The organism is Maribellus luteus (genome assembly GCF_003576475.1).
Classification (GTDB): Bacteria; Bacteroidota; Bacteroidia; order Bacteroidales; family Prolixibacteraceae; genus Draconibacterium; species Draconibacterium luteum.
Genome location: NZ_QWGR01000022.1, coordinates 1 through 54852, shown reverse-complemented (window position 1 = coordinate 54852; position 54852 = coordinate 1). Strand labels below are relative to the sequence as shown.

The 54852-nt window shown below is 44.9% G+C and carries 49 protein-coding genes; 23 read left to right on the top strand and 26 right to left on the bottom strand.

Annotation, left to right across the window (positions count from 1 at the left end; genetic code table 11):
• The first annotated feature begins 336 nt into the window (after window positions 1-336).
• Complete coding sequence (locus D1614_RS22390) at window positions 337-1740, top strand: eCIS core domain-containing protein (protein ID WP_119440235.1); 1404 nt, start codon at window positions 337-339, stop codon at window positions 1738-1740.
• Between the two features lie 184 nt (window positions 1741-1924).
• On the opposite strand, the gene D1614_RS22385 is transcribed toward D1614_RS22390, so the two are convergent.
• The 3 genes from D1614_RS22385 to D1614_RS22375 all read right to left on the bottom strand — a co-directional run bounded on the left by D1614_RS22385 (window position 1925) and on the right by D1614_RS22375 (window position 4194).
• Window positions 1925-2335, bottom strand: a complete 411-nt coding sequence (locus D1614_RS22385) for a hypothetical protein (protein ID WP_147384348.1) — start codon at window positions 2333-2335, stop codon at window positions 1925-1927.
• A 91-nt stretch (window positions 2336-2426) separates the two neighbouring features.
• On the bottom strand, window positions 2427-3269 hold the full coding sequence (locus D1614_RS22380; protein ID WP_119440233.1) for an alpha/beta hydrolase: 843 nt from the start codon (window positions 3267-3269) through the stop codon (window positions 2427-2429).
• A gap of 103 nt (window positions 3270-3372) precedes the next feature.
• On the bottom strand, window positions 3373-4194 hold the full coding sequence (locus D1614_RS22375; RefSeq protein WP_162304609.1) for a LytR/AlgR family response regulator transcription factor: 822 nt from the start codon (window positions 4192-4194) through the stop codon (window positions 3373-3375).
• Window positions 4195-4768: 574 nt separating this feature from the next.
• Between D1614_RS22375 and D1614_RS22370 the strand changes: the two genes are divergently transcribed.
• A complete protein-coding gene (locus tag D1614_RS22370) occupies window positions 4769-5518 on the top strand; it encodes an NYN domain-containing protein (protein WP_119440231.1) in 750 nt (249 codons plus the stop codon).
• Between the two features lie 114 nt (window positions 5519-5632).
• On the opposite strand, the gene D1614_RS22365 is transcribed toward D1614_RS22370, so the two are convergent.
• Complete coding sequence (locus D1614_RS22365) at window positions 5633-8569, bottom strand: DEAD/DEAH box helicase (protein WP_119440230.1); 2937 nt, start codon at window positions 8567-8569, stop codon at window positions 5633-5635.
• A gap of 203 nt (window positions 8570-8772) precedes the next feature.
• Here D1614_RS22365 and D1614_RS22360 point away from each other — a divergent pair, with 203 nt between their 5' ends.
• From D1614_RS22360 to D1614_RS22295, 14 genes are all read left to right on the top strand, one after another.
• A complete protein-coding gene (locus tag D1614_RS22360; RefSeq protein ID WP_119440229.1) occupies window positions 8773-9420 on the top strand; it encodes a carbohydrate-binding family 9-like protein in 648 nt (215 codons plus the stop codon).
• Between the two features lie 169 nt (window positions 9421-9589).
• Window positions 9590-10426: a phytoene/squalene synthase family protein gene (locus D1614_RS22355; protein WP_119440228.1), complete on the top strand. Its 837-nt coding sequence runs from the start codon at window positions 9590-9592 to the stop codon at window positions 10424-10426.
• Window positions 10423-10941: an isopentenyl-diphosphate Delta-isomerase gene (gene idi, locus D1614_RS22350; protein ID WP_119440227.1), complete on the top strand. Its 519-nt coding sequence runs from the start codon at window positions 10423-10425 to the stop codon at window positions 10939-10941. Before D1614_RS22355 ends, idi begins: the two co-directional genes overlap by 4 nt.
• Entirely contained in the window at window positions 10938-11417 is a 480-nt protein-coding gene (locus D1614_RS22345; RefSeq protein ID WP_119440226.1) for a sterol desaturase family protein, read from the top strand. Before idi ends, D1614_RS22345 begins: the two co-directional genes overlap by 4 nt.
• The gene (locus D1614_RS22340; protein ID WP_119440225.1) at window positions 11417-12097 is read left to right on the top strand and encodes a lycopene cyclase domain-containing protein; all 681 of its coding nucleotides are present in this window, start codon (window positions 11417-11419) and stop codon (window positions 12095-12097) included. Before D1614_RS22345 ends, D1614_RS22340 begins: the two co-directional genes overlap by 1 nt.
• Before the next feature lie 3 nt (window positions 12098-12100).
• Window positions 12101-12763 (top strand): carotenoid biosynthesis protein, encoded by a 663-nt coding sequence (locus tag D1614_RS22335; RefSeq protein ID WP_147384347.1) that lies wholly within the window; start codon window positions 12101-12103, stop codon window positions 12761-12763.
• Window positions 12760-13377: a lysophospholipid acyltransferase family protein gene (locus D1614_RS22330; protein WP_119440223.1), complete on the top strand. Its 618-nt coding sequence runs from the start codon at window positions 12760-12762 to the stop codon at window positions 13375-13377. The genes D1614_RS22335 and D1614_RS22330 overlap by 4 nt, the downstream gene beginning before the upstream one ends.
• A gap of 2 nt (window positions 13378-13379) precedes the next feature.
• Window positions 13380-14474 carry a glycosyltransferase family 2 protein gene (locus tag D1614_RS22325; protein WP_162304607.1) on the top strand — a complete coding sequence of 365 codons (1095 nt, stop codon included), beginning with the start codon at window positions 13380-13382 and terminating at the stop codon, window positions 14472-14474.
• Window positions 14444-15184 carry a tetratricopeptide repeat protein gene (locus D1614_RS22320; protein ID WP_119440221.1) on the top strand — a complete coding sequence of 247 codons (741 nt, stop codon included), beginning with the start codon at window positions 14444-14446 and terminating at the stop codon, window positions 15182-15184. The genes D1614_RS22325 and D1614_RS22320 overlap by 31 nt, the downstream gene beginning before the upstream one ends.
• Entirely contained in the window at window positions 15177-16655 is a 1479-nt protein-coding gene (locus tag D1614_RS22315; RefSeq protein ID WP_119440220.1) for a phytoene desaturase family protein, read from the top strand. The genes D1614_RS22320 and D1614_RS22315 overlap by 8 nt, the downstream gene beginning before the upstream one ends.
• A 37-nt stretch (window positions 16656-16692) precedes the next feature.
• Window positions 16693-19443, top strand: coding sequence for a phosphoenolpyruvate carboxylase (locus D1614_RS22310; RefSeq protein WP_119440219.1), 2751 nt, complete (start codon window positions 16693-16695; stop codon window positions 19441-19443).
• Between the two features lie 218 nt (window positions 19444-19661).
• The gene (locus D1614_RS22305) at window positions 19662-22334 is read left to right on the top strand and encodes a glycoside hydrolase family 3 protein (RefSeq protein ID WP_119440218.1); all 2673 of its coding nucleotides are present in this window, start codon (window positions 19662-19664) and stop codon (window positions 22332-22334) included.
• Between the two features lie 34 nt (window positions 22335-22368).
• Window positions 22369-24813 (top strand): hypothetical protein, encoded by a 2445-nt coding sequence (locus D1614_RS22300; RefSeq protein WP_147384346.1) that lies wholly within the window; start codon window positions 22369-22371, stop codon window positions 24811-24813.
• Between the two features lie 46 nt (window positions 24814-24859).
• Complete coding sequence (locus D1614_RS22295; protein WP_162304606.1) at window positions 24860-26086, top strand: MliC family protein; 1227 nt, start codon at window positions 24860-24862, stop codon at window positions 26084-26086.
• 130 nt (window positions 26087-26216) lie between these two features.
• Here D1614_RS22295 and D1614_RS22290 read toward each other — a convergent pair whose 3' ends face one another.
• From D1614_RS22290 to D1614_RS22220, 15 genes are all read right to left on the bottom strand, one after another.
• Window positions 26217-26609, bottom strand: a complete 393-nt coding sequence (locus tag D1614_RS22290) for a DUF302 domain-containing protein (RefSeq protein ID WP_119440215.1) — start codon at window positions 26607-26609, stop codon at window positions 26217-26219.
• Window positions 26610-26773: 164 nt separating this feature from the next.
• The gene (locus tag D1614_RS22285; protein ID WP_119440214.1) at window positions 26774-27325 is read right to left on the bottom strand and encodes a 2-oxoacid:ferredoxin oxidoreductase subunit gamma family protein; all 552 of its coding nucleotides are present in this window, start codon (window positions 27323-27325) and stop codon (window positions 26774-26776) included.
• 12 nt (window positions 27326-27337) lie between these two features.
• Window positions 27338-28159: a thiamine pyrophosphate-dependent enzyme gene (locus D1614_RS22280; RefSeq protein ID WP_241558151.1), complete on the bottom strand. Its 822-nt coding sequence runs from the start codon at window positions 28157-28159 to the stop codon at window positions 27338-27340.
• Window positions 28137-29258, bottom strand: coding sequence for a 3-methyl-2-oxobutanoate dehydrogenase subunit VorB (locus D1614_RS22275; protein ID WP_175579298.1), 1122 nt, complete (start codon window positions 29256-29258; stop codon window positions 28137-28139). The genes D1614_RS22280 and D1614_RS22275 overlap by 23 nt, the downstream gene beginning before the upstream one ends.
• Window positions 29259-29291: 33 nt before the next feature.
• Window positions 29292-29519 (bottom strand): 4Fe-4S dicluster domain-containing protein, encoded by a 228-nt coding sequence (locus tag D1614_RS22270; protein ID WP_119440212.1) that lies wholly within the window; start codon window positions 29517-29519, stop codon window positions 29292-29294.
• A 790-nt stretch (window positions 29520-30309) separates the two neighbouring features.
• On the bottom strand, window positions 30310-30876 hold the full coding sequence (locus D1614_RS22265) for a Crp/Fnr family transcriptional regulator (protein WP_119440211.1): 567 nt from the start codon (window positions 30874-30876) through the stop codon (window positions 30310-30312).
• Between the two features lie 44 nt (window positions 30877-30920).
• Window positions 30921-32240, bottom strand: coding sequence for an aminotransferase class I/II-fold pyridoxal phosphate-dependent enzyme (locus D1614_RS22260; protein WP_119440210.1), 1320 nt, complete (start codon window positions 32238-32240; stop codon window positions 30921-30923).
• Window positions 32241-32398: 158 nt separating this feature from the next.
• Complete coding sequence (locus tag D1614_RS22255; RefSeq protein ID WP_119440209.1) at window positions 32399-32923, bottom strand: flavodoxin; 525 nt, start codon at window positions 32921-32923, stop codon at window positions 32399-32401.
• A gap of 18 nt (window positions 32924-32941) precedes the next feature.
• On the bottom strand, window positions 32942-33772 hold the full coding sequence (locus D1614_RS22250; RefSeq protein WP_119440208.1) for a prephenate dehydratase: 831 nt from the start codon (window positions 33770-33772) through the stop codon (window positions 32942-32944).
• 129 nt (window positions 33773-33901) lie between these two features.
• On the bottom strand, window positions 33902-34297 hold the full coding sequence (locus D1614_RS22245; RefSeq protein ID WP_119440207.1) for an ACT domain-containing protein: 396 nt from the start codon (window positions 34295-34297) through the stop codon (window positions 33902-33904).
• Between the two features lie 5 nt (window positions 34298-34302).
• Window positions 34303-35601, bottom strand: a complete 1299-nt coding sequence (locus tag D1614_RS22240) for a phenylacetate--CoA ligase family protein (RefSeq protein WP_119440206.1) — start codon at window positions 35599-35601, stop codon at window positions 34303-34305.
• A gap of 76 nt (window positions 35602-35677) precedes the next feature.
• Window positions 35678-36109 (bottom strand): ACT domain-containing protein, encoded by a 432-nt coding sequence (locus D1614_RS22235; protein ID WP_119440205.1) that lies wholly within the window; start codon window positions 36107-36109, stop codon window positions 35678-35680.
• An 18-nt stretch (window positions 36110-36127) separates the two neighbouring features.
• Window positions 36128-37360 carry a hypothetical protein gene (locus D1614_RS22230; RefSeq protein WP_147384345.1) on the bottom strand — a complete coding sequence of 411 codons (1233 nt, stop codon included), beginning with the start codon at window positions 37358-37360 and terminating at the stop codon, window positions 36128-36130.
• Between the two features lie 297 nt (window positions 37361-37657).
• Window positions 37658-38239, bottom strand: a complete 582-nt coding sequence (locus D1614_RS22225) for an indolepyruvate oxidoreductase subunit beta (RefSeq protein ID WP_119440203.1) — start codon at window positions 38237-38239, stop codon at window positions 37658-37660.
• 6 nt (window positions 38240-38245) lie between these two features.
• Window positions 38246-39865, bottom strand: coding sequence for a thiamine pyrophosphate-dependent enzyme (locus D1614_RS22220; RefSeq protein ID WP_119440202.1), 1620 nt, complete (start codon window positions 39863-39865; stop codon window positions 38246-38248).
• Between the two features lie 229 nt (window positions 39866-40094).
• Between D1614_RS22220 and nrfH the strand changes: the two genes are divergently transcribed.
• The 4 genes from nrfH to D1614_RS22200 all read left to right on the top strand — a co-directional run bounded on the left by nrfH (window position 40095) and on the right by D1614_RS22200 (window position 45303).
• Complete coding sequence (gene nrfH / locus D1614_RS22215; protein WP_119440201.1) at window positions 40095-40670, top strand: cytochrome c nitrite reductase small subunit; 576 nt, start codon at window positions 40095-40097, stop codon at window positions 40668-40670.
• An 11-nt stretch (window positions 40671-40681) separates the two neighbouring features.
• Window positions 40682-42202, top strand: a complete 1521-nt coding sequence (gene nrfA, locus D1614_RS22210; RefSeq protein ID WP_119440200.1) for an ammonia-forming cytochrome c nitrite reductase — start codon at window positions 40682-40684, stop codon at window positions 42200-42202.
• A 20-nt stretch (window positions 42203-42222) separates the two neighbouring features.
• A complete protein-coding gene (locus tag D1614_RS22205) occupies window positions 42223-43437 on the top strand; it encodes an alginate export family protein (protein ID WP_119440199.1) in 1215 nt (404 codons plus the stop codon).
• Between the two features lie 342 nt (window positions 43438-43779).
• Complete coding sequence (locus D1614_RS22200) at window positions 43780-45303, top strand: PepSY-associated TM helix domain-containing protein (protein WP_147384344.1); 1524 nt, start codon at window positions 43780-43782, stop codon at window positions 45301-45303.
• Window positions 45304-45361: 58 nt separating this feature from the next.
• Here the strand turns inward: D1614_RS22200 and D1614_RS22195 are convergent, their stop codons facing one another.
• From D1614_RS22195 to D1614_RS22165, 7 genes are all read right to left on the bottom strand, one after another.
• A complete protein-coding gene (locus tag D1614_RS22195) occupies window positions 45362-46099 on the bottom strand; it encodes a class I SAM-dependent methyltransferase (RefSeq protein ID WP_147384343.1) in 738 nt (245 codons plus the stop codon).
• A gap of 11 nt (window positions 46100-46110) precedes the next feature.
• Window positions 46111-46416 (bottom strand): thioredoxin, encoded by a 306-nt coding sequence (trxA, locus tag D1614_RS22190; RefSeq protein WP_119440196.1) that lies wholly within the window; start codon window positions 46414-46416, stop codon window positions 46111-46113.
• A complete protein-coding gene (locus tag D1614_RS22185) occupies window positions 46400-46636 on the bottom strand; it encodes a DUF6132 family protein (RefSeq protein ID WP_119440195.1) in 237 nt (78 codons plus the stop codon). Before D1614_RS22185 ends, trxA begins: the two co-directional genes overlap by 17 nt.
• A 143-nt stretch (window positions 46637-46779) precedes the next feature.
• Window positions 46780-47493 (bottom strand): phosphoadenylyl-sulfate reductase, encoded by a 714-nt coding sequence (locus tag D1614_RS22180; protein WP_119440194.1) that lies wholly within the window; start codon window positions 47491-47493, stop codon window positions 46780-46782.
• A 180-nt stretch (window positions 47494-47673) separates the two neighbouring features.
• On the bottom strand, window positions 47674-48864 hold the full coding sequence (locus tag D1614_RS22175) for a class I SAM-dependent rRNA methyltransferase (RefSeq protein ID WP_119440193.1): 1191 nt from the start codon (window positions 48862-48864) through the stop codon (window positions 47674-47676).
• 3 nt (window positions 48865-48867) lie between these two features.
• Window positions 48868-49440 (bottom strand): 3'-5' exonuclease, encoded by a 573-nt coding sequence (locus D1614_RS22170; protein ID WP_119440192.1) that lies wholly within the window; start codon window positions 49438-49440, stop codon window positions 48868-48870.
• Window positions 49433-50059, bottom strand: coding sequence for a DUF5063 domain-containing protein (locus D1614_RS22165; RefSeq protein WP_119440191.1), 627 nt, complete (start codon window positions 50057-50059; stop codon window positions 49433-49435). The genes D1614_RS22170 and D1614_RS22165 overlap by 8 nt, the downstream gene beginning before the upstream one ends.
• Before the next feature lie 1632 nt (window positions 50060-51691).
• Here D1614_RS22165 and D1614_RS22160 point away from each other — a divergent pair.
• The 3 genes from D1614_RS22160 (at window position 51692) to D1614_RS22150 (ending at window position 54752) form a co-directional block, all read left to right on the top strand.
• Window positions 51692-52168, top strand: a complete 477-nt coding sequence (locus D1614_RS22160; protein ID WP_119440190.1) for a hypothetical protein — start codon at window positions 51692-51694, stop codon at window positions 52166-52168.
• A gap of 455 nt (window positions 52169-52623) precedes the next feature.
• Window positions 52624-53745: a tyrosine-type recombinase/integrase gene (locus tag D1614_RS22155; protein ID WP_206610119.1), complete on the top strand. Its 1122-nt coding sequence runs from the start codon at window positions 52624-52626 to the stop codon at window positions 53743-53745.
• Window positions 53746-53855: 110 nt separating this feature from the next.
• A complete protein-coding gene (locus tag D1614_RS22150) occupies window positions 53856-54752 on the top strand; it encodes an ExbD/TolR family protein (RefSeq protein ID WP_119440189.1) in 897 nt (298 codons plus the stop codon).
• Window positions 54753-54852: the final 100 nt, after the last annotated feature.

Below are 54852 nucleotides of genomic sequence, written 5' to 3'. Positions count from 1 at the left end.
GTATTGAATATTGATTATTGAATATTGACTATTGGGAATTCAATTCTTCCTGAAAACTGAGACTGCGACTGATCACTTCCCCTTGCTTCAGCTAAAACTTTTATTAATTTATATCGCAAAAGAATAAAAAACACTGGATCCCGAGTAGTCCGCCCCACCCGTAAACACCGGCCGGGATGCGCCTCACTTACCTCCGACCCAATAAGCGTGCAGAATTTACGGCTGCCATTCCTTTTATTTGTATGATAATTTTTGCTTTTACACTACCTTTGAAAGAATAGGGCCCGTGCGCAACAACAGGCCCCGGCATAATCGAAACCTCAAAAAGAGCCAACCATGAATACTTTCGCCGACACAACACAGGAAAACAAAAGCCAATCGGTAGCCAAGGCCGCTTCTCAAAAACACGACAGCAATGAATCCGTTTCTCAGTTTGCCGATAACCGGCCGGAGACCGTTACGCAAAGGCAGCTGCAAGAGATGGCCAATAATAGTCCACATACCGCGCCTGCACATCAGTTGAAAGCGATGGCCGATGATCACCCGGCTCAGGCACCGATGCCCGTACAAATGAAAGAAAACAACACGGGTTTGCCTGACGATTTGAAGGCAGGAATTGAAAACCTTTCGGGCTACCCGATGGACGATGTGAAAGTGCATTACCATTCGGATAAACCGGCTCAACTACAGGCTCATGCTTACGCACAGGGAACGGATATTCATATTGCTTCGGGGCAGGAAAAGCACTTGCCCCATGAAGCCTGGCATGTGGTGCAGCAAAAGCAAGGCAGGGTGAAAGCGACCATGCAAATGAAAAGCGGAGTAAATGTAAATGACGACGCCGGTTTGGAGCAAGAAGCAGATACGATGGGAGAACGTGCTTCGAAGCTGGGTTCTGCACAAAAAAGTACTGACAAGTCGGCTAAAAAACCGGCCAATATTTCTGACAGCGATGTAGTACAAGCTTTCGGTCTGGCCAATGTTGTTTTGAACATCGATGAAGAAAGCAGGCAACCATTTGTCGACCGGATCAATTTTAAGGAACGTGTTCCCACCACCACGCCCGGGTCTTCGCAAGGCGATCATACGGTAGCCGAAGCATTGATAGAAGCTTCGATAAAATCCCTGGAATATAATTTCATTCCCGACTTTTTAGAGGGGCTCCTGTCTTTAATTAGCCGCAATCTTACCGGAGCAGAACAAGCCCAGCATACCGAAGAAACCGGAGAGGCCCGCTATACAATTGACCCGGGATCGGTCTATCAGGAAATCGATCAGATTCGCATGCAATACACTGAAATCTCTCCTTTTTTAATCTCCCAAAAGTTATCCGACATTACCACCAAGGTTTGGCGCTTGCTGTCGAAAAGAGATTTAACAGCTTTTGACCGGAAAGAAGGCATGACCACAGGAGGGGGAAATGGCGTGGACGAAGCAGCAGCCATGCGTGAAATCAGAGCATTGGAGGTACCGGAAGTAGGTTGGAACCAACAACCATTTATTGACAGGGTAGCCAATATACTGGCCCAACTCATTGATATTAAAGAGACCACAATGCCCGATGAAAATCAACAAAAAATATGCAGACGGGCAGCAGAACACGTTGGGGATGTTTTATACATTCAAAGTTCTGACTGGAAAAACCGGGTAGCAGCATCCGTATACAATTTAAAACACGCTAATGTAGATGGCAAACGTATGGCTCCCGCTCCTGCCCCGCCTCAGTTTAATTTTTTATGAAATGAGCAGCAAACGGCGGCAATCATTAAAAGCATCTTATTCCATACAACGGTAATGCACAATCCCCCAACACCTTGGTCCGGCAAGGCAAACAAACAGCTTGACTTTTCAACAGAGCTTCCTGCAAATTCAAAAGAACACCCTATATGTTCGAATGAATGATATGTAACTTCAAATAAGCATCTTAAATGTTCGAAAGAGCTTTGTGCATCTTCAAATGAGCGATGTGCAAGTTCAAATGAGCATCCTGCATGTTCAAATAACCATTGTAAAAGTTCAAAAAAGCTTTGTGCATCTTCAAATGAACAATGTAAAAGTTCGAATGAGCGATGTGCAAGTTCAAATGAGCATCCTGCATGTTCAAATAACCATTGTAAAAGTTCAAAAAAGCTTTGTGCATCTTCAAATGAACAATGTAAAAGTTCGAATGAGCGATGTGCAAGTTCAAATGAGCATCCTGCATGTTCAAATAAGCATTGTAAAAGTTCAAAAAAGCTTTGTGCATCTTCAAATGAACGATGTAAAAGTTCGAATAAGCGATGTGCAAAGTAAAAAGAACAAGATTGCGCTTCAAACCGACGATGTACTTCTTCAAAATAGCGATGTCGCTTTTCAAATTAGCAATGTGCACCTGCCAACGCAAATCTGTTATCCCGGCTTTACCCTATGTGCAAAGGGCTCCGGGTCTAGGGTCTTCCTTTCGTCCCCGATTCAAACAAGAAAAGCAGCCCGTCTTTTAAACTGTTTTTGGGAACGTGCCCTTCGTTTTCATAAATATGATAAAAACAAGCGGTGTGGCTGCCTAAATGGTTCTTTACCAAGTCGGAGAAATCGGTCATTTGCTGATGAATAGCACCGTCAGGATCGAGGGGATCTTTTAGTCCGTGGGTAATAAATAACTTTTTCCCTTCGAACTGCGCTACCTGCTGAAAAGCTGTCTCACTCAATTCCTTAAAAAACGATTCGCACCCCGGAAATGCCCCGCTGCAGGCAATAAAAGACTGAAACAGCGAAGGTTTGCTCAAAAATGCATAAAGCGTAAACAGGGCACTAAGCGACTGCCCGCACACGATCCGCTCATCAGTGGTTCGGTACTGCTTGTCGATGTACGGAATAAGTTCCGGTTCAATAAACGCCAGGAAATTTGTTGAGCCCAGGGCTTGCGATTCGGGGTAATACCTGGTATGCGTTGGCCACATATCGCGGTCCCTGTAAGTATTTTCAATGCCTACCACAATCATGTCAGGGCTGCTGCCCGTTTCGCGTGATAATTGCCGAATGGCCGACACGGTCTTACGTACTAATTTCTGAGTGCCGTCGAAACGGTACAAAACCGGGTAAGACTCACCTGAGTTTTCGTAATCATCGGGAAGGTGTATCAACAAGGTTCGGTTCTCGCCCAAAATAGTTGATTTTAACCGCACACTGAACCCGTTTTTACTGGTCATGTGCCGCGCGTATACAACACCCAACAAGGTAAGGGAAAATAAAACGGCAGCAATTAGGCTGATTTTTTGTTTTTTAGTCATGTGTTTTGATCTTAAAATGCTCCGACTAAAATACCTTTCCCAACCACGAGTTTTATGGAAATTTCAGCGAGTGGTTCAATAAATCAGTAAACGGTACAAGGCCTTACGCCTGAAATCGATCAAGAACGGTTTTAGCGCATCTCCGGCTCATTGTTACGGTTTGATCGATTCCCTTTACCGTAACTTCAAAGGTATTGTTGTGCCTCTTTTCGATGTTCTCGACATAGTTCAGGTTGACAATCGACGAACGGTGAATCCTTCGAAAATGCTTTTTAGGCAGGATTTCTTCCCATCTTTTAAGCGAATAATTGCTTAAAACCATTCTATCGTGTTTCTCGGCCATTACATTCGAGTAGTAATCGTTTGCCTGGATCAGTTTTATCGCGCTGATTTTAATATTCAGAACTTTATTTTTTACAGGAAGAAAAAGGATGTCCTCGTAATCTGATTCCTCTTTCTCCAACAGATCCGGTACATTTTGCAAGTCGAACGAACTTTTTTCGTTTGCTTTCACCGACAGCGGCTTATTCTCTGAAAGAATCAGGAGCAATATGGCAGCCAGTAAAATAATCGAATAAATCAATGCCTTAACCGGATAAAGACCCGGCTTTACGACAAATGCTCCTTCGCCGGAAACCATCCACCACGAAAAGTGATGCGCAATCATCCAGAAAAAAGTAGCCATATAAACACAAAGAACAGCCAGCAACCAAAAGCTTCGGTTGGATTGTATTTGCGATCTGAGGCTTTTAATTGCTTTGTATCCCAGGAAACTGAACAGCATCCCGCCAATTGTGTACAACAAGCTATGCAGAAGGATAACTGCGCGGAATTCTTCGGTACCAAAAAAGTAAGTCGACAAAATATTGACGGCGAAATAGCACAACCAGAAAGCCATGAATCCAGCCAGCTGAAGCCTGTTCACAAATAATTTGTTTTTCATACAATCACAGCAGCAGTAAAGTCTTATAAATTTAACGGATTATTTCAGTAAAGCATCAACAATCAAACAGAATACCTAAAGACCGCAATGCAAGAATAAGCTGCAAGCTACAAGCCACTAGCCACGAGCTGCGAGTCATTGGCAATTGAACATTGAATATTGATCATTGAAAATTCAGTCCATCAGTCCATCAATCCTTCAGTCCTTGCTCCCCTGTTAACTGCAAGTCATTGGTTATTGGACATTGGTCACTGGAATTCGACCCGTCAGGTACAATGCGAAAACAAGCGATGAGCCGTGAGCCACGAGCTGCGAGCCATTGCCCATTGGATATTGATTATTGATCATTGATCATTGAAATTCAGTCCGTCAGTCCCTCAATCCTTCTGTTTCTTCTGTCCCTCAATCTCATCAATCCTTTTTTCCCTGCAAACTGCGACTGAACTCTGAGCCCTTTAGGCGCTTTCAACAAACAATCGGTAACAGGTTTTCTTGAATCACTTCCCCTTGGCCCGCGACGGAATAGTTTTACCTTTATAAAATCAAAACAAACAACATGGAAAGTGATTTCAGACTGGCCGTTCTGATCGACGGCGACAACATACCATCAGCCTATGTAAAAGAAATGCTGGAAGAGATTGCCAAATACGGCAACCCAACCATCAAACGAATATACGGCGACTGGACCCGGCCCACACTATCGAAATGGAAAAACGTACTGCTCGAGAATGCGATCAACCCCATTCAGCAATACGGCTACACACAAGGGAAAAACGCGACCGATTCGGCGATGATTATCGATGCAATGGACATCCTGTACGCCGGGCAGGTAAACGGGTTCTGCCTGGTATCAAGCGACAGCGATTTTACAAAACTCGCCACCCGCCTGCGCGAAGCCGGTATGAAAGTATTTGGCATTGGCGAAAAGAAAACTCCGGAACCCTTTATCGTGGCCTGCGATAAATTTATTTACCTTGAAATATTGAAATCTAACGAAAAAGAAACGGAAAACACTGCACTTGCCAGTAAACCTCAAAAGAAAGATGATTACGACAAAATAACGCCCAAAGTCGTTCGGCTGATTTCCTCCACCATTTCAGACCTGGCCGACGACGACGGCTGGGCATTTATGGGCGATGTTGGCAGTTTGCTTCAGAAACGCCAGCCCAACTTCGACTCGCGGAATTATGGTTTCGAAAAACTCACCCCGCTGATCAATTCCATTGGAAAATTCGAAATCGATCAGCGCGACAGTTACAAGGGAAAATTCAAACTGATTTACGTGCGAAATAAAAAAGGGAAATAGCCGGAAGTCAGAAGATAGAAGCAGGAAGAAAGTCACTGGTCATTGAATATTGGTTATTCATTATTGCAACAACTGAATCCGTCCCTGAATACTGAGACTGAATACTGCGACTGCTCACTTAAACAACTCCACAATTTCCTCTTTGGTGATTTGCTGAAAGGGATCGTTGGAATTGATAAACTTATCGGCCAGCGAGCTTTTGCGTTCCTTTAGTTTCTGAATTTTTTCCTCGATCGAATTTTCGGTGATAAAGCGGTACACAAATACGTGCTTGTCTTGCCCGATGCGGTGTGCACGGTTAATGGCCTGTATTTCGGCGGCCGGGTTCCACCACGGGTCAATGATAAACACATAATCGGCTTCGGTAAGGTTAAGCCCCACCCCACCGGCTTTCAACGATATCAGGAAGATCCGGTTATCATCGTTTTCCTGGAATTCTTTGATCACCTCTTCGCGTTTGGTGGTCTGCCCGGTAAGCTTCGAATATTTCCAGCGCTGCTTTTTGATTTTCGACTCCAGCAATTCGAGGTGCGTTACAAACGAAGAGAAGATCAGCACCTTGTGTTTCTCTGCAACGAGGTTTTGCAGCATCCGGAAAATCTCGTCGAACTTACCCGAACTTTCACCCGCATCCTTCTCCAGCAGCGACGGGTGATTGGCTAGCTGTCGCAAACGCGTAAGCCCTTGCAGCACCACAAACTGCGACTTGTTCATCCCCTCTTTTTCGATGGCGGAGAGGATCGTATTCCGGATGATCGACTTTTCCTTGTCGTACAGTTTTTGCTGATCGTCGGCCATGCTGCAAATGCGCACTTCCTCCATCAGCGGAGGCAGATCGCGCGCCACTTCCATTTTTTTACGACGCAGCACAAAGGGACGAATCATCAGTTGCAGCTTTTCCATCTGCTCTTCGTTCGCGTGCTTTTCAATGGGTGTAATAAACATCCGCTGGAAAAAGGCCAGGCTACCCAGCAATCCGGGGTTCAGAAAGTTCATCTGGCTCCAGAGGTCCGACAGCGAGTTTTCGATGGGTGTTCCGGTGATTACCAGTTTGTGTCGCGCCTTTATTTTCATCAGCGCCTTGTAAGTTTTCGACCCCGAATTCTTGATCGATTGACTTTCGTCCAGTATCAGGTAGAAAAACTCGGTGGCCGCCAGCATTTCGCTGTCGTTGCGCATGGTTCCATAGGTCGTAAGTATAATGTCGTAAAAGCGGGCGATCTTACCAATGTCTTCCACCTTTTTGCGTTGCAGCCCCACGTATTTGTATACTTTCAGCGAAGGCGTAAACTTGGCAATCTCGTTGCTCCAGTTGTGCACCAGCGAAGTGGGCAAAACAATCAGGCTGGCAGGCTGCACCGCCTCATCAGGCGCGTCGCCGCCAAACATATCCAGCTGACCGTTTTTGTCGGTCTCGCCGGTTTTTATCGGCTGCTGACTGCGTTTCAGTTTTAGCAACAGAGTCAAGGCCTGCAAGGTTTTCCCCAGTCCCATATCATCTGCCAGACAACCGCCCAGTCCGTTTTTGTACAGGCCGTACATCCAGCTAAAACCTTCTTCCTGGTAGGTCCTTAAACTGGCCTTTAGCTTCGACGGCAAAACCGTTTCTTCTTTTTCGGCATCCTTTAGTTTCAGAAATTTCTCTTTCACATCGCTGTCGATGCCTTCAAAACTTTGCTGAAGCAGCGTAAAATGGTGCTTGTGAAACTCGATGCGCTCGCCTTTGTCTTTTCCGTAGGGCAGCAAGCCTTTGTAACGCGCAAACCACTCGTCGGGTAAAATGGCAATTTCGCCATTGGGCAACACAAACTCGTGAATGTCGTTCAGAATGTATTTTTTCAGCCGGATAAACGGAATGCTAAACTCGCCAAAACGAACCACCGCATACACATCAAACCAGTCGCCGCGTGTTTGTGTTTTTAATTCCAGCTGACCACTACCGGCAAAATACTTTTTATCGCCCTGCTTTTGCACCACTTCAATGCCGTGCTTTTTCAATTCGTCGCGGTGTTCTCCCAACCAATTCAGCAAATGATACAAGGCATTTTGTTGCTCCAGCACGTCGGCACCTCTTAATTGGTAATAACCATTGAGTTCGGCCAAACCTTTCTTCTCAAGCAACTTTATAACTCCTTCTTCCCAATCAAAGTCGCGCACTGTTTTCAGGAAAATATACGAAGAACCGTCTTTCTGAAGGCTTACTGAAGTTTGTTTGGCCGATCCCGGCAGAAAATTCTCCTGTCCGTAAGTAAAGCGAAGCACAAACGCCGGGCGGTATTGCAAATCCACTTCGAGCGAAAGAACCGCTTTTTTACTGATGTCGGCCTCGCGAATTTCAAAACCGCTGGCCTTTACATCAAAATCGCGGACAGTGTTCAGGATAAAGCCCGAATAATACTTTTCTTCGATGGTGTTCGGGACCGAAACCACGTCCTTTTCAAAAAAAGGCATCAACCGCTTGGCATTCAATTTCTCGAACGCAATTAGCTGGTCGCGGTACAACATCAGGCAGGGTTCGTTGGTGATGATCCGGTTGGTGCGTTTCGAAAGCAGCAACTCCTTCCCCTCCATAAAAACCTTTAGCCGGTAACGGGTTTGCAGTTCGGTACGCTCGAAATAAAACTCGGGGCGCGCAAAAACCGGCGGCACATGAATTACATCCTCATCATAAAGATTCGAATACTTGGCCTCCTTTTTAAACAAACGAACCGGACTCAGCATCAACACCGAAGCCACATCCATCATGCGCTGTTCGATAAACGGAAGCACCTGCCGCTGAAATACACCGGAATCGAGGCGCGAGAAAAAATCTGAAACACTTTCTGCCCTCGAAAAACGCTTCATCAAACGTTCGTCGCTATACTTCTCTATGGTCTTTACCAACTCCTTCTCGTAGGGGCGCCACTCGTATTCCGAATCCTCAAAATCATGCGGTTTTACCAGCCTCACCACCGTGTAGAATTTCTCCAGCCTCCTAATTAAAAAAGGCTGAAAAACCATCCCCACAAAGCGGTGTTCGGTCAATGCAATAATAAATTCGAGCTCTCCCATCGGTTGTTTTGAAACAATTGCAGTTCTTTTTTATCCTTATTGAACAAAATGACTTTGATCAAAAGAACCCCAAATATAAAACCGTTGCAGTAAAGAGTCACAGGAATTGGCTTTTTTAACAGGTTTAGAAATGTAAATTTTATGTAGCCTCGCCTCGTGAAGGATGTTATATTTGCAAAAACAATACTCAAAAACGATCACTTATGAAAAAACTATTTATCCCAAAAATAAGCGCAGAAAAAACAAGCGATTCAGAACAAGCCTCGCAACTGCTGGAAGCAAAAGCGCAGCTCCAGGAGATTGACACACTAAACTGGGAAGCCTTTTCGTACAAACCTTTGTTGAATTTCCGCATCGCCCACACCGGTAACGAAATCTGGCTAAAATATTATGTGCGCGAAAAGTACATTCTTGCCCGCGAAACCCGCATTAACGGCGATGTTTACAAAGACAGCACCGTTGAATTCTTTATTTCGGTAGACGGCAAGAATTATTACAATTTTGAATTCAGCTGTATCGGAACACCGCATGTGGCACACGGCCCGGGGCGTGGAAACCGGAACTTTGTTTCGCCCGAACTGCTCAAAAAAATTGATATCGCTTCTACCTTAGGTTCAGAACCTTTTGAAGAAAAAACAGGTGACTTTTACTGGGAAATGATGATCCGTATCCCTGTTGAATGTTTTGCATACGATTCGCTCAAAACCTTTGACGGATTGAAAGCCACGGCCAACTTCTACAAGTGCGGCGACGAAACGTCGGAACCTCATTTTGTAACCTGGAACCCGGTAAAAACAGAAAATCCCGATTACCACCGTCCGGAATTTTTCGGAGAAGTGGTTTTTGAATAATCACCTTGTTTAATCTTTTTTAGTTTTTCATGAACAAAAAACATTCCCGGTAGTTTAATGATATAGATTTCAGATCAAATTTTGAAAATGTGATGGAGTAAATCCGTCGTCGTGGCAACATTTGATCTGAAATCTGGGTATTAATCATTAACTTGAAAAAAAACCGGGAATGGACCTGTACGACAAAACCACGCTGAAAATATCGAAACTAATAACCACCTCTTACAGTACTTCTTTTTCGTTTGCAACAAGCCTGATGAGTAGTGAGCACAGAGACGCCATATACGCTATTTACGGGTTTGTGCGTTTTGCCGACGAAATTGTCGATACCTTTCTCGAATACGATCAGGAAGAGCTCCTCGATTTGTTTGAGGCAAACATGGAAAAAGCCCTCAAAAACAAAATCAGCATGAATCCGGTGTTAAATTCTTTTCAGCTTGTGGTAAATAAATACCATATTCCCCGTGAACTCATCGATGCATTCCTGCACAGCATGCGCATGGATCTCGATAAGAAAAATTATAGCAGCAAAGCAGAAACCGACCAGTACATCCACGGTTCGGCCGACGTAGTTGGACTGATGTGCCTGCATGTTTTCTGCGACAATAATCCTCAACTACTGGAGGAATTGCAAGAACCGGCGATGCGCCTTGGATCGGCCTTTCAGAAAGTTAATTTCTTACGCGATCTCAAAGCCGATTCCGAAGAATTGGGAAGAAGCTACTTTCACCATTATACTCCGGGCGATTTCGACGAAAAAGCCAAAGCCAGCATTATTGCAGAAATTGAAAGTGACTTTGATGCCGCTTTGCCGGGTATTCGCCGCCTGCCTCCCGACTCCCGGATTGCAGTAATGGTTGCCTACAGGTATTACCGGCAATTGCTGCGAAAACTAAAACGTACCCCGGCATCCAGGATCAGAAAAACCAGGATCAGGATTTCTGATTTCCGGAAAATGGTGATCATGACCCAATCGATGACCCTAGGAAAACTAAATATTTTATGATACAAGAACAGGTAATAGTGGTGGATGAAAATGATGTGGTGCTGGGCTCAATGGAAAAAATGGAAGCCCACCGAAACCCGGTGCTTCATCGCGCCATTTCGGTATTTATTGTCAACTCGGAAGGCGAATGGCTCTTACAACAACGTGCGCTCGGCAAATATCATTCAAACGGTTTGTGGACCAACACCTGCTGCAGTCACCCGCAGCCAGGAGAAAGTAGTCTCGATGCAGCCAACCGTCGCCTGGCCGAAGAAATGGGTTTGAAAGCCGAACTCACTGAAAAGTTTCATTTTATCTACCGCGAACCACTCGACAACGACCTCACCGAATACGAGCTCGATCATGTTTTTGTCGGCGTCAGCAACCAAGTGCCCAACATCAACACCAACGAAGTGCTCAGCTACAAATACATCGCCTACGACGATCTGAAAAAAGATATCGAAACAAATCCGGACAATTACACAGTCTGGTTCCTTAAAATTGTGGATAGAGTAAACCAATACCTGAAAAAATGATCTGGAATATTCTTTTGGCAGTCGCAGCTTTTGCATTTATGGAATTTGTGGCGTGGTCGAACCACAAATTTGTGATGCATGGATTTTTGTGGAAATGGCATGCCGATCACCACACTAACGACCACAAGAAGAACGCCTCACAAACCGAGTTGTACAATCCCGGATTTGAGAAGAACGACTATTTTTTCCTGGTGTACGCCATTCCGGCAATTATCCTTCTGATTATTGGATTTTATTTTTCGTTTCCACGGCTCGTTGCTTTGGGAATAGGAATTTCTGCCTACGGTTTTACATATTTCATGCTGCACGATGTGATGGTTCACCAACGTTTGAAAATCCCTTTCCTGATCCATCCGAAAAGCAAATACCTGCAATCGGTAATCGAGGCACACCTGGCCCACCACCGGGGCAAAAATGTTCACGATTTCAATAATTACGGCTTACTGGTTTTCCAACGCAGATTTTTAAAGAAATAATGTCACTTTACTTCTGGCTATTACTCGGATCAATTGCTGTACCGTTGCTCCTGAGCTTCGACAAGCGGCTTCACTTTTACACGCAGTGGAAGTATGTACTCCCTTCGATTGCAATAGTAGCCGTGCTCTACATTTCAGTCGACATACATTTCACGCAGCAGGGTTTCTGGGGGTTTAATGATCGCTATATTTCGGGTGTGCAACTATTTCATTTACCCGTCGAAGAAATTCTCTTTTTCATCGTTGTTCCCTATGCCAGCATTTTTCTTCACGAGGCCATTCTCGAATATTTTCCGCAGGTTAAAGTGGGGAAAAAAGTAAATATTCTACTGATTGGTTTTCTTTTGGTGATGAGCCTGCTGGTGTTGGTTTTCAACCTGCAAAAAAGCTACACGGCCTATATTTCAGGCAAACTACTATTGATCCTGATCCTCGCACTTGTGCTAAAAAGTGAAAGCATTCGCTCATTTTTTCTTACTTTCCTGGTTATACTTCTCCCATTTTTGGTGGTCAACGGCATACTCACCGGTTCATTTATAACAGACGAAGTGGTGTGGTACAACAATACTGAGAATCTGGGAATCCGTATCTTTACTATACCGATTGAAGACTTTGCCTATGCCTTCTCAATGATTTTTCTGAACCTTCTGTTAATTGAAAAACTAAAGCAACTCTACTGAATCTTGACATACCATCAAAACATATCGCATTTTACTGAACGATACTTTTCGGCATTCGTCGTTTTCTTTTTTGTCTTTTACGCCGTGGGCATTATTGGTTTGTCGATCGCTGCCACACGCCCACTTTTTATCGGGCTCACCCCTCTGGCTTTACTGCTTTCATCATTCGCCGTGATGCTTTTTCATCGTGATCACCGGTTGAAAGTCTGGCTGATTTTTGTTTTGATCTATTTGTTGGGATTATCCGTCGAAATGATCGGCGTGCAAAGCGGGTTGATCTTTGGCAACTACAAGTACGGCAACGGACTGGGATGGAAAGTAGCCGAAACACCTTTGATTATCGGATTAAACTGGCTGTTGCTGGTTTACACGGCCACTTCGCTGAGTAGCCGGTTAAAGATCGCTCGCATATTCCAGGTCCTCATAGCAGCATTTATCCTGCTGACTTACGACCTGATACTGGAACAAGTAGCCCCTAAACTCGATATGTGGAGTTGGGATAACAATATTATTCCGCTACAGAATTACCTCGCCTGGTTTGCGCTGGCACTTGCTTTTTCAATCCTGCTGGTATACTCGAAAACAAAGGTGACCAATAAACTGGCGCCGCTTATATTGCTCTGCCAGTTCCTGTTTTTTGTCGTTCTGAATTTATTACTGCCATGATACGAGCCAGCCACCATAGCATCCTCTTCCCTTTTTTCCGAAACTATGTGCTTTGGAAAATGAAACGCTCACTTGCCCGCACTGAAATCATAGGCAATGTGCAGGACAAAGGGAAAGCGGTTTTGTGGATTGCGAACCACATGAGCTGGTGGGATGGTATCTGGGTGCTCTCGTTAAATGGAAAAACATTTCGGCGAAAATTCCATTTTATGATGTTGGAAGAACAGCTCCAGAAAAACTGGTTCTTTCAATTTACCGGTGGCTTTTCAGTAAAAAAAGGAACACGTTCAGTTTTGCAGAGTCTGAACTATGCTGCGGAACTGCTTCAAAACCCCCAAAACATGGTACTGATGTTTCCGCAAGGCGAAATACAAAGCATGCACCAACGGAAATTTAGCTTTGAAAAAGGTATTGAAAAAATCCTTCAAAAAGCCCCAAAGGAAGTGCAGGTTATTTTCCATGTAAATTTTGTGGACTACCTCTCACAATCCAAACCTACCCTATTCCAGTATCTGACAGAATACAAGGGAGGCACTTCGCATTATGAGATGGAGGAAGCGTATAATCGGTTTTACCGGGAATGTTTAACTGCCCAATCGGCCAAATCGAGTTAAATATGGAGGCAATCACCTATATCGTTTTTGCCTTTGCGTTGGTTCAGCTTGCTGTGAGTCTGATTAACCTGGTATTTCGGCAGCGACTGCCAAAAGCGGCAACAGAACCGATTGAACTGGTTTCCGTTCTGATTCCCGCCCGCAACGAAGAACAAAACATCGGCAACCTGCTCAGCGACCTGAAAGAATGCCATCAAAACATTGAGGTATTGGTGTACAACGACCAGTCGACCGACCAAACCGCTTCGATTGTTGAAGAAATCAGCCAAACAGATCCGCGCGTTCAACTTTTGCATTCCGACGGATTGCCTGAAAACTGGACAGGGAAAAACCATGCCTGCTATTCGCTCTCCCAAAAGGCCAAAGGCCAGTATCTACTGTTTCTGGATGCGGATGTTCGGATAACTTCAGAGATTATTCCCCAATGCATTGCGATGATGAAAAGCCAAAACCTGGCGCTTCTGAGTATTTTCCCACAGCAGGTCATGAAAACCCGGGGAGAAAAGCTCACTGTTCCGGTGATGAATTATGTGCTGCTTACGCTGCTTCCCCTGATACTCGTCAAAAAACTGGCATTTCCTTCCTTATCGGCAGCGAACGGTCAATTTATGCTGTTCAATGCTGAAACATACAAAAAATGGCAACCTCACCGGTACATTCGCAACAAACGGGTGGAAGACATTGCAATCGCACGATTTTTTAAACATAACAAAGCAAAGATCGCCTGCCTGACGGGAACCGATCATATTCGCTGCCGGATGTACACCGGATACTCCGATGCCATGAATGGGTTGTCGAGAAGTGTGCTCATGTTTTTTGGCAATTCTGCTCCGGTCGCCATCCTGTTTTGGTTGATTACCACTTTGGGTTTTTTAATGGTGGCATTTACTGCCCCCTGGCAAATTCTTATCATCTACCTGCTAATACTTGGAGCAATACGCGTGATCGTTTCGATGTCGAGCCGACAAGCTGTCGTGACAAACCTGATTTGGGGTTTTGTTCAGAAAATAAATTTGGGAATTATGATCGGGAAAGCAATTCGTTCGCGGTCGCTAAAAACACTGGAATGGAAAGGAAGAGCTGTACCCTCATCGTAATACTGATTCTGGTGCCGATGCTGCTGACGGCATCCTCGAAAATAAGAATCTACCGCGCCTATATCGGCAACGACATGCCGGAATGGAAAGCCACTATGGATGAAATGGAAACTCAGAAAAACAATGATCCCGCCTACCTGGCTGAACTGGTGAATTATCAGTACGGTTACATCGGCTATTGTCTGGGTGTTGACGATGATGACGCAGCTAAAACATACCTCTACCGGGCAGAAAAAAACCTGGAGCAACTTGAGCAACTGGGTTTTTCATCAGCAACAATCAATGCTTACCGTTCGGCATTCTTTGGGTACAAAATTGGATTATCTCCGATAAAGGCTCCGTTTCTGGGGCCCAAAAGCATAAAAGCGGCAGAACAATCCATCCAAGCTGATCCTGAAAACCCACTTGGATATGTACAGCTCGGACATGCTGAGTTTCATATGCCCGCCCTATTTGGCGGATCAAAAACAAAAGCAATTGAATACTTTCAAAAAGCGGAAAAACTGATGGAACAAAATCCGGAAACGTGGATCACACAAAACTGGAATTACCTGAATTTAATGGCGTTGATCGGACAATCGTTTGAAGCATTAAACAAATACGAAGAAGCAAAATCATATTATAGCAAAGCGTTAAAGGCAGAACCCGGTTTCAAATGGGTGAAAGATAAGCTGCTTCCCAACCTGGATAAAAACTTGAAAAATGAGTAAAAAAATACTGGTAGTAGGTGCCGGAATCGGTGGACTGGCAACAGCACTGAGGCTTGCAAAAAAAGGATACGAAGTGGAAATGCTCGAAAAAAATGAGCAGGCCGGCGGAAGATTGAACCAAATCAAAAAAGACGGTTTTACCTTTGACACGGGCCCCAGCTTTTTTAGCATGTCCTACGAATTTGAGGAATTTGCGCGCGATTGCCAGATCAAACTTCCCTTTGAATATTTTGAGCTTGATCCGCTTTATTCGGTGAACTTCAGCGACAATCCAAAAACCTTTCACCTGTACAAAGACATTGATAAACTGGCCGAACAATTTGCGGATATCGAACCCGATTTCAAAGAAAAATTTATCCAATACCAGGCAAAAGCCGGTGCACTCTTCCACGATACCGTCGACCTCGTCATTAAACAGAATTTCGACTCGCTTTTTCATTACATCACCACACTGATGCGGGTAAATCCGGTGCACATTCCCGTTCTGTTGCGAAGTTTCTACGATCACGTAAAAAAATACTTCTCATCAAAAGAGGCCATCCAGATTATTTCGCTGGTGGCATTTTTTCTTGGGCGAACACCATTTGATACCATGGCCATTTACAGCCTCCTCTCCTACACCGAATTTAAACATGATGGCTATTTCAACGTAAAAGGCGGAATGTACCAGATTGTGGAAGGAATCGTAAACGAGTTGAAAAAGGAGAAAGTTACGATCCACTACAACACAGAGATCAAAAGCTTCGAAGAAGAAAAAGGCAAACTAAAAGCCTTGGTCGATCAGCATGGAAAGCGCTGGACATCGGATGTATTTCTGATTAACTCAGATGCTGCGTGGTTTCGCGGAAATGTGTTCAGGCGAAAACAATATTCTGATGAAAAACTGGATAAAATGAACTGGACAATGGGGTACCTCACTTTTTATGTGGGCATTAAACGAAAACTGCCGATGGTGGATCACCACAATTATTACCTGGGTAGCAATTACGAGGCCTATTCCAACAACATCATGCAAAACCCGGATACCTTGCAGAAACCCTATTATTACGTAAATGTGCTTTCAAAAAACAATCCCGATTGCGCTCCCGAAGGTTGCGAGAGCCTGTTTTTTGTGTGCCCGGTTCCCAACCTGTATTTCAAACAAAACTGGGATGATAAGGAAGAAATAGTAAACAGCATCATCGCTGATTTTTCAGAAAGAATCGGAGTTGAAGTGCAAAAAGAAATAGTAACACAAACCATTTACACCCCCATCGAGTGGCGCGATCGTTTTAACCTGCACCGGGGCAGTGGGCTTGGACTTTCGCACAATATGAACCAGATTGGGCACATGCGGCCACGCAACTTCGATGAAAAATACAAAAATGTTTTTTACGTGGGTGCTTCTACCGTTCCCGGAGCCGGAATTCCAATGGCAATCATTAGTTCGAAGCTGGCTTTTGAGCGAATTAATAAACACTTCGGGCAATAAGTTGTTAGCTTGCATAGAAAATCATAGTTGGGAAAAAATGAGACAACTGGAAATCCTGAAAAAAGAACTGGGGAAACCGTATTTCGATCTTGAGTTTTTATTGCATTGCCTGAAAGAAGTGCTGGAAGAAAACCACGAAACCGAACTTTCCGAGTCCATTCCCTGGATTTGTGAAAATGAACACTACGACGATGTCCGTTTTACCCGGAAGCATTTTCATTTGTTTTCCATCGCTTTCCAGTTGTTAAACCTCGTGGAAACCAACGGCGCTGTTCAGAACCGGCGCAAAACGGAGGAACAAAAGTCGCTCTCGGCCATTAACGGATTGTGGGCCAACAGCCTGGAATTGCTAAAAAAGAACGACTTTGCCGAAGAGCAGATACTCGAAACATTTTCCGAAATAGAAGTGCAACCCGTGCTTACCGCACATCCTACAGAAGCCAAACGCCCTGTGGTACTGAAAAAATACCGCGAGCTTTACCTGCTGCTGGTAAAACGCGAAAACTCGATGTACAATTCGTTTGAGCGCGAAGAAAACCGCAACGAAATCAAACGTGTGATCAATGCCATCTGGCACATCGATGAGTTTTACATGGAAAAACCCAACGTGGAAACCGAGCTCGAAAACGTGATCCATTATTTCACCAATGTTTTTCCTGAAATCGTATCGATCAACAACCGGCGTTTGGTGCAGGCCTGGGAATATGCTGGCTTCGATCCGCACAAACTGGTGGACAATAACGTATTTCCGCAAATTCGCTTTGGAACATGGATTGGCGGTGACCGCGACGGACACCCGTTTGTTACGGCTGACGTTACCCGTCATACCCTGCAAAAACTGCGGCTGAATTCGTTTCTTATATTAAAAAACGAGCTGACTACATTGGGTGAAGATCTGAGCTTTTACTTCAGGATAAATCAGTTACCGACAGGCATTTCAGAACGTTTAAAAGAATTGATTGCTGAAAATCCGGATGAATTAAAACCCGTGGTCGCTCACAACCGAAAAGAGGCCTTCAAACTATATGTAAGCCTGTTAATCGCCAAACTTCCGGTAAAAATCGGGCGCGAACAGTCGTTCGAATTGCTCGATACTCCCGAAAGTTACAGCAACTCCAAACAGTTGATACGGGATCTCGAAATTCTGAAAGACGGCTTGTACCAACTCGGAAAAGATTCGCTGGTGCATAATTCTGTTTATCATACCATTCAACTGGTAAAAACCTTTGGTTTTCACATGGCCGAACTGGATGTTCGCCAAAACAGTGCTTATTACGAAAAGGCTCTGAACCAGATTGTGGACGAGTCGCACTTGTCGAGCATTGATTTTGACAAGGGGAAATCGGAAATCATTCGTTCGGAGCTGAAATCGAACCGGCCTTTTATCCGTGACTGGAGCCACCTGCCCACAGAAGCTAAAAGTGTGCTCGACTGCTTTGCAGTGCTGCAACAGCATTATTCAAAATATTCGGGTGCGGCGCTGGGGTCGCTCATTATCAGCATGACCCGCAACCTGGACGACTTGATGACGGTTTACATTCTTGCGAGGGAAGCCGGATTGACTCATTTCGACAAAACCCCCATCCTGAAATTGCACGTCGTTCCCTTATTTGAAACAATTGACGACCTGAAAGCAAGTCCGAAAATCCTCGAAGAATACCTTAATCAGCCGGTGGTGCAAAACAGTCTCGAATACCAGCGGATCGCACGAGGCCGGAAACGCCGGATTCAGGAAGTGATGATCGGCTACAGCGATAGCAACAAGGACGGAGGAATTCTGGCCAGTACCTGGTACCTTTACAAAGCCCAGAAAGAGTTGACAGACGTAGCCAATAAATTCGACATCGATTTAAAATTCTTTCACGGAAAAGGAGGATCGATCAGCCGCGGTGCCGGCCCTGTTCACTGGTTTTTCAGAAGTCTGCCCAATGGCACGCTTTCGGGCAAAATAAAGATGACCGAACAAGGCGAAACCATCGAAAAGAAATATGCCAACAAAATAAACGCGGCCTACAACCTCGAATTAATGGTTTCAGGGGCCACGCTCAATACCCTTCTTCACCAACAAAATAGACAGGGAAACCAGGTGGCAGCCGACATTATCGAGTACCTGGGTGGCGAAAGTAAAAAAATCTATACCGACCTGCTGCACAACGAACATTTCCTGGAGTTTTTCCGTCAGGCCACTCCCATCGATGTAATCGAGCAAAGCAAGATTGGTTCTCGTCCGTCAAGACGAACCGGAAGACAAACTTTTGAAGATTTGCGGGCCATTCCATGGGTATTTAGCTGGGGCCAATCGCGTTTTCACATTACCAGCTGGTACGGAGTGGGCTCAACGCTCGAAAAACTTAAAGCTGAATTTCCCGATAAGTTCCAGACACTGAAAGAACTGGTGCGCGAAAACCAGTTCGTACGCTATGTGCTCACCAACATCGACACCAGCCTCGCCAGCACCGACGAAGAAATTATGAAGCTTTACGCCGGGCTGGTAGAAAAAGACACTGTGCGGGATTCAATTCTTCCCCTCATTTTAAAGGAGCTGGAAAAGACACACGCCTTTATGGAGGAACTACTCATGCGACCGATGGAAAACAGGCGCAAAAATCACTTTCATTCTACTGCCTTGCGTGCCGAAGCACTCGATTTCCTGCACAAGAATCAGGTGAACAACCTGCGAAAGTGGAGAGGAATGGAAAAAGCTTCAGACGCAGAAAAAGAAACAACGCTCAACGAATTGCTCATTTCGGTAAACGCCATTTCCAACGCCATGGGAACAACAGGGTAATCCTTTCTTTATTTTAGAAGCTCAATACCCGGATCTTAATTTACTTCGGACACACCTTCTATTTCACTCCAAAGAAACATTTGAGACGCAACAATTTGATTGTGCCATTCAATAAAAATGAACAATCTATTGTTGCAGGATAAACCCGTATCCCAATTCATCTTCGTTAAATAAATTTTATCTTTATCGGAAGTTTTTAAACAATTTTAAAAAATACTATGATCCGGAAATTCATTACCCTGGCCGTCCTGACAATTTCCCTCTTTTCATGCAACAAAACCGATAACGAAATTTACAAAGATCCAACTGCTCCGGTCGACCAGCGAGTGGATGATTTGTTGTCCCGCATGACGCTGGAAGAAAAATTCTGGCAACTTTTTATGATTCCGGGTGATTTAAGCGATGAAAAAGAAAGATATAAACACGGGATTTTTGGATTTCAGGTAGCTACCAAAGGAAAATCGGGGAACTCGGCAGAACAGTTACTGGATTATTCGGGAGGCAGTAACGCCCGCCAAACTGCGGAGCTGATCAACAATATTCAAAAGTATTTTGTGGAAGAAACGCGCCTGGGAATTCCGATTATTCCGTTTGACGAAACGCTTCACGGACTTGTGCGACCGGGTGCTACCGCTTTCCCGCAAGCAATTGCTCTGGCAGCCAGCTGGGACACTACCCTGATGCAGCAAGTGGCACACGCCATTGCCACCGAAACAAAATCACGCGGTATCCGGCAAATACTTTCGCCGGTGGTAAACATAGCGCGTGACGTACGTTGGGGACGCGTGGAGGAAACCTATGGCGAAGATCCTTATCTCACTTCAAAAATGGGGGTTGCCTTTGTTTCTCAGTTCGAAAACATGGGAGTGTTAACAACGCCCAAGCATTTTGTTGCCAATGTGGGCGACGGCGGACGCGACAGCTACCCGATTCATTTTAACGAGCGTCTTCTGGAAGAAATCTACTTCCCGGCTTTTAAAGCTTGTTTTACCGAGGGTAAATCGTGGTCGGTGATGACCTCGTATAATTCGCTGGACGGAAGGCCTTGCACTGCCAACGACTGGCTGCTAAACAAAAAATTAAAGGAAGAATGGGGTTTTGATGGCTTTGTTATTTCCGATGCCGGAGCTACCGGAGGCGCCAATGTACTGCATTTTACGGCAAAGAATTATGCTGAGAGCACCGAACAGGCGATAGAAAACGGGCTGGATGTTATTTTTCAGACTTCATACGACCATTATCCGCTTTTTTGGGAAGCATTTGAAAAAGGAATGATCGACGAAAAAGCGATCGACGAAGCTGTTCGGCGGGTGCTTCGGGCCAAATTCAAACTTGGCTTGTTTGAAAATCCTTACATTGATGCGAAAGAAGCCGATCAGTTTAACGGTACCAAAGAACACCGGGAACTCGCGAAAGTGGCGGCGCAAAAATCCATTGTATTACTGAAAAACGAAAACGAAACACTTCCGCTTAGTAAAAATATTCAGTCGCTTGCAGTAATTGGCGTTGATGCCCGGGAAGCACGTTTGGGTGGCTATTCGGGTCCGGGAAATAATCCGGTCAGCATTCTGAAAGGCATTATAAATAAAGTGGGTGAGAAAAACGTAAACTATGCGCCGGGCAGCGGAAGGCAAATCGCAAATTACACGACAGTACCTTCTTCTTCGCTTTTTACGATTGAAAACGGAAAGAAAATCAACGGACTGACAGGCGAATATTTTAACAACAGCGAATTAAACGGAGAACCTGCGCTGACCAGAACTGACCGGCAGTTAAATTTTGGCTGGACCTTGTTTTCTCCCGATCAGGAAAAGATAAATTACGATTGCTATTCGGTTCGGTGGACAGGCAAATTGCTGGCACCGGAAACAGGAACCTTTGAAATTGGAATTAAAGGCGACGATGGCTACCGCATTTATATCGATAATCAGCTGGTGCTTGACAATTGGAAAAAACAAACAGTAAGAACGCTGACAACCCAATACCGTTTTGAAAAGAACAGGGAATACGATTTACGCATCGAGTTTTATGAAACCGTTGGAAATGCCCGTTTTAACCTTGTATGGAACGTGGGTATCAAAGATGATTCGGAACAAGCTATCAACGAAGCAGTGGCACTGGCCCAAAAAAGTGATGTAGCTGTTGTGGTAGCCGGAATAGAAGAAGGCGAGTTTAACGACCGCGCCTATCTTTCGCTGCCCGGAAAACAGGAAGAATTGATTCAAAGAGTTGCTCAAACGGGAAAACAGGTAGTTGTATTGTTGGTAGGCGGAAGTGCCGTTACCATGACCAATTGGATTGACCAGGTCCCGGCGATTGTTGATGTGTGGTACCCCGGCGATGAAGGCGGAAATGCCGTGGCCGATGTGCTGTTTGGAGATTACAATCCTGGGGGCAGGCTCCCGGTCACTTTCCCGGTACACGAATCGCAACTTCCGCTCTATTACAACCACAAACCCACCGGCCGCGGCGATGATTACCACAACCTCACCGGGAAACCGCTTTTCCCCTTTGGATTTGGCTTGAGCTATACCGAATTTCAATACAGCGACCTCCGTTTCGATAAACAGCAAATCGGGCAAAATGAAAGCACTACAGTACGAGTAAACATAACCAATACCGGAAATTACGACGGAGATGAAGTGGTTCAGCTCTATGTCCGGGATCTGTTTGCGTCGGTGGCGCGCCCCTTAATGGAACTAAAAGGTTTCCAGCGAATTCACCTGAAAAAAGGGGAAACCAGGGAAGTGAGCTTTTCCGTAACACCGGAAACGCTGAAAATGCTTAACGAAGAAATGCAATGGGTGGTGGAACCGGGTGATTTTCGGATCATGGTGGGAGCCTCTTCCAACGACATTCGACTTCGCGGAATCTTGCATGTTAATGAATAAATCTGAAATTATAAAACCAATTAAAAACGATAAGATGAACCCAAAAATGAAAACAACCGTCCTCCAGTTCTTTCTTTTAATTTTTCTGATCACTTCCTGTTCCGTTGAGAAAGGCGAACAATTTCCGCTCGAAAAATGGACAATGACCATCAATAATAAAGGAAAGATCATTGAGTTGAAAGACAACAGCACAGGCATGAATCACTTGCTTCCTGAACGTGAATCGTGGCTGCTTACATTAAAACAGGATACGGTTATTCTAAAGCCTCAACAGGCATCCTTTCAAAAAGACAAGCAAACACTTACCCTGAATTTTGAGAACAATATTTCCGTTCAGGTAATTATTCAACCCAAAAAAGATCACATAACTTTTGAAGTGGCTTCCGTATCGTCTGAAGATGGAATTGATGCATTGATTTGGGGGCCTTATTATACCAATCTCAACAATAGTATTGGCGAAGTAGTTGGCATCGTTCAGGGCGAAGAATTTACGCTCGGATTGCAGGCCTTGAATCAAAAAACATTGGGAGGCTATCCGTGGACTGACGACGATTTTCTTCCGCAACTGGATATTTTCAGCCAGTCGGATTCCGAAAACATGGAGAAAGAAGAAGGTACGCCTTACACGCTTTATTCGGTTGAAGCTGCGAAACCCGTGCACAACGGCAGCTCGTTGCAGGCGTACACGCGTAACAGAAGTCACGACCGGGTGATCAAAAACTGGGGACATGAGAAATACCTTGCTCCGGCATACAACGATGGCGGATTGGTGGGTTCAAAAATTGCCCTTTTCGGATGCGCTACCGAAAACACTTTGCACACCATCGGCGAAATTGAAGTGGCGGAAGGCCTTCCCCACCCGACCATCAACGGCGAATGGGTGAAAACTTCTCCGGTGATCAATTCGTCGTATCTGATCATGGATTTTAACGAACAGAACATGGAGGAATGCCTCAAATACACGAAACTTTCGGGCTTCAATTATTTGTACCACAGCCATCCGTTTGCATCGTGGGGACATTTTCCCTTGCTGCAAAACCAGTTTCCGAATGGATACGACGGGATGAAAGCCTGCGTAAAAAAGGCAGAAGCAGAAGGAATACACATCGGCACGCACACACTCACCAATTTTATTAATACCAACGATCCGTATGTAACACCAATTCCCGATAAAAGACTGGCAAAAGTAGGCAGCTCTGTGCTGACAAAAGCTATTGGAACAACTGAAACGGAAATTGAAATTGAGTCGCCCGACTATTTCAACCAGTTTCAAAACAACAACCTGCGCAGTGTGGTAGTTGATGATGAAATCATTCGGTACGGCTCGGTTAGTGAAAATGCGCCCTGGAAATTACTCGATTGTCAACGCGGGGCGTTTGGAACAACTGCAGCTGAGCACAAAACAGGAAGCAGCATCGGGAAACTGGCCGACCATGCGTACAAAGTTTTCCTGGGAAATGCCGAACTCGACAAGGAAATTGCGGAAAACATAGCGGATTTTATGAATTACACAGGAGTGCGCATGCTCGATTTCGACGGTGTGGAAGGAACCTCGTCCACCGGAATGGGAAAATACGGTGAAGCGTTGATGGTTTCGCAATGGTACGATCATTTAAATGACGATTTGAAAAGCCATTTTCTGGTGGGCTCGAGCCGCACACAGCATTACCTGTGGCACATTTATTCGCGTATGAACTGGGGCGAACCATGGTATGCCGGTTTCCGGGAAAGTCAAACAGAATACCGCCTGGCCAACCAGAAGTTTTACAAACGTAACCTGATGCCGGGAATGCTTGGGTGGTTCAGATTGACGGAAAGCACGCCCGTGGAAGACATTGAATGGATGATGACGCGTTCTGCCGGGTACAACGCAGGATTTGCCTTTGTTTCCAGCCTTCAGACGATTCATTCGAACGGCAGTGCAGAAGAAATTTTCCGGATCATGAATTTGTGGGAAACCGCCCGTTTGGCCGGCTTGTTTCCGGAAGATGTCAGAGAAAAAATGAGAGATACATCTACCGAATTCCGCATGAAAAAAACCGACGACGGATCGTTGATGCTTACCGAAGTTTTCTCTCACAAATTTGAACACGAAAACAAAACCCGTCAGCCGGGAGAGCCCCTGTATTCCACTTTCGAATTTGAAAACACCTCAAAAGACCAGGCTTTGGGAATGATTATAACAGCACAAAATGCGGATGTATCCGACATTAAAATGGAAATCAACAATTACAAAACCCTCTCTTTTCCTCTTGTTCTGAAAAAAGACCAGAGTATCAAAATTATGGGAACGGGAGAAGCTGTTGTGTACGATAAGAACTGGAATAAATTACAATCATTTACCGTTGAAAATTCGGAGATTCTTGTGACCAAAGGCAAGCAAACCGTAACCTTTGACTGCAAGTTTCGCAATACCGGCGACAATGCGAACGTAAAAGTGGAACTGATTTTGTTAGGCGATGACACGAAAATCAACTGACATTATTTTCACAAAACAAAAGCTACACAGAAAACAGATGAGAACAATGAAAAAACTATGGGCGATCGCGCTGTTGATTGCCGGATTGACAGCGTGCCAATCCTCTGGAAACAAAAACACACAAAGTAGTGAACACTCTGAAACCGCAGTAGAATTTACCGATGCTCAAACCTATGTTTCCGACGACGGGCAATATCGCTTTTCGGTTCGTTTTAAGAATCCGGAGAACATTCGGGTAAAAGAAATTAGCAAAGGAAAAACGTACGACCTTACCATTACACGGGCAGCCAGCGGAGCCAAATATTCGGACAACGAAGGAAACGTATTCTGGACAAAAGGCGACGGTTTTATGTGGATGAAAAACGACGAGCTGATCACCTCCGGCTCGTTGCTGGAAAGCACTTTTACAGGCAATTACATTACAAACGACTATTTGAAGCGCAACGAAGGTTACGACTGGGTGGCAGTAAAAGTAAAGCGTACCGGGAAAGACCAACTGTTGTTCCAGGTACGTTCGCGTGCCGACAAGAAAAAGCCTACCTGCACCTGGGATGAAAAGGCTTTTCGGGAATCGGACAAGCGGTATTACGCTTATGTTGACGACAATAAAATTCTGTTTACCTTCTCCGGCGATACCTTGACTATTGAAGCTGAATCGGAAGCCGGAAACAACGCGCTTCACTTTTTCTGCTCGGGTGGTGCAAGTCTGGCAGGAAAATATTTCAAGACTGATGAAGCGCTCGATCCGGAACAGGTTGACCCAACTGTTTTCAGCAAAGTTTTAAAATTGCAGGACATTGGCTTCAACATAACAGCAACGCGCAACAACGGTATGTCAGAAGTAACCATTTCGCCTTTCGGTCTGGAGATCGACAACCGGCCGGTAACCCACCAAGTGGAAGGAAGCATTACTGATGCTGAAATTGAGGACCTGAATGCCGATGGTTCTCCGGAAGTACTGATTTATTCGCGTTCGGATGGTAGCGGAAGCTATGGAAATGTTCTCGCCTACTCTGTTAACAACCGTAAATCGATGAGCGATGTGTACTTTCCTCCGGTAAGCGGAAATCCGGATTTGAACAAAGGCTACATGGGGCACGATGAATTCCGCGTGGTTGAGAACTACCTGGTACAACGTTTCCCCATTTACAACGAAGGCGACAGTAATGCCCAACCAACCGGCGGTATCCGTCAAATCACCTACAAGCTGGTGAATGGCGAAGCATCACGGCTTTTTGAAGTAAAGGATATTGTACACTTCGAAGGCAATTAACAAGCGGTAATTGGAGGAACTGAATTATTTCCATGAATGGTTCTGAATGCTTATAAAAACGACAAAACAAAAAAAGGCTATCCTGAGAATGCAAACAGGATAGCCTTTTTCTATTAGCAACCAAGCCAACCTAAGCCAGGTTATTAATCACATTCTTCATTTTCTGTTGCACTTCGGCAGCAATTTCGCTCAGGTGTTCATTTCCAACACTGATCATTGAAGCAATCGGATCAACCGCAGAAACCTCTACCTCGCCATTATCATTCTCCTCCACAACCACATTGCACGGCAGAAATACGCCGATTTTATCTTCGTTTTGCAAAGCTTTGTAAGCAAAATGCGGATTACAGGCCCCCAGAATTTTATACTTCTTAAAATCAACATCGATTTTGAATTTAAGCGTAGCACTCACATCGATTTCGGTTAATACGCCAAAACCTTCTTTTTTCAATTCGGCAGTAACAATTTCCAGTGCCTCTTCGAAACTCCGGCCTTTTAGTACGGCATTAAAATAATAACTCATAATTCTTCCCTTTTTTCTGTGTAAGTTATGACAAGTACACTCCATAAACAAGAATCACGCACATTGGTTTTCTGCTACTTGCAATAAGTTGTTAACGGCAGATAAAAACAAAAAGCCTCCCACCCTGGAAGGATGAGAGGCTGTATCTTTTTATTCAACTAAATCTAAACTACATGCACCTCTTCCACTATTTCGCGGCCCTTTTGCATGGCTTCCAGGTTAAGCGGAATGAGTTTATGATAGCGTTCGGGCAGCGATTTTGCCAGGCCTTTTTCCACGTTGTCGGGCGACAGGATGGGACGCACCTTCAGATAACTGCCAAAAACAATCATGTTGAACACTTTGGGATTTCCCATTTCAACAGACGCCTTGGTAGCTTCTACCTTAAAGACGTTGATATCGGTACGCGTGGGCGGATGAACAATACCATTGGGGTCGTAAAGCAAAACGCCCCCCGGTTTTACCGCCTTCTCAAACTTATCCATACTTTGCTGGTTCAGGATAATGGCAGTGTCGTATTCCTGCAACACCGGCGAACTGATCCGCGTGTCGCTTACAATTACAGTCACGTTGGCTGTTCCGCCACGCATCTCAGGGCCGTACGAAGGAAACCAGGTCACTTCTTTGTCTTCCATAATTCCTGAATAGGCCAGGATTTTGCCCATCGAAAGTACTCCTTGTCCGCCAAAACCGGCGATTATCATTTCTTCTGTCATTGCTTCAAAAATTTAATTCTCGGAATGTTCACCTTTCACACTGTCTTTCATATCGCCCAACGGATAGTACGGAATCATGTTTTCTTCCATCCACTTATTGGAAGCCACCGGAGACATTTTCCATCCCGAGTTACAGGTAGAAACCACTTCCACAAACGAAGTTCCTTTTTTATCCAGTACATTCTGAATGGCCTTTTTCAATGCTCTTTTGCATTTGCGAACGCCACCCGCTGTATGAACAGCCTGACGGGTTACATACGAAGTGCCGGGCAACTGGGCAATCAGGTTGGTAATTCTCATCGGGTACCCATTCAGGTCGGTGTTTCGTCCGTAGGGTGTAGTGGCTGTTACCATTCCTTCGAGGGTTGTGGGAGCCATTTGTCCACCGGTCATTCCGTAAATACCGTTGTTGATGAATACCACCAGGATATTTTCACCGCGGTTGCAGGCATGCATAATCTCTGCGGCACCAATCGAAGCTAAATCGCCATCGCCCTGGTAGGTAAACACAAAAGCATCGGGATTAACGCGTGAAATACCGGTTGCCACTGCCGGAGCACGTCCGTGCGCAGCTTCCTGCCAGTCGATATCGATGTAATTGTACGCAAAAACGGCACATCCTACCGGAGCCACACCAATGCTTCGTTCCTGGATGCCCATTTCATCAATCAGTTCGGCCAGAATTTTATGCACCACTCCGTGCGAGCAGCCCGGGCAATAGTGCATTGGCGTATCAGTCAACAGCTTTGTTTTTTGATAAACCAGGTTCTCGGGTTTTAAAATATCCTGAATATCCATCGTACCTTCTGTTTTAGTAACTTCTTTTAACTCCATAACTTAACTCCCATGAAAATTTATCCTCCAAAGCCTCCACAACTTCCGTAGGGGTTGGGATAATGCCTCCCATCCTTCCGAAATGATCAACACGCGCATTGCTTCCGGCATCGTAAACAGCCAGTTTAATATCTTCCACCATCTGGCCGGCACTCATTTCCACCGAAAGGAATCCGGCAGTTTTGCGGGCCAGTTCTTTAATTACTTTTTTAGGGAAAGGGAACAGCGTAATAGGTCTCAACAAACCTACTTTCAGCCCTTTTTCGCGAGCCACTTCCACTGCTTTCTGACAAACGCGGGCAGCGGTTCCGAAAGCAACCAGGATAAACTCGGCATCGTCGCACTGAATCGCTTCGTAACGTACATCCTCTTCTTCCATCTTCCGGTATTTAGCCTGAAGATTGATGTTCCGCACTTCCATATCGTTTGACGCCATTTCCAGCGACGTAATCACATTCTTTTTGCGCGAAGCGGGTTTTCCGGTAGTAGCCCAATCGCCGTTCTTCTCTACCAATTCCTCCTTTGTCCAGCGTGGTTTGTAATCGGCCAGTTCCACTTTTTCCATCATCTGACCAATGGCACCGTCGGCCAGAATCATGGCCGGGTTGCGGTATTTAAAAGCCAGTTCGAATCCAAGATCCACAAAATCGTTCATTTCCTGTACCGAAGATGGCGCCAGAACAATCAGTTTATAATCCCCGTGGCCACCGCCTTTTACTGCCTGAAAGTAATCGGCCTGCGAAGGCTGAATGGTTCCAAGCCCCGGGCCGCCACGCTGTACGTTTACCAGCAGGCAGGGCAACTCGGCACCCGCTAAATAGGAAATTCCTTCGGCCATCAGGCTAATACCCGGGCTGGAAGAAGAAGTCATTACTTTTTTTCCGGTTGCTGCCGCTCCGTAAACCATGTTGATGGATGCCACTTCGCTTTCGGCCTGCAGAACCACCATACCGGTTTCCTTCCAGGGCTCCCGCACCATCAGTGTTTCCATCACTTCCGACTGAGGTGTGATAGGATAGCCAAAATATCCGTCGCATCCGCAACGAATGGCGGCTTCTGCCAGCACCTCATTACCTTTCATCAATTTTATTTCGCCCATTTTTATGCTTCTTTTTTTTGATGTTCAAATTAACTAACTCGCTTTCGTACGGTAAACCGTGATACAGGTGTCCGGACAAACCACTCCGCAATTGGCACATCCAACACACGCCTCCGGACTTTTCATATACGAATAATGATACCCCTTGCTGTTTACCTCGAAATGAAGCGCCAATACATCATGCGGACAGGCTTCCACACAAACACTGCAGCCTTTGCATTCTTCCTTATCGACGACAACTGCTCCAATTACTCTTGCCATATCTATAATTTTTGTAACAAATTTAACGATTCAATCCCTTCAAAAAACTCATAAAAATCAGTTATTTACATCAAAAGAAATAGCGATTCTAAATCCTAACATTATCCGGAAATTTGCTTTCAGATTACAGTTTTGTCACAACTTTTCTTTTTGAGTTCTCACTTTTGTAAACAAAACTATTTTATACAACATGAAAATTGTGCAACTATTGTTGCTTTTCTGAAGATCGGAAGGTTTGAATAGTAGAATATTTGAGTTTAATGGAGATAGAAAAGTGATTGATAAAGATTGATACAAGGTTGATGAAGATTGAAATGAATTTGTTGAAGATAGAAATAGATTCTATGAAGGTTGAAACAGGTTTGACAAAGATAGAAACGAGTTTGATGCAGATAGAAGCAAGTTTGATGTAGATAGAAGCAAGATTGATGGAGGTTGAAACGAATTTGTTGAAGATAGAAATAAATTCTATGAAGGTCGAAACAGGTTTGACAAAGATAGAAACGAGTTTGATCTAGATAGAAGCAAGATTGATGAAGGTTGAAACGAGTTTGATGTAGATAGAAATAAATTCTATGAAGGTCGAAACAGGTTTGACAAAGATAGAAACGAGTTTGATCTAGATAGAAGCAAGATTGATGAAGGTTGAAACGAGTTTGATGTAGATAGAAATAAATTCTATGAAGGTCGAAACAGGTTTGACAAAGATAGAAGCGAGTTTGATGGAGATAGATTGCCCATTAATTTTGAGGTTTGAGGCTTGCAACTTGCCGTGCTCATCACACAAAAACTAAAGCTTATAAAGTATCCGGGTTAAAATATTACGGTGAATTCCTAAATAAGACGCGATGTGCTGACGCTGGACTTTCTGCGCCAGTTCGGGGTAATCCCCAAAGAATTTCCGGATGCGCTGTTCGGCATTTAGTGATTGAAACGAATGGATGCGATCCATGGCCTGTATGTAGCTCTCTTCGGCCAAAATACGAACCGTACGTTCAAACTTATGGTTCGTATCAAGTAACTCTTTAAACTGCTCTTTTTCGATGTAGATCAGCCTTGAATCTTCGTACGCCCGAATACATTCGGTTGAATCTTTCCCCAGCACAAACCCCCGGTGGTTGCTAACAATAAAATTGTTGGGTGGAAAAAAGAAACGCGAAACCCACTCGGTACCACTATCAGAAAGATAGGTTGCATACATAAGCCCGTCGAGCAGAATTCCGATTTTATGGTTCTTCTCGCCATAGTCGATAAACAACTCCCCTTTAGGGAGCAATATCGGTTCGCTGTTCAGGTTGAAATCTGTTAGTAATTCCAAGGTGTGCTCATATCGGGTAATTATTTTGGTTTTATCCATTTTCTGTTCTCACCTCCGTATTACTTTTCGATGTGATTCTCCGTTTAGTCCTTTTCCGAAAAGTTCTCGTTAAACAGTCTCAACCGGGTATCCAAATCGGCAAACTGACTTCGCTGTACAAACGACACGCAAGCCCTGATTCCTTCTTCGCAACTGCCCGTATTATCGAGCGCAATGGCACTCACACCGTAATACAACAGATTCTCCACCAAATCGTTTCCGGTCATTCCCGGGTAACCAATGGTAAAATAAAAGCCATCAGCAATGGGTACTCCCAAATCGCTTTTGTACACAATATCAAAGCCATTTTTCAGGAAAAGAGCCTTCATTTCGTGTGCCCTTTCACCGTATTCCTTTATGCCTTCCACAAAATTAAACTGCCCTTCGTTCGCGGCTTTCAACATACCTGCCAACGCCCACTGTGCCGAATGGCTGGTGCCCGATGAAACCGAATACAACAAACGCAACGTAACAGTGGCACCAAACGAAGTGCCTTTGAAACGTTCCTGCAAATCAGGGTAATCGCGCTCAAACAATTTATCGGAAATCGCCATGATTCCGATTCGCTGGCCGGCATACGAAAAGATCTTTGAACTCGAAATAAACAAGATATAATGATCCGTGTAATTGGCTACACTTGGCTGAAAAGGCGGCACTCCCGGTTTAGAGAGATCCTGACGGAAATCCATGCCAAAATAAGCCAGATCCTCCATCACAATTACATCGTATTTGGTAGCTAATTCTCCAATAATTTTCAGCTCGTCGTCGGTAAAGCAAATCCAGGCCGGGTTGTTCGGGCTTGAATAAATAATCGAGTTAATATTTCCTTTCGACAGGATCGATTCCAGCTTTTCGCGCAGTTTATTTCCCCTGAAATTATATACATCGAAGGTTTCGTATTTCAGACCCAGCACCATCATTTGCTGTTTTTGCACCGGAAAACCGGGATCGATGAACAGCGCCGTGTCCTTTTTCTTATCCACATGGGCAGCAGCCATAAAGGCCACAAAAGTTCCCTGCATAGAACCGGTAGTTGGAATACAACCTGCCGGAGCCAGCTCAACATCCAGAAAATTCTTAATAAATTTTGAGGCTTCCTCTTTTAGAGGTTTAATACCGTCCACCATTGGATAAATGGCAGCCACTCCCCTGTCGAGCGCTTCTTTTTCGGCATCAACGCCAACCTGGGCGGGTGGTAAACCCGGAACTCCCATTTCCATGCGAACGTATTTGAAACCCGTGGCTTCTTCCACCAGGTTTACGAGTGCTACTACTTCCCGAATGGATGCTTTGCCAACATCCGGAATACGAAGTTGCTTTATTTTTTCATCGACAAGTGCCTTGTCTAATGGAGAATTGTTCATAAACAAACAGTTCAAAATTTAATGTTCAGCGTTCAGGGGGTAACCTTGACAATTGGGGACCGGATGCTGGATACTGGATTCTGGATGCCCGATACTTGATACTTGATTTTGTATTGAAGCATTCAAGTCTTCACCAACTCGGTCCTTCCATCCTTATTCTAGAATCCGAAATCGCTGCGGATCTGTTCTACCCAGCTGGCAACACGTTTGTCTGTCATTTCAGGTTCGAAATCCTCATCTACCGGGAGACCGATAAACTTACCTTCCACTACTGCGTCAGACTCATCAAACTCGTAACCTTCGGTAGAAACCTGGCCCACCAAAACAGCGCCGTTTGCCATTAGTTCTTTTCCGAGCAAACCAATGTGATCTACAAAACCATGAGCATAGGTAACATGGTCACCCAAGCCAAAAACAGCCACCTTTTTACTGCCATAATCCACTTTGCCGATTTCGGGCATAAAGCGGCCCCAGTCGTTACTAGAAAAACTGGAATCCCAGGTGTCTTTTCCAACGGTGGAAAGGCCAAATATGATCTTGTCGTACTTTTCGATGTCGGCAGCCGACGCATTTTTTACAGCGATCATTTCTACTTTGTCTTCGCCGATGGCTTCTTTTATTTTATCAGCAACACGGTTAACAGCACCGCCAACCGGACCATAAAAAATAGCTATTTTGCTCATATTCGTAAATTTAGTTTTTTATTGGTTTTGTATTTCACCTCTTTTGTATTCACCTAAAATGGACAGGCTCGAAGCGCTTTTCAGCACCTGATGAATGGCCCGGTCGTAATTTTCGCCGTTTTCCCATTCTATGTCCACATGAAACGTATATTCGTTGGGTTTCCCGATAATGGGCACCGACTGTATTTTGGTAAGGTTGATCTGGTTCTCGGCAAAAGTGTTCAGCACCCGTGCCAGCGATCCGTAGAAATGCCCTACTTCAAAACAAACCGAAGCTTTGTTCGTTCCCTTGGTCGGATTACCGTGTTTCGACAAAATCAGGAAACGCGTGTAATTTTTCTTATTGGTTTCGATGCCCGTTTCCAGCGTCTTCAAACCGTATAATTCTCCCGAGCGCAAATTACCGATGGCAGCTGCGTTGATCATTTTCTCCTCAGCCACCAGCTTTGCCGATGCCGCTGTATCGAGCTTTTCGTGCAGCTTTGCATTCGGGTAATAACTTTCAATGAACTCCATACACTGTTGCAGCGCAATGGGATGGGAATGAATGTGTTGAATATCAGCCGAAGTTACTCCTTCGTTTACCAAAAGATTCATTTGAATGTGCAGGTAAATCTCACCGATGATACGTAAATGAAAATCGCGGATCAACTGGTAATTGTTCAACAGACTTCCGGCTATGGAATTTTCGATCGCCATTACAGCAAAATCAACTTTGTCAGCGTCAATCATTTCACAAACGGTGGTGAATGTCTTACACTCAACCACTTCCACATCATCCTCAAAATATTTTCTGGCTGCATCCTCGTGAAAAGATCCTGCAATGCCCTGAATAGCGATTCGCTTCATGCAATAATTTTTAAAGAACCCAAAGATACAAATAATGGGTAAAGATTTCAGCCGTGCACTATTTTCTCCGCTAAATTAACGCAATACTTCAGATAAGATTTTCGGACCCGTTTTGATTTACGCAGCCCCTTAACCGGCATACTCTTCCAAAATGGCCAGGCACCGTTGCATATTGGTGGGCCGGATTACAATCGTTGCCTGATCGTCGTTCATCGAAAAAGCATACATGTATTCTATAAAGGCGCCTTTGGCATTCAGAAATTCCAGCAATTGAGCCAGGCCACCGGGTTTGTTCGGGCTGTTGGCCAGAAGAACCTCGGTAGTTTGCACCGAAAAATCGCTGTCTCTTAACACCTTGCAGGCTTCATCCGGATCGGAAACCACCAGCCTCAGAATCCCAAAATCAGAAGTATCGGCAATGGTAAAAGCGGAGATATTTATCCCGGCATCGCCCAGAATACGGGTGACTTCGCTAAGTCTTCCCGATTTATTTTCCAGAAATACGGAAACTTGTTTTATGATCATGTTGGTCAGATTTTACGGTTATCAATCACTCGTTTGGCTTTGCCGGCAGTACGTTCGATGGTTTTGGGTTCCACCAGTTTTACATCCACCGAAATACCGAGTATGCTTTGAATATTGTGGGTTATTTTTTTCTTAAGTGCCTCCAGTTGTCTTACCTCATCCGAGAAAAACTGCTCCTGAACTTCCACCATCAGCTTCAGCACATCGAGTGTGCCAACGCGGTCGACGATCAGCAGGTAATGAGGCTCTGTTTCGCTCATGCTCAGCAGTACGCTTTCCACCTGCGACGGGAACACATTCACCCCGCGAATGATCAACATATCGTCACTGCGGCCCATGCATTTCTCCATACGCACCAGTGTTCGCCCGCATTCGCATTTATCATAAATCAACCTTGTCAGGTCGCGCGTACGGTAGCGCAAAATCGGAATTCCTTCTTTGGTGATGGTGCTGAAAACCAGCTCGCCGATCTCTCCCGGCGCCACCGGATCGAGCGTTTCCGGATTAATAATCTCCGGTATAAAATGATCTTCGTTTACGTGCATCCCGCACTGGTGTTCACATTCGCACGAAACACCGGGGCCCACCACTTCACTGAGCCCGTAAATATCGATGGCCTTGATTTTTAGTTTCGATTCTATTTCACGACGCATGCTTTCGCTCCACGGTTCGGCGCCAAAAATTCCAATCCGCAGTTTGAGCGATTCCGGATCCACGCCCATTTCCTGCATTACTTCCGACAGGTAAAGCGCATACGAAGGCGTACAGGCAATAACCGTACTTTGGAAATCCTGCATCAGCTGAATTTGCTTTTGCGTATTTCCTCCGGAGATTGGGATAACGGTGGCTCCCAAGTTTTCGGTTCCGTAGTGCAAACCCAGCCCGCCGGTAAACAATCCGTAGCCATACGCCACCTGAACAATGTCTTTTTGGTGAACGCCCGCCATTCCCAGCGAACGCGTAACCACTTCGGCCCACATTTGCAAATCGTTGCGTGTATACCCCACCACCGTTGGTTTTCCGGTAGTTCCGGAACTGGCGTGTAAACGTACAATCTCGCTCATGGGCACGGTAAACATCCCAAAAGGATAATTGTCGCGCAAATCGGATTTAATGGTAAAAGGAAGCTTGGTAATATCTTCCACACTCTTTATATCGGCGGGAACGAGTCCCTTTTCCTGCATTTTGGTTCGGTAACTCGGGATATTGTGGTAAACCCGCTGAACAGTGCGAATAAGTCTTTCTGATTGAATGGCCGCCATTTCATCACGCGAAGCACATTCAATCGTTCTATTCCAGATCATCTAAAAAAAATTAATCGGTTTAAAGTTATCGTTGATTTCTGATGTTGCGAACATCTGTTTTTTGGGACGAGGTATGCTATTTTCCGTACACTACCTTATCGTCCAGTATTTTTACTTTGTTGATTTCCAACCTGCGCACGGCCTCCAGTACATCGTGAACTTCGAGCAAAAGAATGGCCATGTTGTTCTCTGCAATCAACCGTGTGTAAACACTTTCAATATGAATACCGGCCCGCGCGATTTTTACCAGCAATTCATCCAAACCACCGGCTTCGTCTTTCATTTCCAGGGCAATCAGCTCCTGCATCGTCACCGAATGTCCGCTTTCAGCGAGTAGCTGATAAGCTTTTTCAGGTTGATCGACCAACAGGTTCAGCACTCCCCAACCGTTCATGATGCTGTTGAGCGTTAACGACCGAATGTTAATGGACGCACTTTTTAAAAGACCGGTGATTTTCTCCAGATGATTGATCTTGTTTTCCAGAAAAACAGAAATTTCAAATGCCATAGTTCACAGTATTACAGGTTAAAAATTATATGCTACCGAAAGCATGCTCCGAAAGTTTGACACATTGTCGGTGTTAATTACCTTGGCTTTATCGGCTTTGTTATTTTCACCGTAGGCAACGGTTGTCAGGCTAATTTCTACCCCAAACATAAAGTTTTTATAGTTGTAAATCAATTGCGGAGACAATTTATACATATTCTTTGCATCGGTAGCAAAACCGTAAATATCTCCCTCCACATTTTCGCTGGTACCAAAGTTCGTCAGCATCCCGGCATACAACCCGAACTTCCATTCTTTCCCGTAGGTAAAGTTTATCCAGTTGTAAAGATGGTTAAACGGCGTGTAGGTTTCTTTCCCGGTTTGCTCGTCGATGGTGGCCACCGCATAACCGCTGGGCATTAAATTTTCACACACATTTTGCCCGAACATGGATTTTGCCTTTAGCTCAAACTTTCCTTTCGAATATTTCATATAAGCCAGCAAGGCAATTGTTGAAAGTTTCTCGTCGGCCTTAAAGGTTCCGTTTGTTCCTGTAACCGAAGTGCGCGGAAGAATGGTTTTCCAATCGGCAGCAAAGCCCGCTGTCCAATGCTCATCGTAGTACTGAATCTGCGCATGCAGGTTGGGCCATAAGGCATCGCGCTGGTAATGGTAGTTTTTTCCATCGGGGCCGTTATTGGCATAGTCAAACTGGTAAATGGCGGCCAGAATCAGGTCCAGGTTATCGTTTAACCCGCGGGTGTAGCGCAATTGCGGACTTCGGTTAAACACCTGGAAAGGCAAACCTGTGTTTTCATTGAGTGTTGACGGATATACTTTTTCGATGAACAAAGGGTGCCAAACGCGTCCAAACAGCAGTTTTGACTGTGCCCATTCCAATTGGGTATAAGCGTGGCGTAAGCGAACAGTTGGAGTGTTGGCCCCTCCTGTAAAATCGACTTCCACATAGGCGCTTATTTTGGTGTTTCCCATTTCAAGACCCGAAAAACGCGAACCAATCCGCGAAAATGTATTCAAAATTTGCGCGGTACCTATGGCATTTAAATCTTCGCCGTTGGCATCGTAAACCGGTTTGGTCGGGAAAAAATCAAGCAGATGATCACAGGCATCCACATTGCGGTGGGTGTCGTAAATAAAATCGTTACGAACAAACCCCGAGAGTTCAAAATTGAGTCCTTTCTTGGTCAGCATGTTCTGGGAAGTCGCTCCCATTGCCAATAAAATGAGAAAAAGAATCGGTAGCTTTTTCATACGGTTATAAATGTTAAAGATTGAAGTTGATTTTGATTTACTTTTTAAATAAAAAAAACACAGAAACACCTTTGCATAGCAAATCCAGAATGCCGGTTTTCAGCAAGATCGGTTCATCCAGTTGTTGATTTTTATTCAGCAAAAACATCCAGGTTGTCTTTCTGAAAAACAAAAAAACAAGTTAAACCTTTTATCCTGAAATAATTACATCAAGACATGAGCTTTACAACACAGTATTCCTATTTAAATACGGTTTAAACAGTTAATATGAATTTTTTTCAGGCTGTTGCCGGAACATCAACGGTTTTTCAGGGCAAACTGATACCCGGCCCGGAAGGCTTTCAGGTTCAATTCCACCACTTCTTCACCCTTGCGTTTAAAAATACTTTCAATGCCGGCTTCTATTTTTTCAGGTTCAATATCGATAAAAGGCGCTGCAGCTCCGAGCATCACCATGTTCGAAGCTCTTTTGTTGCCAATTTCGGTAGCCATCTGGTCGGCATCAATAGCTACAAAACGAGGCTGTTTCCGAACCTCCTCCATCAGTTTCTCAACATCCGGGTAATTCGGAACATTGATAAACGGCGTGGTATTGGTGACAATGTAACCGCCGGGCGAAAGAAAAGGCAAATAACGCAAGGCTTCCATGGGTTCCACCGAAAGTATGATGTCAGCAGCTCCTTTGGGAATCAGATCAGCCGCAACAGGTGCATCCGAAATACGCAAGTGCGATACCACGGCACCGCCGCGCTGGCTCATTCCGTGTGTTTCGGCCTGTTTCAGAAAAAGTCCTTCGCGCAACACCGCTTCCCCTAAAATGGAAGCAATGGATAAAATTCCCTGGCCACCTACTCCGGCCAATATTATATCTGTCTTCATAGTGAATTACAATTTTGGATTTTGTTTGATTTTTCGTTCGGTCCGGAGCCGTCTGGCTGCTGCCTGGATACACTCGCGCCGGAAAATGATTACCGACACTCCTTCGTAAGCCATTTCCTCTTCGAAGGTTTTAACCATCAGTTCGTGGTATTTTTTCATCGGTACCAGCATGCGAATATGCTCCGGATCCACTCCTACCCCTGCGCAAATACTTTCAATTTTACCCAATGCCGAAGATTCCTGACCGCCGGTCATCGAAACCGATTCATTGTCGGAAATCACCACCACAATGTTCGACTTGTCGTTCACCGCATCCAGCAAACCGGTGATGCCGGAGTGTGTAAAAGTGGAATCGCCGATAACTGCGAGCGAAGGTATCAAACCTGCATCGGCAGCACCTTTTGCCATGGTAATGGAAGCTCCCATATCCACACACGAATAAATGCTTTCGTACGGTGGCAGGGCGCCCAGCGTGTAACAACCAATATCGGAGAAAACCCTCCCTTTGGAATATTTATCCACTGCTTCGTTCAATGCTTTGTACATGTCCTGGTGTCCGCATCCCTGGCAAAGTGCAGGAGGACGGTTTACCACCAATTCCGGAACCGACGCCCCTTCCTGGGTTTCCAAGCCCAAAACTTTTGCCACCAGGTCAGCATTCAATTCGCCGTCGCGGGGCAAAATGCCACTCAGCCGGCCGCTTACTTTTATTTGTTTGGAGAAGATCGCCTTCACCGCCTCTTCCACCAGGGGATATCCTTCTTCCAGCACCAGCACCTCTTCGCAAAGCTGTTCCATCTCGTGCAACATTTCTTCCGGGATCGGGTATTGCGCCAGTTTCATGACCGTATACGGGCACTCCCTGTTTTTATAATGCTCGTTCAGGTAATTAATTGCCAAACCACAAGCTATAATTCCCAGTGCTTGATCCGGTCCTTTTTTCAGAAAGTTGTAATCTGAGGCAAGTGCAGCCTGTTCAAAGCTTTCCTGTTTTTGCAACAGGCTTTTGTAGCGCTGGCGGGCAATGGCGGGCAATAATACAAACTGCGACGGATGCTGCGGAAGTTTCAGTGGATTGGCTGCCACCTCTGCTTTCCGGGTAACACCTGCCCTGGAATGTGCCAAACGGGTGGTAATGCGCACCATTACGGGCACGCCCAGTTTTTCCGACAATTCGAAACCCGAATACACCATGTCGTAGGCTTCCTGTTGGTTTGAAGGCTCCAGCACGGGAATCATGGCAAATTTTCCGTAGAAACGGGAATCCTGTTCATTTTGCGACGAGTGCATCGACGGGTCGTCGGCCACCGTAACAATTAAACCGCCGTTAATACCGGTGATAGCTGAGTTCATAAATGCATCGGCTGCCACATTCAGTCCCACGTGTTTCATACAAACCATCGATCGTTTTCCGGCATACGACATGCCCAGTGCAGCTTCGTAGGCGGTTTTTTCGTTGGCCGACCATTTGCTGCGAACTCCCTTTTCTGTCGCCAGCTTACTGGCCTGAATAAATTCCGTGATTTCGGTGGAAGGAGTTCCCGGATAGGCGTAAACGCCGGAAATTCCTCCGTCGATAGCTGCCTGTCCAATAGCTTCAACTCCCAAATATAGGTTTTGCATCATGTTGATTTTTTTGTTAAATTGAAAGACAAAAATAGAAAAGCCTGACCGTTTAACACCTTACTATTATCAGTTAAATAAAAATTAATAAAAAAAAGAGCGACCCAAAAGTTTTCACACATTCACAGGCGGATAAAAACGTACTGAAAAAAGGCTAAAATGTAACATCTGTTACAAATTGTTAAATGGAATTACAGGATTTTTATCGCCGTAATTAAACCGATTTGTAACCATGATAAAAAAGCTGCTGCCTCCTCAAAAATGGAAATTTCCGGTACTGATGATCACCAGTATATTTGTGGGCCTGATTGCTTTCACGTTTTATGTTTCGAAAGCCCACTCGTACCTCTCCGACCGGCCGGAAACCTGTACCAACTGTCACATAATGGCGCCGCAATACGCCACCTGGACTCACAGTTCGCACCGCGAAGTGGCTCATTGCAACGACTGCCACGTTCCGCACAACAATTTTCTGAATAAGTATTATTTCAAAGCCAAAGACGGTTTGCGACATGCTACCATGTTCACACTCCGAAAAGAGCCGCAGGTGATTTTTATTCACGAAGCCGGGCGCAACGTGGTACAAAACAACTGTATTCGCTGCCACAGCCAGCAGGTTACCGATCCCAAACTGGCTTCGTCGGTACAAGCGCACGTCCATCATACCCAGGACCGCATTTGCTGGGAATGCCACCGCGAAGTGCCGCACGGAAGAGTAAACAGCCTTTCGAGTGTGCCCAACGCGCAGGTTCCGCTGCCCGAAAGCCCCGTTCCTGCCTGGATCAAAGAATATATTAAAAACAACTAAATACCTTTTCTATGACAACTCATTCAAAATCATCAAAACGAACCCTGCTAAACTGGGGACTTTTTATCGCAACTGTTGTGGTAGTGTTTCTGTTAGGACTTTTGGCCTCTTCGATTATTGAACGACGTGCCGAAGCTGCTTATGTGAATGTACCCAAAGCCGAAATTGGCCAGTTTGAGCCACGTAACGAAGTTTGGGGACAAAACTACCCGCGTGAGTTTCAATCGTATTACGGAACTGCCGACACCACTTTCCGGAGTAAGCACAATGGAAACGCCACCATCGATATGCTTGAAGTTGATCCCCGCCTGGTGGTTCTTTGGGCCGGTTATGGTTTTGCCAAAGACTACAAACAGGGACGTGGCCACTATTACGCCGTTACCGATATTCACAATACTTTGCGTACCGGGGCACCGAAAACACCGGATTCCGGCCCGATGCCATCCACCTGTATGACCTGCAAAAGCCCGGACGTACCACGCCTGATGAACCAGAAAGGCGTAGCCGCCTTTTATACCGGAACTTTTGCAGAACTGGGGCCCGAAGTTGTCAACCCCATCGGATGTGCCGACTGCCACGACAATGAAACCATGAACCTGACCATTACACGCCCGGCCCTGGTAGAAGCCTTTGAAAGAATGGAACGTGATATTAAAAAAGTAAGTCACCAGGAAATGAGAAGCCTGGTTTGTGCCCAATGCCACGTAGAATATTATTTCGACAAAAAGAAAGTGGACGGCGCACAATACCTGACTTTCCCCTGGGACAACGGATTTTCTGCCGAAGCCATGGAAGAATACTATGATAATATTGAATTTAGCGACTGGACTCACTCACTGAGCAAAGCACCCATGCTAAAAGCACAGCACCCGGGTTACGAAACCTACATGACCGGGATTCATGCTCAGCGCGGCGTTTCCTGCGCCGACTGCCACATGCCTTACAAAAGCGAAGGAGGCCAGAAATTCACCGATCACAAAATGCAGTCGCCGCTTAACAACATTTCCAACTCGTGCCAGGTGTGCCACCGCGAAGAAGCAGGTACTCTGCTCGCCAATGTTTATGAACGTCAGGACAAAATCCTCGAAAACAGGGACAAGCTGGAAGAGTTGCTGGTACGTGCACATGTGGAAGCAAAAAAAGCATGGGACCTGGGCGCTACCGAAACCAATATGAAGGACATCCTGACAGGAATCAGGCACGCACAATGGCGCTGGGATTATGCAGCCGCCAGCCATGGCGCTTCTTTCCACTCGCCTGTAGAAATTGGTCGTGTTATTTCTACCGGAATTACCATTGCACAGGAAACCCGCATAAAACTGGCCCGTCTGCTTGCCGATCTTGACTTTAACCAGGAGGTTCCCTACCCCGACATTGCAACCAAAGCCAAAGCCCAGGAATTTATCGGACTCGATATGGCCAAACTCAATGCGGAAAAACAAGAGTTCCTGACCACCGTTGTTCCGGAATGGAAAAAACAGGCAGAAGAAAGAGAAAAAACATACGATCTGAAACCGGAACCCAAAAACTAACCAGCGATTAACACAGGATCATGAAAAGGATAAAATTCATATTACTGATGATACTGAGCACGGTAGTGGCTCAACAATCAATGGCACAGTTCTCGTTAAGCGGCGAATTCAGACCCCGCACAGAATTAAGCCACGGCTATAAAACACTGGCTTTCGAGGATCAGGATGCATCAACGATCACCACACAGCGAACCCGTTTGAATTTCGGATTCAAAAACGAATTCATCCAAACCGGCCTGGTTTTACAGGATGTAAGGCTATGGGGAAATCAGCCTCAGTTGGTTTCCAACGAAGACTTTGCGACTTCGGTGCACGAAGCATGGGCGGAAGTATTTTTCACCCCGGAGTTCTCGCTAAAAGCCGGACGACAGGAACTGGTTTACGACGATCACCGGATTTTCGGTAATGTGGGTTGGGCCCAGCAGGCTCGCTCACACGATGTGGCTTTATTCAAACTAAAAAAGGATTTTGAACTTCATTTTGGAATTGCCCACCACGAAAACGGGAACTTAACAAATAATATTTATGAAGGGCCCGATGCCTACAAAGACTTGCAGTTTGCCTGGTTTCACCAAAAATGGGAGGTGACGCAACTAAGCCTGTTACTGCTTAACAACGGAGCACCCGTAATGGAAAACGGAGATCAGAAAACCAAATACAGCCAAACGCTCGGCGGAAGAGTGACGACCACGCTTGAGCCTGTTAAGCTGGCAGCCAATCTCTACTACCAGGGAGGCAAACATGCTTCGGGAAAAGACATCAGCGCTTTAAACCTGCTGCTGGAAGCTTCGCTCGAGCGCTTTACGCTGGGGTTTGAACATCTTTCAGGCACCTCGTACGACGATTCGAAATACAAAGCATTTACCCCGTTGTACGGAACCAATCACAAATTCAACGGTTTCATGGATTATTTCTATGTAAGTAATCACATCGGGAGTGTGGGTTTGAACGATGTTTACCTGAAATACGACTACAGTAACGATAAATGGGAATTTAACGCCCACCTGCACTATTTTGGGGCAGCCGCTGACCTTACACAGGATTTTGACCGCTACCTCGGTACCGAACTGGATTTGGCAGGAACCTGGAAAGTAAATCCCATGACAAAAATATCACTTGGATTATCGACGCTTTTTGCAGGTGACAGTTTAGAACTACTCAAAGGCGGAGACAGCTCCGCCTTTCAATGCTGGGGTTACCTGATGCTTTCAGTAACTCCGCGCTTTATTAACTAACTCACATTATTCTATTTTCAACCAGCTGCGGCTGGACAAAACAAGGGGAGAAATAAAGAACAGAGCACCAACAGCAAGGTTGTCCTAATAGTTTATCACGCGAAGTACGCCAAGTTTTACAATAAGAACGCAAAATAGAAACGGGCAATCCGTATTCTGCGCCCTTTGCGCTTCCTTTGCCTCTTTGCGGGAACCTGATTTTATCAGCTATTAGGACACCTTGCGAATGTTCGCCGGTTACGAATCCGGAACAAAATTTTGTTGTTCTGAACATTCTCCCTTGATTTTCATTCTTTAACCATTGGCTGAGGAAACAGGCAGCCCAACAAAACCCGAGTGGCAATGAAACGAACCCGCGTAATAAAATTATTCAAGAAACTTCACCGGTGGCCCGCTGTGGTTATCGCTTTTATTGCTGTTCTTTTTGCCATTTCGGGGATTATTATGAACCACCGGGGCGTATTTTCCAGCATCGATGTTTCGCGCAACATTTTACCTGCCAATTACACCTACAGCAACTGGAACCAGTCGGCAGTAAGAGGATCCGTGGAACTTGACTCATCGGCCCTTCTCATCTACGGCAATGTGGGAATATGGAAAAGCGACCCGGCACTTTTGGCTTTTGAAGACTTTAACGAAGGTTTCCCGAAAGGGATTGACAACCGGAAAATATATTCGTTGATTGTCTTTCAGCAAAAGCTTTATGCCGGTACGCATTTGGGCCTGTATTTTAGGGCAGTAGAAAATGGGAAATGGGAGAAGATTCAGCTGCCAGTGAAAAACGATCGCATTGCCGACCTTGCGCTAAAAGGTGATTCCCTGCTTGTGCTTACCCGCGATTATTTACTGGTCAGCACCGATGGAGCCAGTTTTCACTCCACACAGCTTCCGGCACCAACCGACTATGTGCGAAAAACAGGTTTGTTCGATACTTTCTGGCAGCTTCACAGCGGCGAATTGTTTGGCTTAACAGGCAAACTTATTGTTGATTTGCTGGGGATTATTACCATTGTTTTGTCGGTTACCGGGCTGCTTCATTTCTTTTTCCCGGGAATCATCCGCAGGCGGAAAAAGAAAGCAAAACCTACAAAATCGTACGTAAGTGTAAAAAAACAAAACCTGCATTGGCACAATGTGCTGGGCTATATCTTTGCGCTGTTTCTCCTGATTAACACCTTTGCCGGCATTCATTTGCGGCCACCGCTTTTGATTGCCATTGCCAACAAACAGGTAGGCATTATTCCGGGCACTCACCTCGACAGCCCCAATCCGTGGTTTGACAAACTCAGACGCGTGTACTGGGACGAGCATAGAAAAAGATACCTTTTCTCCACTTCCGACGGTTTTTATTTTGCAGAGCCGACACTCCGCGATCCACTGGTTCCGGCATTCAGCCAGCCTCCGGTGAGTGTGATGGGCTGCAACATACTGGAACCACTGAACCGGCACCAAATGCTGGTGGGATCGTTTAGCGGTATATTTACCTGGAATGTTGAAACCGGCCGGGTATCCGACTTTTTTAGCGGCGCTCCCTACCAGGCTCCCACCGGCATGACCAGCCCCATTGGGGCCAACATGGCAGCCGGACTTGTAAAAAGTAAAAACCAGGCCTGGTGGTTCGATTACAACCAGGGAGCGATTGCTCTAAGCGGCAAACCTTTCCCCGAAATGCCACAGCAGATTCGCAAAGATTCTCCGATGTCGTTGTGGAATGTTTCGCAGGAAATTCATACAGGGCGAATTTTTGAAAATATTCTGGGGCCTTTTTACATTCTTTTTGTTCCGCTGGCGGGTATTTGTTTGCTGATTGTATTAATCAGCGGAGTAATCGTTTGGTGGATGGTTTACCGGAAGAAACGTGGTTAAAATCCGCATCCGTTTTTTGGGGCGATTACAAATCGCCGGTCCCGGTTTGTATGGTATTTTAACTGCAACTTACCACCAACGGCAAATGTTTGCCGCCAAATGCGTCTTGTTTGAAATTGGAGTAAAGACTGATTTCAGAAAAACCCGCCTCTGTTAATGCGATTAAAAGGTCTTGGCTTCTTAATGCCAGCAAGCGCGTTTCATTCCGGATACCCAAGGCTTTTTCTTTCAGCACCAGTTCGGTTTGAAAATCAAGAAAATCACTCTTTTCGTCGAGCCGGTAATTACGAATAAAAACAATGTTGTCGGTTTCAATGCGGGGCAATGTAGTTACCTCGTCATCCAGAATATGGTCGTAATTAAGAATTTGCAAAAGCAAAGTCCCGCCGGGCTTTAAGACGGTCCGCGCTCCTTTCAGCATGTCAACCACCGCTGCCAACGAATTCAAATGCACCAGCGTGTTCCCGAAACAAATCACGGCATCAAACTGTGCCGACTGAAAATCGGCCTCCAGCTTCAGCATATCTCCTTTTTGGAATTGAAGGTTTGGATGCACCTTGTTTTGCCGGGCCTGTTCCAGCAGGTCTTCATTTAAATCGATGCCCGTAACCCGTGCGCCGCCAAGCGCCAGGTTATAAGCCAGCTCCCCGGTGGCACACCCGATATCCAAAATTGTCTTCCCCGGTAGACCACCCAGTTTCGCCTCTGCAAAGGTTAGCTGCATCGGGTTATACGGGAATATTTCGGAATAATATTTCGAAATAGAGGTGTAAAAGATATTTTGCTTGTCTGCCAAAACGGTCAACTTTAGTTATCAATCTGGGCCTGAACATCCATTTTAATTTCTTCGGCCGAACGAACGCCCTGCCCGGTCCATTTGGCTTCCCCATCCTTAAACAACATCAGGGTGGGAATGCTGCGAATCTGGTACTTGGTCGCAATTTGCGGATTCCGGTCCACATCCACTTTAATGATCCGAACCTGTTCTCTCAGCTCTTCCTTTACCTGTTTCAGAATGGGCGGCATTTGCTTGCATGGCCCGCACCATTCGGCAAAAAAATCGACTAAAACCGGCCGGCTCGAATTAATTATATGATTAAACTTCCCTATCATCCTTATTTTCCTTTTTCTTCTTTACCCTTACCAGAAGATCGTTGAGAAAGTCTCCCACCAGGTAACCAACGGCTGCTCCCCACAAGGTACTCCAGTACCAAACCGATTTAATGGCACACGTTCCGCTGGTGCAACCTACAAACTTCCAGTAAAGAAATCCTCCGATAGCTCCCAGTACAAGAAAAATGAGCGCTATCTTTTTCTGTTTAATTATCTCCATAATTTGCTTTTCACCATCTAACAACAACACTAAAAGCTTTTGGTTTCAGCGCTTTCGATAGATAATTGATATCAGAAATAGATTTTTTTGAACCAGCCGTCTGTTGCGGTTGCTTATAAATTTGAAAAAGGAAAATCAGCTATTTATTTTTTTAGTGAATGCAGTCCGCACTCTTTGCCCGATCCCTGCTCCCACCACCAGCGACCGGCACGGAAATCTTCGCCGGGCTGAATGGCCCTGGTACAAGGCTGGCACCCGATGCTCACAAAGCCTTTGTCGTGCAGCACGTTGTACGGAACATGATTTGCTTTTACATACTCAATGGTTTCTTCGAGGCTCCAGTTCATCAACGGATTGAACTTGATGATGGCATTCCCTTCGTCCCATTCAAAATCTGTCATATCGCTCCGGTTGTTCGACTGCGAAGCACGCAAACCGGTGATCCAGATTTCGTTTCCGGCCAATGCACGTTTCAAAGGAATTACTTTGCGAATAAAACAACACTCTTTGCGGTTTTCGAGCGACTCGTAAAAACTAAACGGCCCTTTCGCTGTCACCATCTCCTCCACTTCTTTTGTTGGCGGAAAATAAACATGAATGGGTTTCCGGTATTTTTCGAGTGTACTACGGTATACTTTATAGGTTTCGGGAAAAAGTCGGCCGGTATCGAGCGTAATTACTTTAATATCCAGATCGTTTTTGAAAATGATATCCGTGATCACCTGGTCTTCGTAACCAAAGCTGGTGGTAAAAACCACTTTACCGGGGTGTTCAGCCGCCAGAAACTGAAGTTTCTCCAGCATCGACTTTTCACTGTGCTGAGCGTTGTATTGTTCGGTTAATTGTTGTAGTTCCATATCTTAAAAATGTGCTTTATTGTATTTTGTAATTTTAGCTACGAGCTACTAGCTGTGAGCTTCGAGTCAGTCCTTCACTCCCTGCGAACTGAGACTGATCACTGCGACTGAATACTGCGACTGCAAACTCAATCCCTCAATCCCTCAATCCTTCAATCCATCAGTCCTTCAGTCCTTCAGCTACTCCACGTACAAAACCAGGCCTTTCAGGTATTCGCTCTCCGGGTGGTAAATATCGATCGGGTGATCGGCCGGTTGTGTTACCTGGTGCAGAATACGCACCTTTCTTCCGGCAATGGCCGCTGCTGAAAAAACAGCCTCCCGAAAACGATCTTTGGTTACCACCTGCGAACACGAGAACGTAAATAAAACACCGCCGCTCCGGATCTGTTCAAAAGCGCGTGTGTTGATGCGTTTGTAACCTTTCAGTGCCTGTGGCAAGGCATTCTGATGCTTGGCAAAAGCCGGAGGATCGAGAATGATCAGGTCGTATTTATCCTGAATGTCTTTCAAATACTCAAAACCATCGGCCACCTTAGCTTCGTGACGCGCATCGCCCGGGAAGTTCAGCTCCACGTTTTCGCGGGTCAGCTCAATGGCTTTCCCCGAAGCATCCACCGAATGTACCAGGTTGGCGCCGCCTTTCATGGCGTAAAACGAAAAACCACCGGTGTAGCAAAACATATTCAGCACATCGCGGCCTTTCGAGTAGGCTTGCACCAGTTTGCGGTTTTCGCGCTGGTCCACAAAAAATCCGGTCTTCTGCCCTTCTTCCCAGTCTACCTTAAATTTCAGCCCGTATTCGAGTACTTCGCTCGTGCTTTCGTTCCCCCAAAGGTAACCGTCTTCCGATTTCACCTCGGCTTTAAAAGGCAGCGTTTTACTGCTTTTGTTGTACACCGCTTTCAGGCGATCGCCCAACACCTCCTGCAAAGCTTTTACCAACTCTTCGCGAATCAGGTACATCCCGATCGAGTGCATTTGCAACACCGCCGTGCCGTTGTAGTAATCCACTACCAGGCCCGGCATTCCGTCGCCTTCGCCGTGCAAGAGGCGAAAAACATTGGTACCGGGGTCATCGGCCAGGCCAAGTCTTTTCCGCAGGTTCCAGGCACTTTCAATTTTGCCTTTCCAGAATTCAGAATCCAGCTCGGCTTCTTTGAACGATACAATCCGAACCGCAATCGATCCGATCTGGTAATGGCCTATTCCCAAAAACTCGTTGTTGTTGGAAACGATTCTTACCGGCTCGCCCTCGGCCGGAGAACCGTGTATTTTTTTGATGGCTCCCGAAAACACCCACGGGTGAAAGCGGAGCAAAGACTGATCTTTTCCTGATTTCAGGACAATTTTCACCAATTTGCCTGGCATAGATTAATTGTTTGAGAAATTTTCGAAAATCACCAATGCTGCCCAGGCATCGGTAGCTGCATAAATTTGCTGCGCTTCTGTCAGCTCGGGCGCTTCCCAGTTCGAAAGCTGCTGCCCTTTTGATATACGAAAGCCACAGGCAATGGCGGTCAGTTTTTTCAGGCTGAAATTCTGGATGCCCATATCTTTGGCCTGCTCCTGCAGTTCAACAAAACCGGCCGGTTCAAAGGCGGTAATATCCTGCAAACCTTTGATATCGTCGCGTATGGCCACCCCGGGTTTAATAATGTTTTTGTCCGATAAGATCGAACGCAATTCGTCGGACAAGCCCACCCGGTTAATGCGGATCAGGTAAGCCGTTGTTCTGGTAGAAAGCTGCAACAAAGCCACTTTATTGCCCACGCCTTTTTTAAACGAAGGCTTGGTTTCGGTATCAAAACCAATAATCCGGTGCTTTGCCAGTTCTTCTACTGCCTGTTGCAACTTGCGGTCTGTATCGACCAACACAATCCTGCCTTCGAACCATTTCAATGGCATTTCGGTCAGTTCTTCGTTGCTAATACTCTCTTTAAACATCTAAATCATCTTCTTCGTTGGTGCCCCAGAAATTATCGAGCCACTTTGGGTTTCCCTTTCCCGGAGCAGGTTCATCGTTTTCTTCTTCCGAAAAATCGGTGTTGTTGACCAACAGCATGTGAACGGCACGAAGTACATTCACCAGTTGCTGTCCCCAGAATTCCTTAAAATGAAAAATACATTCGGCCAGGCTGTCGTTCATTACCTCTTCGTTGCCAATGCTGTACGAAGTGATAAAATCTTTCAGATCCTGGTAAATATCCACCAGGTTTTCGGATATACTGGCGGTTACGGTTTCTTCGCCAAACTGAATATTCGGGTCAAAAACCTCGTAATAACTATCGTTTCGGTGTAGCAGCTGCAACCATTTCTGGTGCAGTGTACTGTAATCAAGTTCTGAAACAAATTTTTCCAGCTCCTCGTCCATAACCGGTTCCACTTCCGGAAGCACCGCGGCTTTCAGGTACAGCAAAGGCAGAATTTTCTGCAGTTTACTTACATTTTCCTGAGGAGTGTGGCGCGCCACGTTTTCGATGGTAGCACAATATTCGTTGGCTACGGTTACAAATTCCACCACATTTTTTGAATACACTAACGGATGGATGCCAGAATCGCTCATTTTTCCCTTTTAAAAACTGCTGCAAAAGTAGTAAAGATTTTTAATACGAAGAGCTTGATTGGCTGACGGATTGATTTTGAGGCAAAGAGCAGTGCGCAGTCGCAGTTTGCAGGGATTGAAGGACAGATGGACTGAGGGATTGAGGGATTGAGGGATTGAGTGGGCAGTCTCAGTTTCAGGGATTGAAGGACTGAGGGATTGATGGATTGATGAGATTGAATTTCGACAACCAATATTCAATGACCTGTTACTCGTAGCTCGTGGCTAATGGCTCGCGGCTAGTAGCTAATAGCTTGTAGCTTATTCTCGCATTAAAGCATTTTAGCATTAACGCATTGGGATGGAAGGACTGAGGGATTGAGTGTGCAGTCGCAGTTTCAGGGCTTGAAGGATAGAATGACTGAAGGACTGATGGATTGAATTTAAAACAACCAGTGACTAATGACAAATGCCCAGTGACTCGTGGCTAGTGGCTAATAGCTTGCGGCTTGTAGCTTATTCTCGCATTAAAGCATTTTAGCATTAACGCATTGAGATGGAAGGACTGAGGGATTGATGAGATTGAATTTTCGACAACCAATATTCAATGACCTGTTACTCGTAGCTCGTGGCTAATGGCTCGCGGCTAGTAGCTAATAGCTTGTAGCTTATTCTCGCATTAAAGCATTTTAGCATTAACGCATTGGGATGGAAGGACTGAGGGATTGAGTGTGCAGTCGCAGTGCTCAGTCGCAGTTTCAGGGATTGAAGGACTGAGGGACTGAAGGATTGATGGACTGAAGGATTGATGGACTGAAGGATTGATGGATTGAAGGATTGATGGATTGATGGATTGATGGATTGAATTTAAAACAACCAGTGACTAATGACAAATGCCCAGTGACTTGAAGCTTGCGGCTAATGGCTTGCAGCTTATATAATGAGGGAAAAACTAATACTATCCCAATTGGGGTAGTATATCTGGGACCCAAATTTTAAACCTGATTTTTCTAAAACCTCTCTTAAGTTAACGGCTATGGTCGGCTGACGGATTGCAATCAGGGTGAGTTTATAAATCAGGATTCATAATCATAACACATTACAAAATGAGAATCGGTCTTTTGGTAGAAAAACGGATAAGCAAATTCTGCATTAAAAGACAGAAACAAAACTTACCATTCTAAACACATAGAACGCTGATAACTCAGATTCAACTGATCTTCGCTGTTTTATCCGCGATTATCTGTAAAGATCCGTGTCATCAGCGTTCCGTTTTCCCTCCCGCGCCGATTCCTGCCTGCCGCAGCTGTTTTTTTGAGCAACAGCGTTGCGGTAATATGTGTAGGAAATTCCAGCGGAGAGATACTAAGCCCCATCGGGGCGAAACATTCCGGAACACCACCACCGGAAAGATACACTCTCCGCCCGCGCCGGTTTGTAATCGGTGTTCAACCGCTAACGATTGAAAATAATATGGTCAGCAAACAAACCTTGACGCACCGGTAGCGATGGCATTATTACGAAAACATGTTCAATAATACATTACACAACGCACTTATTACTTGACCATTACAGCTGTTTTATGTAATTTGTAGTTCGTTAGCATAACAAATCATTATTAATCTTTATTTATTAACTTTTCAACTACACATCATGGAAAACAAAATTGATTTTAAACTACCCGAAACCGTAGTTAGCGAAGCTTTAACTGCAGTAAACACCGCCCTTACTGTTCTGAAACCGTACCTGATCGCTCTAAGCCCTGCCGAACGCCGTTCTTTGCCCAAAATGAACGACGGGACACAACCCTTTGTGCAGAAATGTTTGGAATATTGCGAAAGCGATCCGCAGTTTGTCCCTCCCTATCTGAGCACCGAAGGATTTACCGACGACATGGATGCCTGGAATCAGCTGATGAGCATTTTCAGGCCGGTGCAGCAGTTATGCACCAACCTTGACGACACTACCATGGAGGCCGGATCGGAAAGCTATATGGCTGCCTTGAGCTATTACAACTCGGTAAAACAGGCCACTAAAATGGACATTCCGGGAGCCAAACCGATTTATGATGACCTGAAAAAACGTTTCGCCGGAAACGGACCTAAAAAATCAGAACCGGCTGAAAATTAAAACCTCGAAGATACTGCTGTTAAAACAAAAAAGAGGCGGCAACTACAGCATTTACCGCCTCCTTTTTTTTTGAAAGTTACCCACTACCAAAACCAATGAAATTGGTTTCTATTCGCACTAATTCGGCTATTAATTGAATGAATTTGGTTACGAAACTCTTTCATTCGCCAAACAGGTAAATGAATTCAGTTCGGCTCTGCAATAGTTTAGCTAAACGGCGATTTAGTTCGGTTAAACGGCGAATGGATTCGGTTCAGAAACGCTCTAATTCAGTAAAACGGTGAATCCGGATCGTTCAGACCCGCTTTAGTTCGGTAAAAAGGTGATATAATTCGCTTCTGAAGTACGTGGGGGTACTTCTGAGGTACCCTTTAACGAAACAATTCAATAAACCCGATCAGATTGTTTTTTTACCATAAGATTACTACTTTTAAAAGGCTAAAAACCAATAAGCGTTGAATACCCTCCCGCAAATAAAACTTGAATACAGCATACACCGGAAACAGGAAGTAGTTATTGTGCGTTTCGAATACAATTCGGACATAAACGACCGGCTAAAAGAATTGTTCCCTGCAAGATGGAGTAGCTCAATGTCGTGCTGGTATATCGTCAAAGATCAATTCAGTCTGGGCCGTTTTTTCGAGGGATTGCGCGATTGGGCTTATATTGATTATTCCGCATTAAAAATCAAGGCAATGCCGGTGGCCCCCGAAAGGATTAGCCGTGATTATTCATACCGGTCAGGCACTAAGTTGCCCAAAGGCTATCTTGAACTGTTAAAACAAAAACGGTACAGCGAGAGTACCATAAAAACTTACTCTGCCTATTTCAAAGACTTTATGTATTATTTCACTGAAAGGAATTTAAAGGAACTCCCGGTTGAAGAAATAAACACGTATTTGCTGGAACTTATAAACAAATGGGAAATCACCACGAGCGAGCAAAACCAACGGATAAATGCCATTAAGTTCTTTTACGAAAAGGTATTGGGAAAAGGAAGACATGTGTACGAAATAGAGCGCCCCAGAAAAGAGACACTATTACCCGATGTACTTAGCAAGGAAGAGGTTGGCAACATTCTGAGTGTTACAACAAATTTGAAACACAAAACCATACTTTCGGCCATATACTCGTGTGGATTGCGGAGAAGCGAAGTTGTTAATTTGAAAATTGCGGATGTTGATTCGAAACGCATGATGATAAAAGTAAAGGGTGCCAAGGGGAAAAAAGACCGTTACGTTCAGCTTTCGCCCAAACTCCTGAAATTATTTCGGCAGTATTATACTGAATACAAACCAACGGTTTGGTTATTTGAAGGGCAAACGGGAGGCCGGTACGGAGTCGAAAGTCTATCTAAATTATTAAAAGCGGCTGCCTACCGGTCGGGAATTAAAAGGCGGGTGCACTTGCATATGTTGCGGCATAGTTTTGCCACGCACCAGTTGGAACAAGGAGTTGACATCCGGTATATACAAGCCTGGTTAGGCCACGAAAGTGTTAAGACCACACAACGTTACACACATGTCACGGAACATAATTTTAAGAACTTCAAAAATCCATTGGATGAACTACTTTAGCAAAAAAGTTGGGTTCCACACCCCATTCGGGCGTATAACCCAACCTGACAATAAAGATATAACCCGACTAGTTGGGTTCCACATACGTTATGCCACATATTGAAAAGACGATGAAGTTTATTATTACAATATTGATTTTCCTTTTAGCATTTAATTCATTTGGACAAAAAAATGAATCGAAAATTGAGAATATACTTATGAATTGCCTAATCAATAGTTATCATGCGCAAGGAGTTGACATCGAGATAGAATTGTCAAAGCTTGAGAAACATTTAATTGAAAATGGTGATTTAAAGTCAACATCAGGACAAGCGTTTTATGACTTTTATAAAAAAGTTATTTCATCAAATGACATTCGTACGACCTTGGATTATGACAAATTCGAAGCTATTTATATGCTTAATCCAAATGAGTATTATTCAAATGATTGTTTGCGCGAACTGACAAAACTCGATTCTTCAGAAGTTGCAACTTCAAAGTTTTATCTTCTCAATCAAAAAATTCAAGAAGTTTCACAACAAGGAAATATTACTCCTTCGAAAATTTCTGAAGCTATTTTATCTGTTCTTTCTCCGTCAGACTTTGAAAAACCATATTATCGTGCATCTGGACTATTAGCAATTGCATGGACAAGTAATCCAGAAACCGAAAAAACAGAATTAATTGAACCGAAAACGATTGATTATTCAAATTTTCCAATTATTGCAATTAAAGCATCTGATAAAAACGAAATAATAGTAAATGGCGAACTGGTTAATGAAAATAAATTCGAGACAGAATTAGCAGCGTTTATCAGAAAAAATCAATCAAGACATCTGATTGAATTTTCGTCAGACAAAGAAACGTCTTACGGCTTTTATATAAAAGTGCAAAATGCAATCTTAGAAATTTATTCTTCGCTGCGAGACGAGAAAGCAAAAGAGATTTTTAATAAATCCTACTCAAATCTGACAGTTGACGAACAAAAGAAAATTAATGAAATATATCCGACCAGGATAAAAGAATAAATAAAATACGTGGCATAACACGGGTAGCTGTTGCACAACCCTCTAATTTTTAAGTACCTGTTAAAACTACGAAGGGGAATAAGCTGTTTCTCGCGTTTTT

Excerpts from the sequence above, each read along its gene's own strand:
- D1614_RS22390 (WP_119440235.1), top strand. The coding sequence starts at position 337 with ATGAATACTTTCGCCGACACAACACAGGAAAACAAAAGCCAATCGGTA.
- D1614_RS22380 (WP_119440233.1), bottom strand. The coding sequence starts at position 3,269 with ATGACTAAAAAACAAAAAATCAGCCTAATTGCTGCCGTTTTATTTTCC.
- D1614_RS22370 (WP_119440231.1), top strand. The coding sequence starts at position 4,769 with ATGGAAAGTGATTTCAGACTGGCCGTTCTGATCGACGGCGACAACATA.
- D1614_RS22365 (WP_119440230.1), bottom strand. The coding sequence starts at position 8,569 with ATGGGAGAGCTCGAATTTATTATTGCATTGACCGAACACCGCTTTGTG.
- D1614_RS22360 (WP_119440229.1), top strand. The coding sequence starts at position 8,773 with ATGAAAAAACTATTTATCCCAAAAATAAGCGCAGAAAAAACAAGCGAT.
- D1614_RS22355 (WP_119440228.1), top strand. The coding sequence starts at position 9,590 with ATGGACCTGTACGACAAAACCACGCTGAAAATATCGAAACTAATAACC.
- idi (WP_119440227.1), top strand. The coding sequence starts at position 10,423 with ATGATACAAGAACAGGTAATAGTGGTGGATGAAAATGATGTGGTGCTG.
- D1614_RS22345 (WP_119440226.1), top strand. The coding sequence starts at position 10,938 with ATGATCTGGAATATTCTTTTGGCAGTCGCAGCTTTTGCATTTATGGAA.
- D1614_RS22340 (WP_119440225.1), top strand. The coding sequence starts at position 11,417 with ATGTCACTTTACTTCTGGCTATTACTCGGATCAATTGCTGTACCGTTG.
- D1614_RS22330 (WP_119440223.1), top strand. The coding sequence starts at position 12,760 with ATGATACGAGCCAGCCACCATAGCATCCTCTTCCCTTTTTTCCGAAAC.
- D1614_RS22325 (WP_162304607.1), top strand. The coding sequence starts at position 13,380 with ATGGAGGCAATCACCTATATCGTTTTTGCCTTTGCGTTGGTTCAGCTT.
- D1614_RS22320 (WP_119440221.1), top strand. The coding sequence starts at position 14,444 with ATGGAAAGGAAGAGCTGTACCCTCATCGTAATACTGATTCTGGTGCCG.
- D1614_RS22315 (WP_119440220.1), top strand. The coding sequence starts at position 15,177 with ATGAGTAAAAAAATACTGGTAGTAGGTGCCGGAATCGGTGGACTGGCA.
- D1614_RS22310 (WP_119440219.1), top strand. The coding sequence starts at position 16,693 with ATGAGACAACTGGAAATCCTGAAAAAAGAACTGGGGAAACCGTATTTC.
- D1614_RS22305 (WP_119440218.1), top strand. The coding sequence starts at position 19,662 with ATGATCCGGAAATTCATTACCCTGGCCGTCCTGACAATTTCCCTCTTT.
- D1614_RS22300 (WP_147384346.1), top strand. The coding sequence starts at position 22,369 with ATGAACCCAAAAATGAAAACAACCGTCCTCCAGTTCTTTCTTTTAATT.
- D1614_RS22295 (WP_162304606.1), top strand. The coding sequence starts at position 24,860 with ATGAAAAAACTATGGGCGATCGCGCTGTTGATTGCCGGATTGACAGCG.
- D1614_RS22290 (WP_119440215.1), bottom strand. The coding sequence starts at position 26,609 with ATGAGTTATTATTTTAATGCCGTACTAAAAGGCCGGAGTTTCGAAGAG.
- D1614_RS22285 (WP_119440214.1), bottom strand. The coding sequence starts at position 27,325 with ATGACAGAAGAAATGATAATCGCCGGTTTTGGCGGACAAGGAGTACTT.
- D1614_RS22280 (WP_241558151.1), bottom strand. The coding sequence starts at position 28,159 with ATGGAGTTAAAAGAAGTTACTAAAACAGAAGGTACGATGGATATTCAG.
- D1614_RS22275 (WP_175579298.1), bottom strand. The coding sequence starts at position 29,258 with ATGGGCGAAATAAAATTGATGAAAGGTAATGAGGTGCTGGCAGAAGCC.
- D1614_RS22270 (WP_119440212.1), bottom strand. The coding sequence starts at position 29,519 with ATGGCAAGAGTAATTGGAGCAGTTGTCGTCGATAAGGAAGAATGCAAA.
- D1614_RS22265 (WP_119440211.1), bottom strand. The coding sequence starts at position 30,876 with ATGGATAAAACCAAAATAATTACCCGATATGAGCACACCTTGGAATTA.
- D1614_RS22260 (WP_119440210.1), bottom strand. The coding sequence starts at position 32,240 with ATGAACAATTCTCCATTAGACAAGGCACTTGTCGATGAAAAAATAAAG.
- D1614_RS22255 (WP_119440209.1), bottom strand. The coding sequence starts at position 32,923 with ATGAGCAAAATAGCTATTTTTTATGGTCCGGTTGGCGGTGCTGTTAAC.
- D1614_RS22250 (WP_119440208.1), bottom strand. The coding sequence starts at position 33,772 with ATGAAGCGAATCGCTATTCAGGGCATTGCAGGATCTTTTCACGAGGAT.
- D1614_RS22245 (WP_119440207.1), bottom strand. The coding sequence starts at position 34,297 with ATGATCATAAAACAAGTTTCCGTATTTCTGGAAAATAAATCGGGAAGA.
- D1614_RS22240 (WP_119440206.1), bottom strand. The coding sequence starts at position 35,601 with ATGATCTGGAATAGAACGATTGAATGTGCTTCGCGTGATGAAATGGCG.
- D1614_RS22235 (WP_119440205.1), bottom strand. The coding sequence starts at position 36,109 with ATGGCATTTGAAATTTCTGTTTTTCTGGAAAACAAGATCAATCATCTG.
- D1614_RS22230 (WP_147384345.1), bottom strand. The coding sequence starts at position 37,360 with ATGAAAAAGCTACCGATTCTTTTTCTCATTTTATTGGCAATGGGAGCG.
- D1614_RS22225 (WP_119440203.1), bottom strand. The coding sequence starts at position 38,239 with ATGAAGACAGATATAATATTGGCCGGAGTAGGTGGCCAGGGAATTTTA.
- D1614_RS22220 (WP_119440202.1), bottom strand. The coding sequence starts at position 39,865 with ATGATGCAAAACCTATATTTGGGAGTTGAAGCTATTGGACAGGCAGCT.
- nrfH (WP_119440201.1), top strand. The coding sequence starts at position 40,095 with ATGATAAAAAAGCTGCTGCCTCCTCAAAAATGGAAATTTCCGGTACTG.
- nrfA (WP_119440200.1), top strand. The coding sequence starts at position 40,682 with ATGACAACTCATTCAAAATCATCAAAACGAACCCTGCTAAACTGGGGA.
- D1614_RS22205 (WP_119440199.1), top strand. The coding sequence starts at position 42,223 with ATGAAAAGGATAAAATTCATATTACTGATGATACTGAGCACGGTAGTG.
- D1614_RS22200 (WP_147384344.1), top strand. The coding sequence starts at position 43,780 with ATGAAACGAACCCGCGTAATAAAATTATTCAAGAAACTTCACCGGTGG.
- trxA (WP_119440196.1), bottom strand. The coding sequence starts at position 46,416 with ATGATAGGGAAGTTTAATCATATAATTAATTCGAGCCGGCCGGTTTTA.
- D1614_RS22185 (WP_119440195.1), bottom strand. The coding sequence starts at position 46,636 with ATGGAGATAATTAAACAGAAAAAGATAGCGCTCATTTTTCTTGTACTG.
- D1614_RS22180 (WP_119440194.1), bottom strand. The coding sequence starts at position 47,493 with ATGGAACTACAACAATTAACCGAACAATACAACGCTCAGCACAGTGAA.
- D1614_RS22175 (WP_119440193.1), bottom strand. The coding sequence starts at position 48,864 with ATGCCAGGCAAATTGGTGAAAATTGTCCTGAAATCAGGAAAAGATCAG.
- D1614_RS22170 (WP_119440192.1), bottom strand. The coding sequence starts at position 49,440 with ATGTTTAAAGAGAGTATTAGCAACGAAGAACTGACCGAAATGCCATTG.
- D1614_RS22165 (WP_119440191.1), bottom strand. The coding sequence starts at position 50,059 with ATGAGCGATTCTGGCATCCATCCGTTAGTGTATTCAAAAAATGTGGTG.
- D1614_RS22160 (WP_119440190.1), top strand. The coding sequence starts at position 51,692 with ATGGAAAACAAAATTGATTTTAAACTACCCGAAACCGTAGTTAGCGAA.
- D1614_RS22150 (WP_119440189.1), top strand. The coding sequence starts at position 53,856 with ATGAAGTTTATTATTACAATATTGATTTTCCTTTTAGCATTTAATTCA.